The 55,993-nt window shown below is 62.2% G+C and carries 52 protein-coding genes and 1 other RNA gene (1 of these 53 only partly in view); 35 read left to right on the top strand and 18 right to left on the bottom strand.

Going from position 1 to position 55,993, the window contains the following annotated elements; all coding sequences use genetic code 11:
• Positions 1-10: 10 nt before the first annotated feature.
• The 4 genes from QYE47_RS01610 to QYE47_RS01625 form a co-directional block, all read right to left on the bottom strand.
• On the bottom strand, positions 11-619 hold the full coding sequence (locus QYE47_RS01610) for a 5-formyltetrahydrofolate cyclo-ligase (RefSeq protein WP_010955727.1): 609 nt from the start codon (positions 617-619) through the stop codon (positions 11-13).
• Positions 620-742: 123 nt separating this feature from the next.
• A non-coding RNA gene (gene ssrS, locus QYE47_RS01615) (6S RNA) lies at positions 743-922 on the bottom strand.
• Positions 923-939: 17 nt separating this feature from the next.
• Positions 940-1,260, bottom strand: coding sequence for a cell division protein ZapA (locus QYE47_RS01620; RefSeq protein WP_010955726.1), 321 nt, complete (start codon positions 1,258-1,260; stop codon positions 940-942).
• Complete coding sequence (locus tag QYE47_RS01625) at positions 1,257-1,439, bottom strand: TIGR02449 family protein (protein ID WP_029886233.1); 183 nt, start codon at positions 1,437-1,439, stop codon at positions 1,257-1,259. Before QYE47_RS01625 ends, QYE47_RS01620 begins: the two co-directional genes overlap by 4 nt.
• Before the next feature lie 181 nt (positions 1,440-1,620).
• On the opposite strand from QYE47_RS01625, the gene QYE47_RS01630 reads away from it, so the two are divergent.
• The 10 genes from QYE47_RS01630 (at position 1,621) to gcvP (ending at position 14,050) form a co-directional block, all read left to right on the top strand.
• Positions 1,621-2,175, top strand: a complete 555-nt coding sequence (locus tag QYE47_RS01630; protein ID WP_014592797.1) for a YecA family protein — start codon at positions 1,621-1,623, stop codon at positions 2,173-2,175.
• Between the two features lie 21 nt (positions 2,176-2,196).
• A complete protein-coding gene (gene pepP / locus QYE47_RS01635; protein WP_003253692.1) occupies positions 2,197-3,531 on the top strand; it encodes a Xaa-Pro aminopeptidase in 1,335 nt (444 codons plus the stop codon).
• A complete protein-coding gene (gene ubiH / locus QYE47_RS01640; protein ID WP_014592796.1) occupies positions 3,528-4,727 on the top strand; it encodes a 2-octaprenyl-6-methoxyphenyl hydroxylase in 1,200 nt (399 codons plus the stop codon). The genes pepP and ubiH overlap by 4 nt, the downstream gene beginning before the upstream one ends.
• Entirely contained in the window at positions 4,724-5,206 is a 483-nt protein-coding gene (locus QYE47_RS01645; protein WP_010955722.1) for a DUF4442 domain-containing protein, read from the top strand. Before ubiH ends, QYE47_RS01645 begins: the two co-directional genes overlap by 4 nt.
• 9 nt (positions 5,207-5,215) lie before the next feature.
• Positions 5,216-6,433 (top strand): 2-octaprenyl-3-methyl-6-methoxy-1,4-benzoquinol hydroxylase, encoded by a 1,218-nt coding sequence (locus QYE47_RS01650; RefSeq protein WP_162912022.1) that lies wholly within the window; start codon positions 5,216-5,218, stop codon positions 6,431-6,433.
• Between the two features lie 115 nt (positions 6,434-6,548).
• Positions 6,549-7,550, top strand: coding sequence for an extracellular solute-binding protein (locus tag QYE47_RS01655; RefSeq protein WP_014592794.1), 1,002 nt, complete (start codon positions 6,549-6,551; stop codon positions 7,548-7,550).
• A gap of 162 nt (positions 7,551-7,712) precedes the next feature.
• On the top strand, positions 7,713-9,335 hold the full coding sequence (locus tag QYE47_RS01660) for an iron ABC transporter permease (protein WP_041167110.1): 1,623 nt from the start codon (positions 7,713-7,715) through the stop codon (positions 9,333-9,335).
• A gap of 127 nt (positions 9,336-9,462) precedes the next feature.
• Entirely contained in the window at positions 9,463-10,545 is a 1,083-nt protein-coding gene (gene gcvT / locus QYE47_RS01665) for a glycine cleavage system aminomethyltransferase GcvT (protein WP_014592792.1), read from the top strand.
• A 51-nt stretch (positions 10,546-10,596) separates the two neighbouring features.
• A complete protein-coding gene (gcvH, locus tag QYE47_RS01670) occupies positions 10,597-10,980 on the top strand; it encodes a glycine cleavage system protein GcvH (protein ID WP_014592791.1) in 384 nt (127 codons plus the stop codon).
• 196 nt (positions 10,981-11,176) lie between these two features.
• On the top strand, positions 11,177-14,050 hold the full coding sequence (gene gcvP, locus QYE47_RS01675; protein WP_019437293.1) for an aminomethyl-transferring glycine dehydrogenase: 2,874 nt from the start codon (positions 11,177-11,179) through the stop codon (positions 14,048-14,050).
• Positions 14,051-14,114: 64 nt separating this feature from the next.
• Here the strand turns inward: gcvP and QYE47_RS01680 are convergent, their stop codons facing one another.
• From QYE47_RS01680 to QYE47_RS01690, 3 genes are all read right to left on the bottom strand, one after another.
• The gene (locus tag QYE47_RS01680; RefSeq protein WP_004575834.1) at positions 14,115-14,429 is read right to left on the bottom strand and encodes a DUF2388 domain-containing protein; all 315 of its coding nucleotides are present in this window, start codon (positions 14,427-14,429) and stop codon (positions 14,115-14,117) included.
• Between the two features lie 88 nt (positions 14,430-14,517).
• Positions 14,518-16,191 (bottom strand): GspE/PulE family protein, encoded by a 1,674-nt coding sequence (locus QYE47_RS01685; RefSeq protein WP_070384451.1) that lies wholly within the window; start codon positions 16,189-16,191, stop codon positions 14,518-14,520.
• Positions 16,192-16,376: 185 nt separating this feature from the next.
• The gene (locus QYE47_RS01690) at positions 16,377-16,682 is read right to left on the bottom strand and encodes a hypothetical protein (protein ID WP_070384450.1); all 306 of its coding nucleotides are present in this window, start codon (positions 16,680-16,682) and stop codon (positions 16,377-16,379) included.
• Between the two features lie 126 nt (positions 16,683-16,808).
• Between QYE47_RS01690 and QYE47_RS01695 the strand changes: the two genes are divergently transcribed.
• Positions 16,809-17,279, top strand: coding sequence for an Lrp/AsnC family transcriptional regulator (locus tag QYE47_RS01695; protein WP_014592787.1), 471 nt, complete (start codon positions 16,809-16,811; stop codon positions 17,277-17,279).
• Positions 17,280-17,409: 130 nt separating this feature from the next.
• Here the strand turns inward: QYE47_RS01695 and QYE47_RS01700 are convergent, their stop codons facing one another.
• Positions 17,410-18,777, bottom strand: coding sequence for a CYTH domain-containing protein (locus QYE47_RS01700; RefSeq protein ID WP_003253720.1), 1,368 nt, complete (start codon positions 18,775-18,777; stop codon positions 17,410-17,412).
• 116 nt (positions 18,778-18,893) lie between these two features.
• Here QYE47_RS01700 and argE point away from each other — a divergent pair, with 116 nt between their 5' ends.
• Both argE and argA read left to right on the top strand, forming a co-directional pair.
• A complete protein-coding gene (gene argE / locus QYE47_RS01705) occupies positions 18,894-20,036 on the top strand; it encodes an acetylornithine deacetylase (protein ID WP_014592785.1) in 1,143 nt (380 codons plus the stop codon).
• A 124-nt stretch (positions 20,037-20,160) separates the two neighbouring features.
• The gene (gene argA, locus QYE47_RS01710; RefSeq protein ID WP_003253723.1) at positions 20,161-21,459 is read left to right on the top strand and encodes an amino-acid N-acetyltransferase; all 1,299 of its coding nucleotides are present in this window, start codon (positions 20,161-20,163) and stop codon (positions 21,457-21,459) included.
• Positions 21,460-21,611: 152 nt separating this feature from the next.
• Here argA and QYE47_RS01715 read toward each other — a convergent pair whose 3' ends face one another.
• Positions 21,612-22,988 (bottom strand): glutamine synthetase family protein, encoded by a 1,377-nt coding sequence (locus QYE47_RS01715; RefSeq protein WP_014592784.1) that lies wholly within the window; start codon positions 22,986-22,988, stop codon positions 21,612-21,614.
• A gap of 574 nt (positions 22,989-23,562) precedes the next feature.
• Between QYE47_RS01715 and QYE47_RS01720 the strand changes: the two genes are divergently transcribed.
• The 7 genes from QYE47_RS01720 to QYE47_RS01750 all read left to right on the top strand — a co-directional run bounded on the left by QYE47_RS01720 (position 23,563) and on the right by QYE47_RS01750 (position 31,868).
• Positions 23,563-24,921 (top strand): glutamine synthetase family protein, encoded by a 1,359-nt coding sequence (locus QYE47_RS01720; RefSeq protein WP_003253727.1) that lies wholly within the window; start codon positions 23,563-23,565, stop codon positions 24,919-24,921.
• Between the two features lie 48 nt (positions 24,922-24,969).
• Positions 24,970-26,331, top strand: a complete 1,362-nt coding sequence (locus tag QYE47_RS01725) for an aspartate aminotransferase family protein (protein ID WP_014592783.1) — start codon at positions 24,970-24,972, stop codon at positions 26,329-26,331.
• 168 nt (positions 26,332-26,499) lie between these two features.
• Entirely contained in the window at positions 26,500-27,597 is a 1,098-nt protein-coding gene (locus tag QYE47_RS01730; protein ID WP_014592782.1) for a polyamine ABC transporter substrate-binding protein, read from the top strand.
• A gap of 156 nt (positions 27,598-27,753) precedes the next feature.
• Complete coding sequence (locus QYE47_RS01735; protein ID WP_014592781.1) at positions 27,754-28,848, top strand: polyamine ABC transporter substrate-binding protein; 1,095 nt, start codon at positions 27,754-27,756, stop codon at positions 28,846-28,848.
• A 70-nt stretch (positions 28,849-28,918) separates the two neighbouring features.
• Positions 28,919-30,061, top strand: coding sequence for a polyamine ABC transporter ATP-binding protein (gene potA / locus QYE47_RS01740; protein WP_010955706.1), 1,143 nt, complete (start codon positions 28,919-28,921; stop codon positions 30,059-30,061).
• Positions 30,058-30,978 carry an ABC transporter permease subunit gene (locus QYE47_RS01745; RefSeq protein WP_014592780.1) on the top strand — a complete coding sequence of 307 codons (921 nt, stop codon included), beginning with the start codon at positions 30,058-30,060 and terminating at the stop codon, positions 30,976-30,978. Before potA ends, QYE47_RS01745 begins: the two co-directional genes overlap by 4 nt.
• On the top strand, positions 30,975-31,868 hold the full coding sequence (locus QYE47_RS01750; RefSeq protein ID WP_014592779.1) for an ABC transporter permease subunit: 894 nt from the start codon (positions 30,975-30,977) through the stop codon (positions 31,866-31,868). The genes QYE47_RS01745 and QYE47_RS01750 overlap by 4 nt, the downstream gene beginning before the upstream one ends.
• A gap of 235 nt (positions 31,869-32,103) precedes the next feature.
• Here the strand turns inward: QYE47_RS01750 and QYE47_RS01755 are convergent, their stop codons facing one another.
• Positions 32,104-32,559 carry a transposase gene (locus QYE47_RS01755; protein ID WP_019437290.1) on the bottom strand — a complete coding sequence of 152 codons (456 nt, stop codon included), beginning with the start codon at positions 32,557-32,559 and terminating at the stop codon, positions 32,104-32,106.
• Between the two features lie 303 nt (positions 32,560-32,862).
• Entirely contained in the window at positions 32,863-33,627 is a 765-nt protein-coding gene (locus QYE47_RS01760; RefSeq protein ID WP_080557836.1) for an RHS repeat-associated core domain-containing protein, read from the bottom strand.
• 317 nt (positions 33,628-33,944) lie between these two features.
• On the opposite strand from QYE47_RS01760, the gene QYE47_RS01765 reads away from it, so the two are divergent.
• From QYE47_RS01765 to QYE47_RS01815, 11 genes are all read left to right on the top strand, one after another.
• Positions 33,945-35,033 (top strand): efflux RND transporter periplasmic adaptor subunit, encoded by a 1,089-nt coding sequence (locus tag QYE47_RS01765; protein WP_014592777.1) that lies wholly within the window; start codon positions 33,945-33,947, stop codon positions 35,031-35,033.
• Positions 35,030-36,097, top strand: coding sequence for an efflux RND transporter periplasmic adaptor subunit (locus QYE47_RS01770; RefSeq protein WP_014592776.1), 1,068 nt, complete (start codon positions 35,030-35,032; stop codon positions 36,095-36,097). Before QYE47_RS01765 ends, QYE47_RS01770 begins: the two co-directional genes overlap by 4 nt.
• On the top strand, positions 36,094-39,147 hold the full coding sequence (locus QYE47_RS01775) for an efflux RND transporter permease subunit (protein ID WP_014592775.1): 3,054 nt from the start codon (positions 36,094-36,096) through the stop codon (positions 39,145-39,147). Before QYE47_RS01770 ends, QYE47_RS01775 begins: the two co-directional genes overlap by 4 nt.
• Before the next feature lie 237 nt (positions 39,148-39,384).
• On the top strand, positions 39,385-39,567 hold the full coding sequence (gene oscA / locus QYE47_RS01780; RefSeq protein WP_003248957.1) for a sulfur starvation response protein OscA: 183 nt from the start codon (positions 39,385-39,387) through the stop codon (positions 39,565-39,567).
• 51 nt (positions 39,568-39,618) lie between these two features.
• Positions 39,619-40,626, top strand: coding sequence for a sulfate ABC transporter substrate-binding protein (locus QYE47_RS01785; protein ID WP_003248959.1), 1,008 nt, complete (start codon positions 39,619-39,621; stop codon positions 40,624-40,626).
• A gap of 185 nt (positions 40,627-40,811) precedes the next feature.
• Positions 40,812-41,630 (top strand): sulfate ABC transporter permease subunit CysT, encoded by an 819-nt coding sequence (gene cysT / locus QYE47_RS01790; protein ID WP_003248961.1) that lies wholly within the window; start codon positions 40,812-40,814, stop codon positions 41,628-41,630.
• Between the two features lie 11 nt (positions 41,631-41,641).
• On the top strand, positions 41,642-42,514 hold the full coding sequence (gene cysW, locus QYE47_RS01795; protein ID WP_010955698.1) for a sulfate ABC transporter permease subunit CysW: 873 nt from the start codon (positions 41,642-41,644) through the stop codon (positions 42,512-42,514).
• A gap of 3 nt (positions 42,515-42,517) precedes the next feature.
• Entirely contained in the window at positions 42,518-43,507 is a 990-nt protein-coding gene (locus tag QYE47_RS01800; RefSeq protein WP_003248965.1) for a sulfate/molybdate ABC transporter ATP-binding protein, read from the top strand.
• Between the two features lie 210 nt (positions 43,508-43,717).
• Positions 43,718-44,299, top strand: a complete 582-nt coding sequence (locus QYE47_RS01805; protein ID WP_014592774.1) for an alpha/beta hydrolase — start codon at positions 43,718-43,720, stop codon at positions 44,297-44,299.
• Positions 44,300-44,363: 64 nt separating this feature from the next.
• Entirely contained in the window at positions 44,364-45,194 is an 831-nt protein-coding gene (locus QYE47_RS01810) for a sigma 54-interacting transcriptional regulator (protein ID WP_010955696.1), read from the top strand.
• A 175-nt stretch (positions 45,195-45,369) separates the two neighbouring features.
• A complete protein-coding gene (locus tag QYE47_RS01815; RefSeq protein ID WP_014592773.1) occupies positions 45,370-46,155 on the top strand; it encodes a MetQ/NlpA family ABC transporter substrate-binding protein in 786 nt (261 codons plus the stop codon).
• A gap of 209 nt (positions 46,156-46,364) precedes the next feature.
• Here QYE47_RS01815 and QYE47_RS01820 read toward each other — a convergent pair whose 3' ends face one another.
• Positions 46,365-48,731: a penicillin acylase family protein gene (locus QYE47_RS01820; RefSeq protein WP_070384449.1), complete on the bottom strand. Its 2,367-nt coding sequence runs from the start codon at positions 48,729-48,731 to the stop codon at positions 46,365-46,367.
• An 86-nt stretch (positions 48,732-48,817) separates the two neighbouring features.
• Between QYE47_RS01820 and QYE47_RS01825 the strand changes: the two genes are divergently transcribed.
• Positions 48,818-49,369, top strand: a complete 552-nt coding sequence (locus QYE47_RS01825) for a sugar O-acetyltransferase (protein WP_019439110.1) — start codon at positions 48,818-48,820, stop codon at positions 49,367-49,369.
• Between the two features lie 37 nt (positions 49,370-49,406).
• Here QYE47_RS01825 and QYE47_RS01830 read toward each other — a convergent pair whose 3' ends face one another.
• From QYE47_RS01830 to QYE47_RS01850, 4 genes are all read right to left on the bottom strand, one after another.
• On the bottom strand, positions 49,407-49,682 hold the full coding sequence (locus QYE47_RS01830; RefSeq protein ID WP_014592770.1) for a bacteriocin immunity protein: 276 nt from the start codon (positions 49,680-49,682) through the stop codon (positions 49,407-49,409).
• Entirely contained in the window at positions 49,679-50,212 is a 534-nt protein-coding gene (locus tag QYE47_RS01835) for an S-type pyocin domain-containing protein (protein ID WP_367317242.1), read from the bottom strand. Before QYE47_RS01835 ends, QYE47_RS01830 begins: the two co-directional genes overlap by 4 nt.
• Complete coding sequence (locus tag QYE47_RS27255; protein WP_014592769.1) at positions 50,098-51,882, bottom strand: S-type pyocin domain-containing protein; 1,785 nt, start codon at positions 51,880-51,882, stop codon at positions 50,098-50,100. Before QYE47_RS27255 ends, QYE47_RS01835 begins: the two co-directional genes overlap by 115 nt.
• 85 nt (positions 51,883-51,967) lie before the next feature.
• Entirely contained in the window at positions 51,968-52,531 is a 564-nt protein-coding gene (locus QYE47_RS01850; protein WP_014592768.1) for a DUF6436 domain-containing protein, read from the bottom strand.
• Positions 52,532-52,810: 279 nt separating this feature from the next.
• Between QYE47_RS01850 and QYE47_RS01855 the strand changes: the two genes are divergently transcribed.
• Positions 52,811-53,737, top strand: a complete 927-nt coding sequence (locus QYE47_RS01855) for an alpha/beta hydrolase (RefSeq protein ID WP_014592767.1) — start codon at positions 52,811-52,813, stop codon at positions 53,735-53,737.
• Here QYE47_RS01855 and QYE47_RS01860 read toward each other — a convergent pair whose 3' ends face one another.
• Entirely contained in the window at positions 53,738-54,490 is a 753-nt protein-coding gene (locus tag QYE47_RS01860; RefSeq protein ID WP_014592766.1) for a DUF2059 domain-containing protein, read from the bottom strand. It abuts the gene before it with no gap.
• Between the two features lie 113 nt (positions 54,491-54,603).
• On the opposite strand from QYE47_RS01860, the gene QYE47_RS01865 reads away from it, so the two are divergent.
• The gene (locus QYE47_RS01865; RefSeq protein WP_014592765.1) at positions 54,604-55,236 is read left to right on the top strand and encodes a 2OG-Fe(II) oxygenase; all 633 of its coding nucleotides are present in this window, start codon (positions 54,604-54,606) and stop codon (positions 55,234-55,236) included.
• Positions 55,223-55,726 carry a DUF523 domain-containing protein gene (locus QYE47_RS01870; protein WP_019439115.1) on the top strand — a complete coding sequence of 168 codons (504 nt, stop codon included), beginning with the start codon at positions 55,223-55,225 and terminating at the stop codon, positions 55,724-55,726. Before QYE47_RS01865 ends, QYE47_RS01870 begins: the two co-directional genes overlap by 14 nt.
• Positions 55,727-55,840: 114 nt before the next feature.
• Here the strand turns inward: QYE47_RS01870 and QYE47_RS01875 are convergent, their stop codons facing one another.
• A protein-coding gene (locus QYE47_RS01875; RefSeq protein WP_014592763.1) for a transporter substrate-binding domain-containing protein crosses the window boundary here: on the bottom strand, positions 55,841-55,993 show its end. The gene runs 333 nt beyond the window's last position; the window shows 153 of its 486 coding nt (coding positions 334-486); the start codon falls outside the window, past its right edge; it ends in the stop codon at positions 55,841-55,843.

Consider the following 55,993-nt stretch of genomic DNA (forward strand, 5'->3'; position numbering starts at 1 on the left):
CTGGCGCCGCTCAACGTGGCGCCAGGTACCAGCCACGGTCCGAGACCGTGCCCTGCAGCGGAACATCCCAACTGGCCTGCGCCAGCCGCTCGACCTTCTGGCATTCATGCGCCAGCCCCAGCAGCAACGGTTTTTTCCAGGTTTGCCGACGCGCCTGGTAGGCCAGGCTGCGATCATAGAAGCCACCGCCCATACCCAGGCGGCCGCCCACTTCGTCAAAACCGACCAGCGGTAGCAGAATCAGGTCCAGCGCCCAGATCGGCCGCTGGCGTTTGCGATCGATAATGGGCTCTGGAATACGAAAGCGGTTGGGCTTGAGCTTCTCACCCTGCTCAAAACGCTGGAACACCATGCGCGTGCGCGGCCAGGCATGCAGCACCGGCAGGTAGATGCACTTGCCGCGACGCTGGGCTTCGCGCATCAGCAGGCGAGGGTCGATTTCACCGTCGTTGGGCAGGTACAGGGCAATGTGGCGGGCGCGGCGGAACAAGGGGTGTTGCGCCAGCTGGCGGTACAGGCCGAGGGTGGCCTGGCGTTGCTGGGCAGGGGTAAGGGCGCGGCGGGCATTGCGAAGCAGGCGACGTAGCTGGGGGCGGGTGAGCGGCACGTTTTCGGTCATGGCACGGGCGATCCCAGATGTGCTGGCTTTAGTACGAACAGTGCCTGCGGGTGAATCGTCGTACAAAGCTTGAATAAAGTCGGCCAAAACGAATTGCCCGCCGGTGGGCGGGCAAGAAAATTCAGGCTCCCCGATAAGACCGCTATCGGTGTAGCCCTTGAACCCGAAAGTTCAAGGTGGAGATTGCAGGGGGCGTTAAGGCTTTCCGTCGGGCGGACATGCACACCGGCCCCAGCGTGCAACCCCCGTGGTTGTGCGTATCGGCTCAGGGACATAACCGACTGGCGCATCCCCCAGGGAGTGGCGCCAGTATACCAATCTCAGCCGATTTTGGTATCCGTGTCGTCGGACAAAGCCTTATCTACCCGATCCAGCAGGTCGCGCACCTGTTCGCGGTTCGTGCCGGTGACTGGCGCGTCGTTGCGGTCTTCCTGGCGGTGCAGCATTTCGTGGGTAATGTTCAACGCTGCCATGACCGCGATGCGGTCGGCACCGATCACCTTGCCGCTGCTGCGAATTTCGCGCATCTTGCCGTCCAGGTAGCGCGCAGCGCTGACCAGGTTGTTGCGCTCTTCCGGCGGGCAGATGATCGAGTATTCCTTGTCGAGGATCTGCACGGTGACGCTATTGCTTGAACTCATGAGTCTTGCTCCAGAGCCTTGAGGCGTAAAATCATCGACTCGACTTTGCGCTTGGCGATCTCGTTCTTTTCGATGAGGTGGGCGCGCTCTTCGCGCCAGGATTTTTCCTGAGCTACTAGGAGTGCATTTTGCCGTTTTAGTTGCTCGACGCGTTCGATCAGCAACTCGAATCGGCTCATCAGTGCCTGCAGGTCGTTCTCTTGCGTGGGTTGCACTCGATTCGCTCCGTCGTTGACTCACCTGGCGATGATGCCTCTCCCTGGGCGGCAACGGCCAGTGCCGATGGTCTTGGCGCGCCTGCCGGTGCTAGGATACAAGGTCTTCATTCTAGACATTGCGCCGTCTGGCGCCTAGCTGCCCATGCCCAATACTCAATCGCCCTACAACGCTTTCGCCATGCTGCTCTCGAGCAATGGCCATCCTGTCACCCCGGCCGAACTGCACGGCCTGCTGATTGGCCGCAGCTGCGCCGGCGCCGGCTTCGATGCCGATGCCTGGTTGGCCGATGCCGCCCAACTGCTGGAAATCGAGCCTGGTGACAGTGTCCGCAATGCCTTGGTCGGCTTGCAGGAAATGGTCAAGGGTGAGCTGACCAGCGACGACATGGCGATTGTCCTGCTGCTGCCTTCCGATGATGCTGCACTGAGCGACCGCGCCACCGCGCTGGGCCAGTGGTGCCAAGGCTTCGTGACCGGTTTCGGCCTGAACGCTGGCGGTAAGGACTTGTCCGACGAGGCCAAGGAAGTGCTGCAGGACCTGGTGGCCATTTCGCAGGTCCAGGAAGCGCTCGAAGAGTCCGAGGACGGTGAGAGCGACTACATGGAAGTCATGGAATACCTGCGCGTGGCGCCCCTGCTGCTGTTCTCCGAGCTGGCCAAGCCGGCCGCACCCGCGCCCAAGCCCTCGCTGCACTGATCAACCAAGGGTAGTCTGCCCATGAGCCACATTCCCAAGGCCGAGTATGCCCGTCGGCGCAAGGCGCTGATGGCGCAGATGGTCCCCAACAGCATCGCCATTCTGCCCGCCGCTGCGGTTGCCATCCGCAACCGCGACGTCGAGCACGTGTACCGCCAGGACAGCGACTTCCAGTACCTCAGCGGCTTCCCGGAGCCCGAGGCGGTGATTGCTTTGATTCCAGGGCGTGAGCATGGCGAGTACGTGCTGTTCTGCCGTGAACGCAACCCCGAGCGCGAGCTGTGGGACGGCCTGCGGGCCGGCCAGGAAGGGGCGGTGCGCGATTTCGGCGCTGACGATGCCTTCCCCATCACGGATATCGACGAGATCCTGCCTGGCCTGATCGAAGGCCGCGAGCGGGTCTACAGCGCCATGGGCAGCAACCCGGAGTTCGACCGCCGTCTGATGGACTGGATCAACGTGATCCGCTCCAAGGCACGCCTGGGCGCCCAGCCACCGAACGAGTTCGTTGCGCTGGATCATCTGCTGCACGATATGCGCCTGTATAAATCGGCGGCGGAAGTGAAGGTGATGCGTGCTGCTGCAGACATTTCTGCGCGGGCCCATGTGCGGGCCATGCAGGCCTGCCGCGCCGGGCTGCACGAGTACAGCCTGGAAGCCGAGCTGGACTACGAATTTCGCAAGGGCGGGGCGAAGATGCCGGCCTACGGCTCGATCGTTGCGGCCGGGCGCAATGGCTGCATCCTGCACTATCAACAGAACGATGCGCCGCTCAAGGATGGCGACCTGGTGCTGATCGACGCCGGCTGCGAAATCGACTGCTATGCCAGCGACATCACCCGCACCTTCCCGGTCAGTGGGCGGTTTTCGCCAGAGCAGAAGGCCATCTACGAGCTGGTGCTCAAGGCTCAGGCGGCGGCGTTTGCCGAAATAGCCCCCGGCAAGCACTGGAACCACGCCCATGAGGCGACCGTGCGGGTCATCACCGCGGGCCTGGTGGAGCTGGGCTTGCTCGAAGGTGATGTGCAGGCGCTGATCGACAGCGAAGCGTATCGCGCCTTCTACATGCACCGCGCCGGGCACTGGCTGGGCATGGATGTGCACGACGTGGGCGAGTACAAGGTGGGCGGCGAGTGGCGGGTACTGGAACCTGGCATGGCGCTGACCGTGGAGCCGGGTATCTACATTGGCGCCGACAATCAGGCTGTGGCCAAAAAGTGGCGCGGCATTGGGGTAAGGATCGAGGACGACGTGGTAGTGACCAGGCAAGGTTGTGAAATCCTGACTTCGGGCGTGCCGCGTACGGTCGCCGAGATCGAGGCGCTGATGCAGGCTGCCCGCAAGGCCGTGGCATGAGCCGGGTAAACCTGGCGATCATCGGCGGTGGCCTGGTTGGCGCAAGCCTGGCTTTGGCCCTGCAGGCCGGCGCCAAGGCGCGCGGCTGGAAGATCCTGCTGATCGAGCCGTTCGCCCCCGGCGACAGCTACCAGCCCAGCTACGATGCGCGCTCGTCGGCATTGTCCTTCGGCACCCAGCAGATTTATCAGCAACTGGGCCTGTGGCAGGCCATCGGTCGCCGCGCCGAGCCTATTCGCCAGATTCACGTGTCCGACCGTGGTCGCTTTGGCGCCACCCGCCTGGATGCCCTGGAAGAGGGCGTACCGGCGCTGGGTTACGTGGTGGAAAACGCCTGGCTCGGCCAGTGCCTGTGGCAAGGGCTGGACAGCGAGGTGGTGAGCTGGCGCTGCCCGGCCGAAGTGACCTCAATGCAGGCCATCGAGCGCGGTTATCGCCTGCGGCTGAACGATGACACCCAGCTGGAATGTGACCTGGCGGTACTGGCCGATGGTGGCCGCTCTGGCCTGCGTGAGCAGTTGGGTATCCATGTGCGCCACACGCCGTACCAGCAGAGCGCGTTGATCGCCAACATTACCCCGGGTGAGGCCCACGGCGGCCAGGCTTTCGAGCGCTTCACCGAAGAGGGCCCCATGGCCTTGCTGCCGTTGCCGGAAAACCGCTGCGCACTGGTGTGGACCCGCCAGGGCATGGATGCGCGGCGTCTGGCCGACATCGACGAGCGCAGCTTCCTGCGCGAACTGCAGGGTGTGTTCGGATACCGCCTGGGCGCGCTGCGCCAGGTGGGCGCACGGCACCTCTACCCGCTGTCCTTGATCGAGGCCCAGGAGCAGGTGCGGCCGCACCTGGTGGTGCTGGGCAACGCAGCACACAGCCTGCACCCCATCGCGGGCCAGGGTTTCAATCTGTCGTTGCGTGATGTGCAGGCCCTGGCCGAAGCGCTGCTGGCGGGCCCACAGCAGCCTGGCGACCTGACCACGCTGCAGGCCTATCACCAGCGCCAGCGCCTGGACCAGGCAATGACCATCGGCTTCTCCGACCAGGTCACCCGCCTCTTCGGCAGCAATCAGCCGTTGCTGACGGCCGGGCGCAACCTTGGCCTGCTCGGGCTCGACCTGTTGCCACCGGCAAAAAGCTGGTTCGCACGCCAGGCGATGGGCCTGGGCACCCGCCCTGATCCGCGGGGCCAGGCATGAGCAACCCGCGTAAACTGGCGCGTCGGGCGCGCATGCTGCGCTGGATGCTGAACCTCTACCCACCGTACCTGGGTGCCGGTATCCGTGTGCAGCACATCAGCCCGGACCTGCGTAGTGTCAAGGTGGCGATGAAACTGACTCGCTGGAACCGCAATTACGTCGGTACCCAGTTCGGTGGCAGCCTGTATGCCATGGTCGACCCGTTCTACATGCTGTTGCTGATCGAGCAGCTGGGGCGCGACTACATCGTCTGGGACAAGGCCGCCAGCATCGATTTCATCTCGCCGGGCAAAGGCCCGGTTTATGCCGAATTCCACGTCGATGATGCGCTGCTGGACGAAATCCGCCAGCAGGCCGCCACCGGCAAGAAATGCCTGCCGCGTTTGCAGGTCGATATCCGCGATGGCGCCGGCGAGTTGGTGGCGCGGGTCGATAAAACCCTATACGTGCGGCTCAAGCCGCAAGCGAGGCAGGCGTAAGGCATGGAAATGCGCGCAGATCTGTTGATTGTCGGTGCCGGTATGGTCGGCAGCGCCCTGGCCTTGGCGTTGCGCCACAGTGGCCTGCAAATTCTGTTGCTCGATGGTGGCCCGCTGACGGTCGTACCCTTCGATGCCCAGGCTCCGTTCGAACCGCGTGTCAGCGCGCTATCGGCGGCCAGCCAGCGCATCCTCGAGCGCCTCGGCGCCTGGGACGGCATTGCCCAGCGGCGCGCCACGCCGTATTCCGACATGCATGTTTGGGATGGCAGCGGCACCGGTCAGATTCACTTCTCGGCGGCCAGTGTGCATGCCCAGGTGCTCGGCCATATCGTCGAGAACCGGGTGGTGCAGGACGGCCTGCTGGAGCGCCTGCACGACAGCGACATCGGCCTGCTGGCCAATGCGCGGCTGGAGCAATTACGTCGCTCCGGCGATGAGTGGCTGCTGACCCTGGCGGATGGCCGGCAACTGCGGGCACCGTTGGTGATCGCTGCCGACGGTGCCAATTCGGCGGTGCGGCGTCTGGCCGGCTGCGAAACCCGCGAATGGGATTACCTGCACCATGCCATTGTCACCAGCGTGCGTTGCAGCGCCGGGCACCAGGCCACGGCCTGGCAGCGCTTCACTGACGAAGGTCCGCTGGCGTTCCTGCCGTTGACCCGCGATGGTCAGCAGGACTGGTGCTCGATCGTCTGGTCGACCACCCCGGAGCATGCCGAGCAGCTGATGGCGATGGATGAAGCGGCCTTCCTGCAGGCCCTGGAGCGGGCCTTCGAAGGGCGTCTGGGGGAGGTGCTGCAGGCCGACCCACGGGTGTGCGTGCCGCTGCGCCAGCGTCACGCCAAGCGCTACGTAGATGAAGGCCTGGCCTTGATCGGTGATGCTGCACACACCATTCACCCGCTGGCCGGGCAGGGTGTGAACCTGGGCTTTCTCGACGCGGCGGTGCTGGCTGAGGTGCTGGTCAATGCTTGCGAGCGCGGCGAGAGACTGGCCGATGTGAAGGTGCTGAGCCGTTACGAGCGCCGGCGCATGCCACACAACCTGGCGTTGATGGCGGCGATGGAGGGCTTCGAGAGATTGTTCCAGGCTGATCCGCTGCCGTTGCGCTGGTTGCGCAACAGCGGGTTGAAACTGGTTGAGCAGATGCCGGAGGCCAAGGCGCTGTTTGTGCGCCAGGCGTTGGGTTTGAGTGGTGACCTGCCAGATCTGGCCAAGGCTTGAGAGTGGCGGGGCTGCGTAGCAGTCCTTTGCAACATCCGGTAACGCCTAGGTAGGTGAGCCAGAAAATGGGATTCACTACCATTCGCACCTCTCATACGATCGAGGAGTGCTTAAAATGTTGCCACGCAAGCCCCTACTGGCCGCCTTGGCCCTGACCCTGTTCGGCGGCACTGCCCAGGCAGCGGACGAAGTGGTGGTGTACTCCTCGCGCATCGACGAGCTGATCAAGCCGGTGTTCGATGCCTATACCGCCAAGACCGGGGTCAAGATCAAGTTCATCACCGACAAGGAAGCCCCGCTGATGCAGCGCATCAAGGCCGAGGGCGACAATGGTGTGGCCGACCTGCTGCTGACCGTCGATGCAGGCAACCTGTGGCAGGCCGAGCAGATGGGCATTCTGCAGCCGATCGAGTCCGACGTCATCGACCAGAACATCCCGGCGCAGTACCGCGCCTCGTCCCATGAGTGGACCGGCCTGAGCCTGCGCGCGCGCACCATCATCTACTCCACCGAGCGGGTCAAACCCGAGGAGTTGAGCACCTACGAAGCCCTGGCTGACAAACAGTGGGAAGGCCGTCTGTGCCTGCGCACGGCCAAGAAGGTGTACAACCAGTCGCTGACCGCCACCCTGATCGAAACCCACGGTGAGGCCAAGACCGAGAAAATCGTCAAAGGGTGGGTCAACAACCTGTCCACCGATGTGTTCTCCGACGACAACGCGGTGATCCAGGCCATCGAGGCCGGGCAGTGTGATGTGGGCGTGGTCAACACCTACTACTACGGCCGTCTGCACAAGCAGAACCCGAACCTGCCGGTGAAGATCTTCTGGCCCAATCAGGGTGACCGTGGCGTGCACGTGAACCTGTCGGGCATCGGCCTGACCAAGCATGCGCCACACCCGGAAGCCGCGAAGAAACTGGTGGAATGGATGACCGGCGAAGAAGCGCAAAAGCTTTTTGCTGATATCAACCAGGAGTTCCCGGCCAACCCGAAGGTGAAACCATCGGAGGAAGTGGCGGCGTGGGGCAGCTTCAAGGCCGATAGCATTCCGGTGGAAATTGCCGGCAAGCGCCAGGCTGAAGCCATTCGCCTGATGGATCGGGCTGGCTACAACTAAGCGCCAGGCTTTATCCTCTTTGGGCCCGTTAGGGCCCTTTCGCGGGTAAACCCGCTCCTACAGGATCTGCACTGCCTTTGAAGGCTGCGCGGTCCCTGTAGGAGCGGGTTTACCCGCGAACGACCGCAAAGCGGTCGCAAATCAGCCACAGAGACATTCAATTTGCCCCACACCCCCCAACGCCGCTGGTACCTCCCGGTCTCCCTGATCGCCGCCTTGGTGCTGCTGCCCCTGAGCGTGCTGCTGTTGTCCTGGCAATCCATCGACCTGCAGATCTGGTCCCACCTGCTCGACACCCAGATGGGGCGCCTGCTCGGCAATACCCTGACCCTGGTGGTGGGCGTGGGCATTGGTGTGACCGTGCTGGGCGTCAGCCTGGCCTGGCTTACCAGCCTCTGCGACTTCCCCGGTCGACGCTGGCTGGACTGGGCGCTGATGTTACCGTTCGCCATCCCGGCCTACGTGCTGGCGTTTGTCTTCGTCGGCCTGCTGGACTTTGCCGGCCCGGTGCAAAGCGCCCTGCGCGAGGTGTTTGGGCCAATGCGCCTGCCTCGGGTGCGTTCCACCGGTGGGGTAATCACCGTCCTGGTGCTGGTCTTCTATCCCTATGTCTACTTGTTGGCGCGCACGGCTTTCCTGGCTCAGGGCAAGGGCCTGATGGAGGCGGCGCGGGTACTTGGGTTATCGCCCCTGCAGGCTTTCTGGCGGGTGGCCTTACCCATGGCTCGGCCGGCGATCGGTGCCGGTATCGCCCTGGCGCTGATGGAAACCCTGGCTGACTTCGGTGCAGTGGCCGTATTCAACTTCGACACCTTCACCACAGCCATCTACAAGACCTGGTACGGCTTTTTCAGCTTGTCCAGTGCGGCCCAGCTGGCCAGCCTGCTGCTGCTGGCGGTGATGCTGGTGCTGTACGGCGAGCGCCGCGCCCGCGGTGCCAGTCGGAGCGGCAACGAACGGCCGCGCGCGCAGGCGCTTTATCACCTGCGTGGTCTCAAGGCACTGTTGGCCAGTGGCTGGTGCCTGCTGGTGTTCGCCTGCGCTTTCGTCATCCCGCTGTTGCAGTTGCTGGTGTGGTTCTGGCAACGCGGTCGGCATGACCTGGATGAGCGTTATGTCGGCCTGGTGCTGCACACCCTGTACCTGGGCAGCATGGCGGCGCTGGTCACGGTATGTGTGGCGCTGCTGCTGGCCTTTGCCCGGCGCCAGGCACCGACGGGCGGTATCCGCGCCGGGGTTGGCCTGGCCAATCTGGGGTATGCCCTGCCCGGTTCGGTGTTGGCGGTATCGATCATGCTGGCCTTCAGTTACCTCGACAACCACCTGGTCATCCCGTTGTCCAGCTGGCTGGGTGGCGCCGGCAAGCCGCTGCTGCTAGGTAGCCTCTCGGCGTTGCTGCTGGCCTACCTGGTGCGCTTCATCGCGGTGGCCTACGGACCGCTGGAGAGCAGCCTGGAGCGCATCCGCCCGTCACTCCCTGAAGCCTCGCGCAGCCTGGGTGTTGGCGGCACAAGATTGTTTTTCAAGGTGTATCTACCGCTGCTGGTGCCGGGGGCACTTAGCGCCGCGCTGCTGGTATTCGTCGATGTGCTCAAGGAAATGCCCGCCACCTTGCTGATGCGGCCGTTCGGCTGGGACACCCTCGCCGTGCGGGTGTTTGAGATGACCAGCGAAGGCGAGTGGGCGCGAGCCTCGCTGCCGGCACTGACCTTGGTATTGGTGGGGCTGCTGCCGGTCATCGGCCTGATTCGCCGTTCGGCACGTCGACCCGGTCACAGTCACTGAGGATGTCAGTTTGCGACCTTGCGGCTACAATGCGCGGCATTCGCGCGGCGGGTGTGAGTAACAAGAAAAGCTGACGACCCAACGTCATCGACCGCCGCCGCTTCGCCACGCCCGGAAGGAGAAACCCATGGGACAGCGCACGCTTTTGTATGACCTGCACCTGGCGTTAGGCGCCAAGACGGTCGATTTCGGTGGCTGGGACATGCCCCTGCACTATGGCTCGCAGGTCGAGGAGCACCACCAGGTGCGCAGCGATTGCGGCGTCTTCGATGTCTCCCATATGACCGTGATCGATGTTGACGGCACTGATGCCACTGTTTGGCTGCAGCACTTGCTGGCCAACGACGTGGCCCGCCTCGACGACACCGGCAAGGCGCTGTATAGCCCACTGCTGAACGAACAGGGCGGGGTGATCGATGATCTGATCGTCTACCGCACTGAAACCGGCTATCGCCTGGTCACCAACGCCGCCACCCGTGCCAAGGTGCTCGATTGGCTGCAATCGCAGCGTGCCGGTTTTTCCGTGGACTTCCAGGTTCGCCCTGATTTGGCCATCCTTGCCATCCAGGGGCCGCGGGCCCGCGAAAAGGTCGCGGCCCTGCTCAGCCCCGCGCGCGCTGCACTCATCCGCGAACTGCGCCCGTTCGAGGGCGTTGCCGACGGCGACTGGTTCATTGCCCGCACCGGCTATACCGGCGAGGACGGCCTGGAGATCATCTTCCCGGGCGATCAGGCGGTGGCCTTCTTCAACGACCTGGTCGGCGCCGGTATCGCCCCAAGCGGCCTGGGCGCCCGCGATACCCTGCGCCTGGAAGCCGGCATGAACCTGTACGGCCAGGACATCGACGAAAACCACACCCCGCTCACCTCCAACCTGGGCTGGAGCATCGCCTGGGAACCGGCCGAGCGCAACTTCATCGGCCGTGTCGGCCTGCTTGCGGAAATCGAGCACGGCGTGCAGGAAAAACTGGTGGGTCTGGTGCTGGAAGAGCGTGGTGTACTGCGCGCCCATCAGGTCGTGCGTGTAGCCGGCATTGGCGAAGGGGAGATCACCAGTGGTAGTTTCTCGCCTACGCTGAGCAAGTCCATTGCGTTGGCGCGCGTGCCTATGGCTACCGGTGATCGGGCCGAGGTGGAAATTCGCGGCAAGTGGTACCCGGTGCGGGTGGTCAAACCGACCTTCGTGCGCCACGGCAAGATCCTGATCTGAACAATTTATAACCGGCGGGCGTACCGCTGAGCCAATCGAGGAATTCAAGACATGAGCAATATCCCCGCCGAACTGCGTTTTGCCGAAAGCCATGAGTGGGCTCGCCTGGAAGCCGACGGCAGTGTGACCGTGGGTATCAGCGATCACGCCCAGCAAGCCTTGGGTGATGTGGTGTTCGTCGAATTGGCGGAAGTCGGCAAAGTGTTTGGCGCTGGCGACCCTGCGGGTGTAGTTGAGTCGGTCAAGGCCGCTTCGGACATCTACGCCCCGGTCGGTGGCGAAGTGATTGCGGTCAACGAAGAGTTGGCTGAGAACCCGGAACTGCTCAACGAAGAGCCTTACGATTCGTGGATCTTCAAATTGAAGCCAAGCAACCCGGCCGAGCTGGACAACTTGCTGGATGCGGCTGGCTACCAGGCGCTGATTGGCGAGTAAGACCGCGTCGCCTGCTTCGCGGCTAAAGCCGCTCCTACACAGGTGCAGCGCTGCACTCGAGACGGGTGCAGCCCCTGTAGGAGCGGCTTTAGCCACGAAGAGGCCGGGCCTGCAAACAAGTTTCCCCGCACAATCGGCAATCCCTTCCTAGACTTGTAAGTCTCCATGAGACCTGGTCTAGGAAGAGAGCGTCGTCATGTCCCAGTCGCCATCCCTGCATCAACTGCAAGAGCTCAACCCATTTCTGCGTCGCCACCTGGGCCCCGATGCCACAGAGCAGCAGGCCATGCTCAACGCGCTGGGTATCGCCAGCCGCAAGGAGCTGATCGAGCAGACCGTTCCGCCAGACATCCGCCTCAATCGCCCCCTCGACCTCCCAGCGGCACTGGACGAGCAAGCCGCCCTGGCCAAGCTCGCCGGTTATGCCGAACAGAACCAGGTTTGGACCAGTCTCATCGGCATGGGCTACCACGGCACCATCACCCCCACGGTCATCCTGCGCAACGTGCTGGAAAACCCCGGTTGGTATACCGCCTACACGCCCTATCAACCCGAAATTGCCCAAGGCCGGCTGGAGGCGCTGCTGAACTTCCAGCAAATGGTCATCGACCTCACCGGCCTGCCTCTGGCCAATGCCTCGCTGCTCGATGAAGCCACCGCTGCCGCCGAAGCCATGGCCCTGGCCAAGCGGGTGGCACGCAACAAGAGCAACGCCTTCTTTGCCGACGAGCACTGCCATCCGCAGACCCTATCGGTACTCAAGACCCGCGCCGAAGGCTTCGGCTTCGAGCTGATCGTCGATTCTGTGGATAACCTTGCCAAACACTCGGTGTTCGGCGCTTTGCTGCAGTACCCCGACACCCACGGCGAAGTGCGCGATTTGCGCCCGCTGATTGACCAGTTGCACAGCCAGCAGGCCTTGGCCTGCGTAGCCGCTGACCTGCTGAGCCTGGTGGTGCTGGCACCGCCCGGAGAGCTGGGCGCCGATGTGGTGCTGGGCTCGACCCAGCGCTTTGGTGTGCCGATGGGCTACGGCGGGCCTCACGCGGCCTATTTCGCCTGTCGCGACGACTACAAGCGGGCCATGCCGGGGCGCATCATCGGCGTGTCGCGCGATGCCCGTGGCAACACCGCGTTACGGATGGCCCTGCAGACCCGCGAGCAGCATATTCGCCGCGAAAAGGCCAACTCCAACATCTGCACGGCCCAGGTGCTGCTGGCCAACATTGCTGGCTTCTACGCGGTGTACCACGGCCCGGAAGGCCTGCAACGCATCGCTCAGCGTGTGCACCGGCTGACCTTCATCCTGGCTGCCGGCCTTGAGGCCAAAGGCATCAAACGCCTCAATCAGCACTTCTTCGACACCCTTACCCTGAATGTTGGCGGTGCCCAGGCGGCCATCATTGAAAGCGCCGAGGCCGCGCACATCAATTTGCGCATCCTCGGTCGCGGGCACCTGGGCGTGAGCCTGGACGAAACCTGCAACGAACAGACGGTGCTGCGCCTGCTCGACATCTTCCTGGGGGTGGATCATGGCCTGGAAATCACCGCCCTCGACCAGTTGGCCCTGCCTGAAGGCATACCCGCCAGCCTGGTGCGACGCACGTCATTCCTCGGCCACCCGGTGTTCAACCTGCATCACAGCGAAACAGAGATGCTGCGCTACCTCAAGCAGCTAGAGAACAAGGACCTGGCGCTGAATCAGTCGATGATCCCGCTGGGCTCGTGCACCATGAAACTCAACGCCACCAGTGAGATGATCCCCATCACCTGGCCCGGTTTTGCCCAGCTGCACCCGTTCGCCCCGGCGGCCCAGGCGGCAGGCTACAAGGCGATGATCGACGAACTGGAAAGCTGGCTGTGCGCGATCACCGGCTTCGATGCGATCTGCATGCAGCCCAACTCCGGTGCTCAGGGTGAATACGCCGGCCTGATGGCCATTACGCGCTATCACTGCAGCCGCCACCAGCCGATGCGCACGTTGTGCCTGATCCCGTCGTCGGCCCACGGCACCAACCCGGCATCGGCACAGATGGCCGGCATGGAAGTGGTGATCGTTGATTGCGACAACGATGGCAACGTCGACCTGGCTGACCTCAAAGCCAAGGCACGCGCGGCCGGGGAGCGTCTGTCGTGCCTGATGATTACCTACCCCTCGACCCACGGCGTGTACGAGGAGGGGATACGCGAAATCTGCGATGTGGTGCACCAGCACGGCGGCCAGGTTTACATGGACGGTGCCAACCTCAACGCCCAGGTGGGCCTGGCGCGCCCCGCAGACATTGGGGCCGATGTTTCACACATGAACTTGCACAAGACGTTCTGCATTCCCCACGGCGGCGGCGGCCCGGGTATGGGGCCGATCGGTATCCGCGCGCACCTCAAGCCGTTCGTCGCCAGCCATCCGGTGGTGCCGGTGCCTGGGTTGGACCCGAACAACAGCGCGGTCAGCGCCGCGCCCTGGGGCAGCGCAAGCATCTTGCCGATCAGCTGGATGTACATCGCCATGATGGGCCCGCAGCTGGCCGACGCCAGCGAGGTGGCTATCCTTTCGGCCAACTACCTGGCCAGCCAGTTGGGCGCGGCGTTCCCGGTGCTCTACCGTGGGCGCAACCAGCGCGTGGCGCATGAATGCATCCTCGACCTGCGGCCGTTGAAGGCACTGACAGGCATAAGCGAAGAGGACGTGGCCAAGCGCCTGATGGACTATGGCTTCCACGCACCGACCATGTCGTTCCCGGTGCCGGGTACGTTGATGGTGGAGCCGACCGAGAGTGAATCGAAGGCCGAGCTGGACCGGTTCGTCGAGGCGATGCTGGCGATACGGGCGGAAATTGACGAAGTACAGCAGGACAACTGGCCAGCGGAGAACAACCCGCTGAAACATGCACCGCATACCTTGGCTGATGTGTTGGGGGTATGGGACAGGCCGTATAGCCTGGAGCAGGCGGTGGCCCCCAGTGCTCACGTGCGCCAGCACAAATACTGGCCGGCGGTGAACCGGGTAGACAACGTGTATGGGGACAGGAACCTGTTCTGTGCGTGTGTGCCGGTGGAGGCTTATCGCTAAGGTTGGTGTTGGATGCTTCGCGGGTGCCTGTAGAGCGGGTTTACCCGCGAAGCAGGCGACGCGGTTACTCGGCTACTGCATTTTTGGCCAGGATGGCATTGGCCAACTCCATGTCGGAAGCCTGCATCCCTGGGTTCTCTGCCCGTGCCTCGCGCATGGCCGCTTCCAGGAACGGCCCGCGGATCGCGCCTTCGCTGGCGACGAAGCTGCTGGCGTCATCCTGCGCGGCCACTACCAGCTTGTGATCCCGCGAGGTCAGGTAGCTCGATGCCGTGGTAGCACCGGAAGTCATCACGTTACGCCAGAAGGTATCGGCCATGGCCGAGCCAATAGGCAGCGAAAGCAAGGTAGCGGCGGCAATGGCGGTTTTGAGACGCATGTTGAAACACCTCGAAGGGTGATGGTTGAAGATGCGCGCTTGGATCTTTTCGGACAAGGCAAGTTCCTTGAATACAAAGGACTTTTCGTCAGTTGCAGACGCGCAGCACTTCCTCGGCACGGGTCTGCCCAGCGGCTACTTTGGCCTCGCCGCAATGGCGCAGGTCAACCAGGCCATCGGCCAGCGCCTGGCGCCGCAAACAGGTCAGGTCGGCATCAGGGCCGATCAATGCGCGCAAGGTATCGCTGGGCTCGAGCAGTTCGAATAATCCCGTGCGCCCCTGAAAACCGGTGCCGCGGCAGGCTCGGCAGGTGGCTGATGAACCTGTCTGGCAGTCGGTGCAGACGGTTCGCACCAGGCGCTGGGCCATCACCCCGATAAGCGTCGCCTTGATCAGGTAGTCGGCCACACCCAGCTCTTGCAAACGGGTGATTGCTGCGCAGGCGTCGTTGGTATGCAGGGTCGATAGCACCAGGTGCCCGGTCAGCGCTGCCTGCACCGCCACCAGAGCGGTTTCGCGGTCGCGGATTTCGCCGATCATGATGATGTCGGGGTCTTGGCGCAGCATGGCCCTGACCGCGTTGGCAAACCCCAGGTCCAGCGCGGGCTGTACCTGCAGCTGGTTGAAGGCTGGCTCCAGGCGCTCGATCGGGTCTTCGATGGTGCACAGGTTGACCTGTGGGGTGGCCAGCAGTTTGAGGCTGGTGTACAGCGTGCTGGTTTTGCCGGAGCCGGTGGGGCCGGTGACCAGGATGATGCCTTGGCGCTGACGAAGCAGGCGCTGCCATTGGGCCAGTTGCTGGCCGTGCAGGCCAAGGCGGTCGAAGCCCTCTTGCAACTGTTGCGGGTCGAACAGGCGCAGCACCAGTTTCTCGCCAAACGGGGTGGGCAGGGTCGAAAGCCGCAGCTCCACTTCGCCACCCCCGGGTAGGCGACTTTGCAGCCGGCCGTCCTGCGGCCGGCGCTTCTCGGCAACGTCCATGCGGCCCAGGTGTTTCAGGCGGCTGACGAGGGCCAGGGTGACCCCGGCGGGGAAGGCATAGACGGTGTGCAGCAGGCCATCGATACGGTAGCGCAGCTGGCCCTGTTCGCGGCGTGGTTCCAGGTGGATATCACTGGCGCGTTGCTCGATGGCGTATTGCAACAGCCAGTCGACGATATGCACGATATGCGCGTCGTCTGCGCTGGCCTCGGCCTGGCGTTTGCCCAGCTCAAGCAATTGCTCAAGTTCCCCCAGGCTGGCCGACTGCTGGTATTGCGCGCCTTTTACCGACTGGGCCAGGCGGTGGAACGACTGCGCTGACTGACGGATCTGCTGCGGGCTGGCCAGTACGCGACGGATCGACCGGCCGAGGCTGCGGGCCAGGTCGGCCTGCCAGTCATCCTGGAAAGGCTGGGCGCTGGCGACGGTGACGCTGCAGGCATCAGCCGCGACGATGAGGATGCCGTGGCGCTGGGCGAAGGCTGGGGAGATCAGGCCGGTGACCTGGGGCAGGTCGAGTTGCATGGGGTCGATGCGCAGGTAGGGTTGGCCGACCTTGTCGGCCAGCCACTGGCAAAGGTGCTCCAGGTCCAGGGGCTGGCCGGGGTGCTGGCGGCTTTCCAGGCTGCAGGCGGCGATGCGTTCCAGCGGGTGGCTAGCGGGGTGGGCGGCGGCGTGTTCGAGTACTTGCAGGGTATCGCTGGCGTGCAGGTGCTGGTCAGCGAGCAGGGCCTGGAGCACGCGCTTGAGGTCGAGTGCCAGGTTGTCGGGGGTGTGCATGGTTGGCGTCCGTGCCTGATCGGGTAGTGTTGATCAAGGCTAGCCGGGCGGCGGGTGGCTATCGGAGGTGAAAGGTTTCGGGATTTTGCTGCGCCTGTCCCGGACGCTTCGCGGGTGAACCCGCTCCTACAGGGATCGCACGGGCCTTGAGTGCCATGCGGTACCGGCCCGGCAGAGAGGGTGGTTCAGACCACTGCCAACGCCACTCGCTGCAAGTTGGTCAGGCTCACCTCACCCACACACACCAGGTTACGCAGCTTCTGTGCAATGACCTCGGCCCGGTGCCAGCTCAACCCGCCAATGCCAATTTCGATATCCAGCCAGTCATCCTGCTGGCTGACCTCCACGCTATGCGGGGTCAGGAACTGCAAGGCGAACAGGTTGAGCACCCGGCACAGGCTATCGGGCTCGGCCTCGGCCTGCAGGCGATAGTGCACGGTGCTGTGGGCGTTGGTGGCGGCCCAGGCGTCGGTACGGGGCTGTGCGTTCATGCTGGTCTCCGCAAATGAGGGAGAAATTCTTGCACGTTGCTGGCGGTATTTTTTCGCTATGATTGGGGGATTTCGCCCTATTTGTGAATTCTTTTATCCAAAAATATCTAAGATGGAGCATAAATAATGCACAGCGAGCTGGACACCTACGACCGTCGCATCCTCGAGCTGCTGCAGGAGGACGCTTCGCTGTCCAGTGCACAGATCGCCGAGCGCGTCGGGCTGTCGCAATCGCCGTGCTGGCGGCGCATTCAGCGCTTGAAGGAAGAGGGGGTGATTCGTGGGCAGGTGACCTTGCTGGACCGCAAGAAGGTCGGCCTGAACACGCAGATTTTCGCCGAAGTGAAACTGAACGCCCATGGGCGCTCCAACTTTACCGAGTTCACCGAGGCGATCCGCGGGTTCCCTGAGGTGCTGGAGTGTTATGTGCTGATGGGGGCCGTGGACTTTCTGCTGCGAATCGTCACGTCGGACATCGAGGCCTACGAGCGGTTCTTCTTCGAAAAATTGTCGAACGTGCCGGGGATTCAGGAGGTGAACTCGATTGTGGCGCTTTCCGAGATCAAGTCCACCACTAGCCTGCCGCTATCGCGTTAAGGATATTCGCGGGTAAACCCGCTCCTACACCGGTGAGGCCATTCGCGGGTAAACCCGCGCCTACACCGGCCTCACGCCTGACGCGAACCTTTGTAGGAGCGGGTTTACCCGCGAAGCAGGCGACGCGGTATCACGCCTTGAGCAGGTGCTTCCAGCCGCGGCTCTGGTCCACCGCTCGAGCCTGTTCGATACGCGCTTCCAGCACTTCATCGCTGATGGGCTGCTCGGCCAGCTCGTGCAGCTTTTTCAGGTCGCCGTACAAGCGGTCCATCTGCGGCGCTTCCAGCACCTGGCGGGCGTGGTGCAGCCAGGCCAGAAGCTGCTCGATACGTGGCAGCTGCTCGGCCAGGTCTTCCGGGCGCTGGGTGTACAGCGGCAGCTTCAGCGCGCGGCCTTCCTCGCCCAGCAGGTGCCCCAGCCAGCTGGCCAGTTGCGCCTTGCCCTGGCGTTCGCCGCGGCCCTTGCGCTCTGCGGTCCAGGTCCGGGCCATCAGCCAGCGTGAGGTTTCCAGCGAGAACTGGCCCCAGCGTACGTCTTCCAGTTCTTCGGCAAACTGCTCGGGCGCGGCGCGACGGATGTCTTCGTCATCGTTGCCGGCCTGAACCAGCGGGCGCCAGTCTTCAAGCAAGGCATCAAGGCTGGCGCGCAGGTCGCGGGTGGTGGCGCGCGGTGCCGCCTGGCCCAGGCTGGCGGTGAGTGCGCGCAGCTCGCTCAGGCACTCGACCCAGTCCTGGAGCAGGCGCCAGTGGCCGTTGTGGCGGTACTGCTCGGCCAGGCGCTGGCTGCTGCCCAGCAGTTGCCAGGCGAGGGCGGCATAGGCGTCGTCCAAGGCCATTTCGGCTTCCAGCGCGGTATGCGGCAGGTCCAGCTCGTAGCTGTCCGGTTCCAGCAGGCGGTAACCGCGCTCAGCCTTGCTGATGTCGCACGGCATCAGTGGCAGGCTGGCGGCCAGTTCTGCGGCCAGTTCCAGCAGGGCTTGCGGTTCACCTTCACGCAGTTCCAGTTCCAGCTCGCAGATCTCTTCCTTGCGCTTGCCGGCGATCACGAAGCCTTGGTCCAGCGCGGCCTCGATCACCACCTTGCTCTTGCCACGGCCCCAGGCGATTTCAGCGTATTCACGGCTGAAGTCGGTGGTGAACAGCGGCTTGATGGTTTTCTTGTCCAGGTTGGCCAGTTGCTCGGGCCAGCAGGTGGCGTCCAGCTTCTTCAGGTCGAGCTTGACCTTGTCCAGGTTCCATTCGTACTCGTTGCGCTCGGACAGGCCAGCCACGCTCTGGCCGCGGCACTTGAGGGTTTGGATGACAGCGTCGCCATCGCGGCGCAGGCGCAGGGCGACACGGGCGGCGGACAGCTCACGCTCGGGGGTGTCGAAGTACTGGTTGAGCAGTTCACGGGTCTGCCAGCCGGACTTGTTGCGCTTTTTCAGCAGAGGGTGCTCGCGCAGTGCGGCAAGGGTCTCGCGGCTGGCGCGGAGCTTCAGTTCGGTTTCTTTGTGCATCACAGACTCGAAAGAGGGGGCGTGGTTGGCAGAGAGTCTACAGCAGTCAGCCCTCAACGGTTTATTCCAGACAGCGGATAGTCCTATGATGGGCAACGTTTCCGAGGAGTACGGGCATGCCGTTGCCGACGCTGAAAGACCAGTTTGCCGCCTTGATCGCCGCGCCTTCGGTCAGCTGTACCCAACCTGCGCTGGACCAGTCCAACCGCCAGGTTATCGACCTGCTGGCCGGTTGGCTGAGCGACCTGGGTTTCAAGTGCGATATCCAGCAGGTCACTCCCGGCAAGTTCAACCTGCTGGCCAGTCGTGGCACCGGCCCGGGAGGGCTGGTGCTGGCCGGGCACAGCGATACCGTGCCCTATGACGAGCAACTGTGGGCCAGCGACCCGCTGAAGCTGACCGAGACCGATGGCCGTTGGGTCGGCCTGGGCAGCTGCGACATGAAGGGCTTCTTTGCCCTGGTCATCGAAGCGGTCATCCCCCTGCTGGAGCACGACTTCAAGGAGCCGCTGCTGATCCTTGCCACCTGCGACGAGGAAAGCTCCATGTCCGGCGCCCGTGCCCTGGCCGAGGCCGGCCAGCCACTGGGCCGTGCAGCGATAATCGGTGAGCCTACCGGGCTGCGGCCGATCCGCATGCACAAGGGCATCCTCATGGACCGTATCGACATCCTCGGTCGCAGCGGCCATTCGTCGGACCCAAGCCTGGGCCGCAGCGCCATGGAGGCCATGCATGCGGTCATGGGCGAGCTGATGGGCCTGCGCCAGCAGTGGCAACAAACCTATAGCAACCCGCAATTCACCGTGCCGACCCCGACCATGAACTTCGGCTGCATCCATGGCGGCGACAACCCCAACCGTATCTGCGGCCAGTGCGCCCTGGAGTTCGACCTGCGGCCGCTGCCGGGCATGGACGTGGACCAGCTGCGCGCGGCCATTCGCGAAAAGCTGGTACCCGTGGCCGAGCGCCATGAGGTGCGCATCGACTATGCGCCGCTGTTCCCGGAGGTGCCGCCGTTCGAGCAGGCTGCCGATGTCGAACTGGTACAGGTCGCGGAGCGCCTGACCGGCCATCGCGCTGAAGCGGTGGCGTTCGGCACCGAAGCACCTTATCTTCAGCAACTGGGCTGCCAGACCATCGTGCTGGGCCCTGGCGACATCGCCTGCGCCCACCAGCCCGGCGAATACCTTGAAATGTCACGAATCGAGCCTACCGTGCGTCTATTGCGTGACCTGATCCGGCACTATTGCCTGCACTAAACGTCAATCGAACTGATTCGTTCCTGCCTAGAGGAGACCGCGCGTGACCGCAAGCCTGTTCCGACGATGATCCTGAACGCCCCCTGCATCGCCGTTCTCCGTCCACTTATCCACAGGCCCTGTCATGCCCGATTACGTCAACTGGCTGCGTCATGCATCCCCCTATATCAATGCCCATCGCGACTGCACCTTCGTGGTCATGCTCCCTGGCGATGGGGTGGAACACCCTAATTTCGGCAACATCGTCCACGACCTGGTGCTGCTGCACAGTCTGGGCGTGCGGCTGGTGCTGGTGCATGGCTCGCGCCCGCAGATCGAAAGCCGGCTGGCCGATCGCGGCCTGACCCCGCACTATCACCGGGGCATGCGTATTACTGATGCGGCTACCCTGGATTGCGTGATCGATGCCGTCGGCGCCCTGCGCCTGGCCATTGAAGCGCGGCTGTCGATGGACATCGCCGCTTCGCCGATGCAGGGCTCGCGCCTGCGCGTGGCCTCCGGCAACCTGGTCACCGCGCGGCCGATCGGCGTGCTCGAAGGCGTGGACTACCACCACACTGGCGAAGTGCGGCGGGTCGACCGCAAGGGCATCAGCCGCCTCCTCGACGAGCGCTCCATCGTGCTGTTGTCGCCCTTGGGCTACTCGCCTACCGGGGAAATCTTCAACCTGGCCTGCGAAGACGTGGCTACCCGTGCGGCCATCGAACTGGGCGCCGACAAGTTGCTGCTGTTCGGCGCCGAGCCGGGCCTGTTGGACGCTGACGGTAGGCTGGTGCGTGAACTGCGCCCGCAGCAGGTTGCTCCGCATTTGCAGCGTCTAGGCAGCGATTACCAAGGCGAACTGCTGGATGCTGCGGCCGAGGCTTGCAAAGGCGGTGTGGCGCGCAGCCATATCGTCAGCTATGCCGAGGACGGCGCGCTGCTCACCGAGCTGTTCACCCGGGGCGGTGGCGGTACGCTGGTGTCGCAGGAGCAGTTCGAAGTGGTGCGCGAGGCGACCATTGAGGACGTCGGTGGCCTGCTGGAGTTGATCAGCCCGCTGGAAGAGCAGGGCATCCTGGTGCGCCGTTCGCGCGAAGTGCTGGAGCGAGAGATCGAGCAGTTCAGCGTGGTCGAGCGCGAGGGCATGATCATCGCCTGTGCGGCGCTGTACCCGATTGCCGATTCCGAAGCCGGGGAGCTGGCTTGCCTGGCGGTGAACCCGGAGTACCGCCATGGCGGGCGTGGCGATGAGCTGCTGGAACGCATCGAGAGTCGGGCACGGCAGATGGGCTTGAGTACTTTGTTCGTGCTGACTACGCGCACTGCGCACTGGTTCCGCGAGCGCGGCTTTGCGCCGAGTGGTGTGGAGCGGCTGCCGGCGGCGCGGGCTTCGCTGTACAACTACCAGCGCAATTCGAAGATTTTCGAGAAGCCCCTGTAAGCCTGGGCCGCCCTCTTCGCGGGCACGCCCGCTCCCACAGGTAAGCCACAGGCTTCAGCCCTCGAAATTACCCTGTGGGAGCGGGCGAGCCCGCGAAGAGGGCGACACCGGTCTTAAACAAAAACGACGCCCTTGAGGGGCGGCGTTTTTGTTTACACGGTATGCAGGTACCAGTTGTACTCGAGGTCGGAGATCGAGTGCTCGAACTCTTCCAGCTCGCTTTCCTTGCACGCGACAAAGATGTCGATGTACTTCGGATCGATGTACTTGTTGAGGATCTCGCTGTCGTCCAGCTCGCGCAGGGCATCGCGCAGGTTGTTCGGCAGGCTCTGCTCCAGCTGCTCGTACGAGTTGCCTTCGATCGGCGCGCCTGGCTCGATCTTGTTGGTCAGGCCATGGTGCACGCCAGCCAGTACAGCAGCCATCATCAGGTACGGGTTGGCGTCGGCACCGGCGACGCGGTGCTCGATGCGCACTGCATCGGCCGAGCCGGTCGGTACGCGCAGCGCTACGGTGCGGTTGTCCAGGCCCCAGCTTGGCGCGTTCGGCACGTAGAACTGCGCGCCAAAGCGGCGGTACGAGTTGACGTTCGGGCAAAGGAATGCCATGGACGCGGGCAGGGTCTCGAGCACACCGCCGACAGCGTGACGTAGCGCGGCGTTCTGCTCGGGATCCTCGCTGGTGAAGATGTTGTTGCCATCTTTGTCCAGCACGGAAATGTGCACGTGCAGGCCGTTGCCTGCCTGGCCCGGGTAGGGCTTGGCCATGAAGGTGGTGTCCATTTCATGGTCGTAGGCGATGTTCTTGATCAACCGCTTGAGCAGTACCGCGTAGTCGCAGGCCTTGAGCGGGTCCGCCACGTGGTGCAGGTTGACTTCGAATTGCGCCGGGGCGCTTTCCTTGACGATGGCGTCGGCCGGGATGCCTTGTTCTTTCGCGCCTTCGAGGATGTCCTGCAGGCAGTCGGCATACTCGTCGAGGTCGTCGATCAGGTACACCTGGGTCGACTGTGGGCGTTTGCCCGAAATTGGCGAGCGCGGCGGCTGCGGGCGGCCATTCACGTTCTCCTGATCGATCAGGTAGAACTCCAGCTCGAATGCGGCGCAGATGGTCAGGCCCATATCGGTGAACTTGCTCACCACTTGGCGCAGCACTTCACGCGGGTCGGCGAAGAACGGCTCGCCTTCCAGCTCGTGCATGGTCATCAGCAGCTGGGCGGTAGGGCGTTTTTGCCACGGCTCATTACAGAGCGTGTCGGGGATTGGATAGCAGATGCGGTCAGCATCGCCGATGTCCAGGCCCAGCCCGGTGCTTTCGACGGTGGAACCGTTGATGTCCAGGGCAAAGAGGGAGGCCGGCAGGTTGATGCCTTTCTCGTAAACCTTGTGGAGGCTGGTGCGCTCTATGCGCTTGCCACGCACCACACCATTCATATCTGCAATCAGAAGGTCAACGTAGAGAACCTCAGGATGTTCCTTAAGGAACGCGTTCGCTTCGTTAAGCTGAACGGCACGCGGGGGTACCGACATGATGCAACACCTTTGTTGTTAAAAATATCAATCAAGGGGGGCTTGCAAGACCAGTCAATCGAAAAGAGATACTGATGTCAAGCCAACCCCATGATGCCCTGAAATGGCACATCTACGGCAGATTTGCTGCATATCGGGGCAATCCATTATCCGCTATTTCCCGCGTAAAGGGCTATCTCCGGTGCGCCGTGTTTTATTTTTTACGGAGGTGTTGTGTAAAAAAATGAACAAGGCTAAGCTCGGTTTCAACCCAGAACACAATAATACGAGGGTCACATGGTCCGCTTGCCGCGACCTGAAAGCATTGCCTGCGCAGTGCCATCGGGTACATCCGTCGTTTTTGCAAGCTTCGTCTATGGCGTGGTCGCCCTGGCCGCAATAATTGACGTTTCGCGTTCCCGGACCGGTCCTCGCAGCGGCTTGCCGCCTTTCGCTTCGCCTTCCTGCCTTTTGAACTCATTACGGACACAGCTGATTTCAGTGTATCCACTGTGGCTCTGCGCGTGGGTTTTTGCTTTAGCAATCGACTCCATCCAGAATCAAGTCGCGGACCACCTTACCTCCTGAGGTATTTATGAGTAACAACCTCGACCAGCTCACCGATTGGTTGAAAGAGCACAAGATCACCGAAGTCGAATGCATGATCAGCGACCTGACCGGCATCACGCGCGGCAAGATTTCGCCAACCAACAAATTCATCGCTGAAAAAGGCATGCGGCTGCCCGAGAGCGTGCTGCTGCAGACCGTGACCGGCGATTACGTCGACGACGACATCTATTACGAACTGCTCGACCCTGCAGACATCGACATGATCTGCCGCCCTGACGAGAACGCCGTGTTCCTCGTGCCGTGGGCCATCGAGCCGACCGCACAAGTCATCCACGACACCTACGACAAGAAGGGCAACCCGGTCGAACTGTCGCCGCGCAACGTGCTGAAGAAAGTGCTCAAGCTATATGCTGACAAGGGCTGGCAGCCGATCGTCGCACCGGAGATGGAGTTCTACCTGACCAAGCGCAGCGAAGACCCGGACTTCCCGCTGCAGCCCCCGGTAGGCCGTTCCGGTCGCCCGGAAACCGGCCGTCAGTCGTTCTCGATCGAAGCTGCCAACGAATTCGACCCGCTTTTCGAAGACGTCTACGACTGGTGCGAGCTGCAGCAACTGGACCTCGACACGCTGATCCACGAGGACGGCACGGCGCAGATGGAAATCAACTTCCGTCACGGCGACGCCCTGCACCTGGCCGACCAGATCCTGGTGTTCAAGCGCACCATGCGCGAGGCGGCGCTCAAACACAACGTGGCTGCCACCTTCATGGCCAAACCGATGACCGGCGAGCCGGGCAGTGCCATGCACCTGCACCAGAGTGTGGTCGACGTGGCCACCGGCAAGAACATCTTCAGCAATGAAGACGGCAGCATGAGTGAGCTGTTCCTCAACCACATTGGCGGCCTGCAGAAGTTCATCCCCGAGGCGCTGCCGCTGTTCGCGCCCAACGTCAACTCGTTCCGCCGCTTCCTGCCCGACACCTCGGCGCCGGTAAACGTGGAGTGGGGCGAAGAAAACCGCACCGTCGGCCTGCGTGTACCGGATGCCGGCCCACAAAGCCGGCGCGTCGAAAACCGCCTGCCGGGCGCCGACGCCAACCCATACCTGGCCATCGCCGCCAGCCTGCTGTGTGGCTACATCGGCATGGTCGAAGGCATTGAGGCCAGCGCGCCAGTGCAGGGCCGTGGTTACGAACGCCGCAACCTGCGCCTGCCCCTGACCATCGAAGACGCCTTGGAGCGCATGGAAAACAGCCGTGCGCTGGTGCAGTACCTGGGCAAGAAATTCATCACCGGGTATGTCGCTACCAAGCGCGCCGAGCATGAAAACTTCAAGCGCGTCATCAGTTCCTGGGAGCGTGAGTTCCTGCTGTTCGCTGTCTGATCAACCCTGGTGCCGCAGAAGCGCGGCGGTCCAATAACGGAGAAGCACATGAGCGTCAACAACCCGCAAACCCGTGAATGGCAAACCCTGAGCGGGGAGCATCACCTCGCACCTTTCAGTGACTACAAGCAGCTGAAGGAGAAGGGGCCGCGCATCATCACCAAGGCCCAGGGTGTGCATTTGTGGGATAGCGAGGGGCACAAGATCCTCGACGGCATGGCCGGTCTGTGGTGCGTGGCGGTCGGCTACGGCCGTGAGGAGCTGGTGCAGGCGGCAGAGAAACAGATGCGTGAGCTGCCGTACTACAACCTGTTCTTCCAGACCGCTCACCCGCCTGCGCTCGAGCTGGCCAAGGCGATCACCGACGTGGCGCCGAAAGGTATGACCCATGTGTTCTTCACCGGCTCCGGCTCCGAAGGCAACGACACTGTACTGCGCATGGTGCGTCACTACTGGGCGCTGAAGGGAAAACCGCACAAGCAGACCATCATCGGCCGCATCAACGGTTACCACGGCTCCACCTTCGCCGGTGCATGCCTGGGCGGCATGAGCGGCATGCACGAGCAGGGTGGCCTGCCGATCCCGGGCATCGTCCACATCCCTCAGCCGTACTGGTTCGGCGAGGGTGGCGACATGACCCCTGACGAATTCGGTGTCTGGGCCGCCGAGCAGTTGGAGAAGAAGATCCTCGAAGTCGGCGAGGACAACGTCGCTGCCTTCATCGCCGAGCCGATCCAGGGCGCTGGCGGTGTGATCATCCCGCCGGAAACCTACTGGCCGAAGGTGAAGGAGATCCTCGCCAGGTACGACATTCTGTTCGTCGCCGACGAGGTGATCTGCGGCTTCGGCCGTACCGGCGAGTGGTTTGGCTCTGACTACTACGACCTCAAGCCCGACCTGATGACCATCGCGAAAGGCCTGACCTCCGGTTACATCCCCATGGGCGGTGTGATCGTGCGTGACACCGTGGCCAAGGTGATCAGCGAAGGCGGCGACTTCAACCACGGTTTCACCTACTCCGGCCACCCGGTGGCGGCCGCGGTGGGCCTGGAAAACCTGCGCATTCTGCGTGACGAGAAAATTGTCGAGAAGGCGCACACGGAAGCGGCACCGTATTTGCAAAAGCGTTTGCGCGAGCTGCAAGACCATCCACTGGTGGGTGAAGTGCGCGGCCTGGGCATGCTGGGTGCGATCGAGCTGGTCAAGGACAAGGCCACCCGCAGCCGTTACGAGGGCAAGGGCGTTGGCATGATCTGTCGCACCTTCTGCTTCGAGAACGGCCTGATCATGCGTGCGGTGGGTGACACCATGATCATCGCGCCGCCGCTGGTAATCAGCCATGCGGAGATCGACGAACTGGTGGAAAAGGCGCGCAAGTGCCTGGACCTGACCCTTGAGGCGATTCGATAAGCGTTTGCTAGGCTAGCGTTGTGACATTAAGTCGTTACATGGCCCTGCTTTCCTTGATACAGGGCCTTGTAACTTGCCAGACTAGCGACTGTTTCAGTCGCCGCGCGCTCTGCACCGTGGGTTCTGGCTGCTGGACAGTTGCTAAATAAAAATTCTGGAGCATTACGCATGAATAAAATGGGCAAGACGTTGCTGGCCGCCGCCCTGATGGGTGCCATGGCCTCCGCTGTTCAGGCTGAAGACAAAGTGTTGAACGTCTATAACTGGTCGGACTACATCGCTCCGGACACCATCGCCAAGTTCGAAAAGCAGACGGGGATCAAGGTCAAGTACGACGTCTTCGACAGCAACGAAACCCTGGAAGCCAAGCTGCTGGCAGGCAAGTCGGGCTATGACATCGTCGTGCCTTCGAACAATTTCCTGGCCAAGCAGATCAAGGCGGGCGTGTACGAGGAGCTGGACCGTTCCAAGCTGCCGAACTGGAAGAACCTCGACCCCGACCTGCTCAAGGCCGTTGGCGATGCCAGCGACAAGGACAACAAGCATGCCTTCCCTTATATGTGGGGCTCGATCGGCATCGGCTACAACCCGGAGAAGGTCAAGGCTGCGCTGGGCGTGGACAAGATCGATTCGTGGGACGTGGTGTTCAAGCCTGAGAACATCGCCAAGCTCAAGAGCTGCGGCGTGAGCTTCCTCGACGCCCCGACCGAAATGCTCCCGGCTGCGCTGCACTACCTCGGCAAGCCGACCGACAGCACCAAGAAAGAAGACCTGAAGGCCGCCGAGGACCTGTTCCTCAAGATCCGTCCTTCGATCACCTACTTCCACTCGTCCAAGTACATTGGCGACATGGCCAACGGCAACATCTGTGTAGCCGTCGGTTACTCGGGTGACCTGGAGCAGTCCAAGGCCCGTGCCCATGAAGCGGGCGACAAGGTCAAAGTGGACTACGTCATTCCGAAGGAAGGTGCCGGTACTTTCTACGACATGGTCGCCATCCCGAAAGATGCCGAACATAAAGACGCTGCCTACCAGTTCATGAACTTCCTGATGCAGCCGGAAATCATGGCTGAAATCACCAACGCCGTGCGCTTCCCGAACGGTAACGCTGCTGCCACCCCGTTCGTGGACAAAGACATCACCAGCGACCCAAGCATCTACCCGCCTGCCGAAGTGAAGAAGCAGCTGTACGCGATCGCTGCGCCTGACGCTTCTGTGCAGCGAGTGATCACCCGCAGCTGGACGAAGATCAAGTCGGGCAAGTAAGCCCGATGCGACAGCTCTGGGCCGCGTTTTTCGGCCCAGAGCCATTGAAAGGTAATTGATGATTGCGGCATCGAAGCTGCGAAGTTAAGTTGCGCGCCGGTTTTGCGTGTGCGGCAGCATTGTCGCTACCCAGGCACTGATTGTGAGGACCCCCACTTGTCTATTTCTGTATTCCGCAAGGCCTTGATGGCCGGCGCGGGCCTGACGCTGGCATGCAGCGTCCAAGCGGCGCCGACGGTGCACTTCTATAACTGGTCCGACTACATCGGCCCGACCACACTCGCGGATTTCGAGAAAGCTACGGGCATCAAGCCTGTGCAAGACGTGTTCGACTCCAACGAAACCCTGGAAGGCAAGCTACTGGCCGGCAACACCGGCTATGACGTGGTGGTGCCGTCCAACCATTTCCTCGGCAAGCAGATCAAGGCGGGCGCCTTCCAGAAGCTCGACAAGAACCTGCTGCCCAACTATTCCAACCTCGACCCGGCGTTGATGAAGCGCCTGGAAAAGAACGACCCGGGCAACGAGTACGCGGTGCCTTACCTGTGGGGTACCAACGGCATCGGTTACAACGTCGATAAGGTCAAGGCCGCGCTGGGCGTGGACACCATCGACTCCTGGGCCGTGCTGTTCGAACCCGAAAACATGAAGAAGCTCTCCAAGTGCGGTGTGGCTTTCCTCGACTCGGCGGACGAAATGCTGCCAGCGGTGCTCAACTACATGGGCCTCAACCCCAACAGCACCGACCCCAAGGATTACGCCAAGGCCGAGCAGAAGCTGCTGGCGGTGCGCCCGTACGTGACCTACTTCCACTCGTCCAAGTACATCACCGACCTGGCCAATGGCGACATCTGCGTCGCGGCAGGTTTCTCGGGTGATGTGTTCCAGGCCAAGGCCCGCGCTGAAGAAGCGAAGAAGGGTGTGAACCTTGCCTACGCCATTCCCAAGGAAGGCGGCAACCTCTGGTTCGACGTGCTGGCGATCCCCAAGGACGCCAAGAACGTCAAAGAGGCGCATGCCTTCATCAACTATTTGCTGAAACCTGAGGTTATCGCCCAGGTCAGTGATTACGTCGGTTACGCCAACCCGAACCCCAAGGCTGGCGCCCTGATGGACCAGGCCGTAAGGACTGACGCCGCGGTTTACCCACCGCAGGAAGTGCTGGACAAGATGTTCGTGAACTCAGAGTTGCCACCCAAGGTGCAACGGCTGATGACCCGCAGCTGGACCAAGGTCAAGTCGGGCAAGTAAAAATCCAGACCCGCGACGGCACAGTAGAACAGGCCACGCGGGCACAAAAATCTTGTTGGGAGTTTCACTCATGGCAGTTGCCTCCGGTGCCTATAAAAAAGCCCTCGAGGGTGGCCAGCAACCCAAGCAGGTGCTGGTCAAGATCGACCGGGTCACGAAAAAGTTCGACGAAACGGTAGCCGTGGACGATGTGTCCCTGGAAATCCGCAAGGGCGAGATCTTCGCCCTGCTGGGCGGCTCCGGTTCTGGCAAGTCCACCTTGCTGCGCATGCTGGCCGGCTTCGAGCGCCCGTCCGAAGGGCGGATCTTCCTTGATGGCGTCGACATCACCGACATGCCGCCCTACGAGCGGCCGATCAACATGATGTTCCAGTCCTACGCACTGTTCCCGCACATGACCGTGGCGCAGAACATCGCCTTCGGCCTGCAGCAGGACAAGATGCCCAAGGCAGAGATCGATGCCCGCGTGGCCGAGATGCTCAAGCTGGTGCACATGACCCAGTACGCCAAGCGCAAGCCGCACCAGTTGTCGGGCGGCCAGCGTCAGCGTGTGGCGTTGGCCCGCTCGCTGGCCAAGCGCCCCAAACTGCTGCTGCTCGACGAGCCGATGGGTGCACTGGACAAGAAACTGCGTTCGCAGATGCAGTTGGAGCTGGTCGAGATCATCGAGCGCGTGGGTGTAACCTGCGTGATGGTGACCCACGACCAGGAAGAGGCCATGACCATGGCCCAGCGCATCGCCATCATGCACCTGGGCTGGATCGCCCAGATCGGCTCGCCAGTGGACATCTACGAGACACCTACCAGCCGCCTGGTGTGCGAGTTCATCGGTAACGTCAACCTGTTCGAAGGTGACGTGGTCGACGACGCCGAAGGCTACGCGATCATTGCCAGCCCGGAGCTGGAGCGCAAGATCTACGTGGGCCACGGCATCACCACCTCGGTGGAAGACAAGCACATCACCTACGCCCTGCGCCCGGAAAAGATGCTGGTCACCACCCAGCAGCCAACCTGCGAGCACAACTGGTCGCGCGGCAAGATCCACGACATCGCCTACCTGGGCGGCCACTCGGTGTTCTATGTGGAGCTGCCGAGCGGCAAGGTCGTCCAGTCGTTCGTCGCCAACGCCGAGCGCCAAGGTACCCGTCCTACCTGGGGCGATGAAGTGTACGTATGGTGGGAAGACGACAGCGGCGTGGTACTGCGGTCATGAAACTGCGCAAGCTCAAGCGAGCCTTCCAGCGTCTGGTCCCGGAGGGGCGGCACCTGGTGATCGGCGTGCCGTTCATCTGGCTGTTCCTGTTCTTCATGCTGCCGTTCTTCATCGTCCTGAAGATCAGTTTTGCCGAAGCTGACGTGGCAATCCCGCCGTATACCGAGATCTACACCTACGTCGAAGACAAGATCCAGCTGGTCCTCAACCTGGCCAACTACGGGCTGTTGACCGAGGATGAGCTGTACCTCTCGGCCTACCTGGGTTCGTTGAAGATGGCGTTCTTCAGCACCCTGCTGTGCCTGCTGATCGGCTTCCCGATGGCCTACGCCATTGCCAACGCCAAGAAGGAGACCCAGACGGTCCTGCTGTTGCTGATCATGATGCCAACCTGGACCGCGATCCTGATCCGCGTCTATGCCTGGATGGGTATCCTCAGCAACAACGGCCTGCTCAACGGTTTCCTCCTGTGGACCGGGTTGATCGACCAGCCGTTGCAGATCCTCAACACCAACCTGGCGGTGTATATCGGCGTGGTCTATTCGTACCTGCCGTTCATGATCCTGCCGCTGTTCGCCAACCTGGTGAAGCATGATCCGAGCCTGCTCGAAGCTGCCTCCGACCTGGGTTCGAGCACCCTCAACAGCTTCTGGAAGATCACGGTACCGTTGTCGAAAAACGGCATCATCGCCGGCTGCATGCTGGTGTTCATCCCCGTGGTGGGCGAGTTCGTGATCCCGGAACTGCTCGGCGGCCCGGAAACCCTGATGATCGGTAAAGTGCTGTGGCAGGAGTTCTTCAACAACCGTGACTGGCCGGTGGCATCCGCCCTGGCGGTGGTGATGCTGGCGATCCTGATCGTGCCGATCCTGCTGTTCAACCGTAGCCAGGCCAAAGAGATGGAGGGCCGCGCATGAAACGCTTCAGTTTCTCCAAGCTGATGCTGGTGCTCGGCTTGCTGTTCATCTACCTGCCGATGCTGATCCTGGTGATCTACTCGTTCAACGCCTCCAAGCTGGTGACGGTGTGGGGCGGCTGGTCGATCAAATGGTACGTCGGCCTGCTCGACAACTCCCAGCTGATGGGGTCGGTGATGCGCTCGCTGGAAATCGCTTGCTACACGGCGGTGGCAGCGGTGGCGCTGGGTACCCTGGCGGCCTTCGTGCTGACCCGCGTCACCCGCTTCAAGGGCCGCACGCTGTTCGGTGGCCTGGTCACAGCGCCGCTGGTGATGCCCGAAGTGATCACCGGTCTGTCGCTGTTGCTGCTGTTCGTGGCCATGGCGCAGATGATCGGCTGGCCGCAGGAGCGGGGTATCGTCACTATCTGGATCGCCCATACAACGTTCTGTGCGGCGTATGTGGCGGTGGTGGTGTCGGCACGCCTGCGTGAGCTGGACCTGTCGATCGAGGAAGCGGCGATGGACCTGGGTGCCAAGCCGTGGAAGGTGTTCTTCCTGATCACCATCCCGATGATCGCGCCATCGCTGGCGGCGGGCGGCATGATGTCGTTCGCCCTGTCGCTGGACGACCTGGTATTGGCCAGCTTCGTCTCCGGGCCTGGCTCGACCACCTTGCCGATGGAAGTGTTCTCGGCGGTTCGTCTGGGCGTGAAGCCTGAGATCAACGCCGTGGCCAGCCTGATCTTGCTGTCGGTATCGCTGGTGACCTTCTTCGTCTGGTACTTCAGCCGCCAGGCCGAAGAGCGTCGTCGCAAGGCGATTCAGCAGGCGATCGAAGAGGGTGCTGCAGCCAACGCTTCGCAGCCGCAGGTCAAGCGCCCGTCGCAGGTGGCTGCGTCGGCCTGACCGGGCCCTTTCGCGGGCACGCCCGCTCCCACAGGGACCTCACAGCCTTCAGGGTTGTGCTGAGCCCTGTGGGGTAGGTGCATCACGATCTTCAGGGTTGTGCTGAGCTCTGTGGGGTAGGGGTATCAGAGCTTTCAGGGTTGTGGTGAGCCGTGTGGGGTAGGGGTGTCATAGCTTTCAGGGTTGTGGTGAGCCCTGTGGGAGCGGGCATGCCCGCGAAGGCTCCTGCACCGATTCAAAGCCATACCGCATCCCAATGTGGATAGTCCCTGATACTTCTGACCAATCCGGCCCTCAAGGGATTGGCAACAATGTACCGGGCTACATGAACCACACACTCTTCCCGCCGCAGCGCATGGTCCTGGTAACCCGATTGCCATATCGGCTTGTGCCCGACACCGGCCTTGCGCAAGGCAATCGCTGTGCGTGATTTGAACTTGCGCATCAACGTTCCCAATGTCACTTCTTTCAGCTCAATTAGCCAATGCAGATGGTCCGGCATCACTACCCAGGCCAACGATTGGCAGTCCTGAATGTCATCTGAGAGCCGAAGGTGTTTGACCACCAGACGGGCATGGTGGAAGTCGCGGAACAGTGGTTTGCGTTGATGCGTGATGGTGGTCAGCATGTAGAGCCTGCCGGGCTCGGAGAAGCGCCCACGGCGCAGTCGGTGGGATTCGGCTAACGGCATTTTGATCTTCCTTGAATGTGAACCTCCCTGTGAAAGGTAGCGGTTGGAGCGGGGATGGCAGATGACTGATGGTTTCTGGATATGGCAGATACTGATACATGGCTGTGGAGGCCTCTTCGTGGACTCGCCCGCTCACACAGGTACCGCGCAAGTCTCAAATAGTGCGCTCTCTCTGTGGGAGCGGGCGTGCCCGCGAAGAGGCCCTGAAGGTGTACGACTTTCATGAACTCACGTCGCTGCGTTGCGAGTACTGGCGACGAGATACTACTTTCCTTTAGCCGCAGGGCTATCTTTGAGTACGCTTCACAGCCTGACGCGAAGAACGGCAGACAGCAATTCATGTTCAAATTCATCGAGAGTGGAATGGACGATTTCTTTCAAGGCAGTGCGTAGGCGCCTGGCTTCACCGAAATTTTGAATGAAATCCTTCACTATTGGCGAATCTGGAGGAAGGTGCCGAACGTTCTGAGCTTTGAAGTCATTGTGCTGATTTGCAGTGCGAATATAACTTTTTAAATAAATGCGAGTGCTGTCAGGAAGCCTAGCGATTGCTTGAGGGGCTACGTTAATGAATTCGGGAGCTCGTCGTGAGGGTGGTATGCTATCTGAAGATTCATGGAGTTGTTGTTTGGATGCTGGCGTAGCTGATAGCGTAGCAGGGCTCTCATCTGAATTGAAAATTTTAGCGCTCGAGTTTCCCCAGCGAAACTGTTTTTGTACATAATCAGGCCTGGATTTCAATGTCCAGTTTGTATCGATTGTTATTGTCTTGGAGCGGGGTAGTAGGGGTGAGCGGCCTGTTGGGTCGGATAGGTTTATGGGGTCATTAAAGCAATAGGTATATGAGTTTATACCGCCAAGCGAAAAAGGACTCAAGCTATCGCTGGAGTGGAAACGAAAAATTCTGGGGTTGTATGTTCGGGCGCCAAGACCAAGAAAGTATAAGCCCGCTGTGCTGTGTAGAAGTTCGCCGTGAAACTGTAAAGAGTTGGTAGGGTTACAGGGCGTCTTTGAGTGCCCGTAGGGGGTAAATGTATGGTTTCGATTGGTGTTGCTTAGCTTCGCCATTTTTAGGTCCTCCTTTCCAGGTTGACTATCTACTTTTCTGGCCGTTTGGCAACTATTAGAAATATCAGGTCTCAGCGAGTGCTTTTGTGAGTTAGCTGCGCTTTTCCTGCTGCTTGGATGCAGCTAAAAGCATGCAGGTCAATGACGTTCAATGAACACTGATCTACGCTTTCCCTCGCATCCCACGATTCATTTGTGCGAGGTTCGCACCGGCTGTGAAAATGTCGGGATGATCCCCGCCAGTGATGTTTATCGAACCCTGAACTACGCTCACAGTCGCATCCCACAAATCATTTGTGCACAAGCAAGGAGCCAGCATGGCGTTGATGCGTCCGCTGTCGGTCGTCTGCCTGGGGCTGTTGTACATGCTCACCGGCTGTAGCAAGGAAGAGGTCCCCGAGACACTGCCTCGGGTGGGTGTGCAGCAGGTACAACCCACCGATTTCGCTGCCAGGGTCACTTTGACCGGTGACGTGCAGGCGCGGGTGCAGACCGATTTGTCATTCCGCGTCGGCGGCAAGATCATTTCGCGTAGCGTCGACGTGGGTGATCACGTCAAGGCCAACCAGGTGCTCGCCCGGCTCGACCCGAAAGACCTGCAGAACAATGTCGACTCGGCCAAGGCCGAGGTATTTGCCGCGCAGGCGCGGGTCACCCAGACCAGTGCGGCCTTCGTGCGCCAGCAAAAACTGCTGCCCAAGGGCTACACCAGCCAGAGCGAGTACGATGCTGCCGAGGCCGCGCTACGCAGCAATCAGAGCGCACTCAAGGCCGCCCAGGCCCAACTGGCCAATGCCAACGAGCAACTCAGCTACACCGCACTGGTCTCCGAGGCCGCCGGGGTAATCACCGAGCGCCAGGCCGAGGTTGGCCAGGTGGTGCAGGCGACCATGCCGATCTTCAGCCTGGCCGTCGATGGCGACCGCGATGCGGTGTTCAATGTCTACGAGTCGCTGCTGGTGGCGCCGCCCAGCGATGCCGGGGTAGTCGTGAGCCTGCTGGACGATCCCAAGGTCCAGGCCCATGGCTTCGTACGTGAAATCACCCCCACCGTGTCGGCGCAAAGCGGCACCGTGCAGGTCAAGGTGGGGCTTAAGGACGTGCCGCCCGGGATGCAATTGGGGGCACCGGTTACTGCCACCACCAACGCCCAGGGCCGGCCCAGCATCGAGCTGCCATGGTCGGCGCTGACCAAGGCCTTGCATGAGCCTGCCGTGTGGGTGGTGGGCGAGGGCGACAAGGTGGAACTGCGCAAGGTCGAAATCCGCCGTTACCTCACCGGCAAGATCGTGGTCGCCAGCGGCCTGAAAGGCGGCGAGACCGTAGTGGTCAACGGCGGCCAGTTGCTGCACCCCGGCATGCAGGTACAGAAGGTCGACGCCAAGGGCCCAGGGGGTGAGCTATGAAGCGTCTGTTGCTGATGCTCTCGGCCGCTGTGCTGCTGGTCGGTTGCAGTAGCGAAGAAGAGGCACCAGAGGCGATCCGGCCCGTGCTGTCGGTCAAGGTCGAACCTCAGGTGCAGTCGCAGCTGGGCCGCTTCGCCGGCAGTATCCAGGCGCGCTTCGAAAGCACCTTGGGCTTCCGGGTTTCCGGGCGCATTGCCCGGCGCTGGCTGGACGTGGGCGCCCAGGTGAAGCCGGGCGACACCTTGGCCACCCTGGACCCGACCGACCAGCAGAACCAGTTGCGCGCCGCCGAAGGCGATCTGGCCAAGGTGCAGGCACAGTGGATCAACGCCCAGGCCGATGCCCGTCGCCAGCAGCAGTTGTATGATCGTGGGGTAGGCGCCCAGGCACAGCTGGATATTGCCCAGACCAACCTGAAAACCACCAGTGCGGCGTTGGAGCAGGCACGCTCCGCCGTCAGCCAGGCCCGTGACCAGCTCGACTACAGCACCCTGCGTGCAGACCACGCTGCCGTGATTACCGCGTGGCAGGCCGAAGCCGGGCAAACCGTTACCGTCGGGCAAGCCGTGGTGACCCTGGCCCGGCCGGACGTGAAGGAGGCGGTAATCGACCTGCCGATCGGCCTGGCCGAGCAGTTGAGCAAAGGCCTGACCTTCACCGTCGCCTCGCAACTGGACCCGACCATCAACACCACGGCCAGCCTGCGTGAACTGGAGCCCCAGGCCGATGCCACCACCCGTACCCGCCGCGCTCGCCTGACCCTGGCCAGCACACCGGCGGCCTTTCACCTTGGTACCGCCATCAGTGTGACCCTTAGCTCGGAAGTGTCCCCGCGCAGCGAACTGCCCTTGAGTGCCTTGCTCGAGCGCGATGGCAAGACCCAGGTGTGGGTGATCGATACGCAGAACAAGACCGTGGCCACCCGTGACGTGGCGCTGATCGACCGCACCGCTGACAGCATCGTGCTGAGCTCTGGTGTGCAGCCCGGTGAGCGCGTGGTCACCGCCGGCGTCAACAGCCTCAAGCCTGGCCAGAAGGTCACCTTCGACGAGGATGCGCAATGAAAGGAAGCTTCAACCTGTCCGACTGGGCACTCAAGCATCAATCGTTCGTCTGGTACCTGATGTTCGTTAGCCTGTTGATGGGGATTTTTTCCTACTTCAACCTGGGCCGCGAGGAAGACCCGTCGTTCACCATCAAGACCATGGTCATCCAAACCCGCTGGCCGGGTGCGACCCAGGACGAAACCCTGTACCAGGTTACCGACCGCATCGAGAAGAAGCTCGAGGAACTCGACTCGCTCGACTACACCAAAAGCTACACCCGCCCCGGCGAATCCACGGTCTACGTGTACCTTCGCGATACCACCAAGGCCAAGGACATTCCGGATATCTGGTACCAGGTGCGCAAGAAAATCCAGGACATTCGTGGCGAATTTCCCGCCGGTATCCAGGGGCCGGGCTTCAACGACGAATTCGGTGATGTATTCGGCTCGATCTATGCCTTTACCGCCGACGGCCTGACGCTGCGCCAACTGCGGGACTACGTGGAACAGGCACGGGCCGAGGTCCGCGATGTACCCAACATCGGCAAGATCGAGCTGGTCGGCACCCAGGACGAAGTGCTGTACCTGAACTTCTCCACCCGCAAGCTGGCTGCCCTGGGCATTGACCAGCGCCAGGTGATGCAGGCACTTCAAGCGCAGAACGCGGTGACGCCGGCCGGCATGATCGAGGCCGGCCCGGAGCGCATCTCGGTGCGTACGTCCGGGCAGTTTGCCTCGGAAAAAGACCTGCAAACCGTCAACTTGAGGATCAACGACCGCTTCTTCCGCCTGGCCGATATCGCCGACATCGAGCGCGGCTACGTTGACCCGCCTTCGCCAATGTTCCGTTACAACGGCCAGACAGCCATTGGCCTCGCCATCGGCATGAAGGCCGGCGGTAACATCCAGGTGTTCGGCGCGGCGTTGAAAAAGCGCATGGATCAGGTGGTCCAGGACCTGCCGGTGGGTGTTGGTGTACACACCGTTTCTGACCAGGCCGTGGTGGTCGAGCAGGCGGTCGGCGGTTTCACCAGCGCGCTGTTCGAGGCGGTGGTGATCGTGCTGGCCGTGAGCTTTGTCAGTCTTGGCGTGCGCGCCGGGCTGGTGGTGGCCTGCTCGATCCCACTGGTGCTGGCCATGGTGTTCGTGTTCATGGAGTACAGCGGCATCACCATGCAGCGGATTTCGCTGGGTGCGCTGATCATTGCGCTTGGCCTGCTGGTGGACGATGCGATGATTACCGTGGAGGTGATGGTCACGCGGCTGGAAATGGGTGAAAGCAAGGAGCAGGCGGCGACGTTCGCCTACACCTCCACAGCCTTCCCCATGCTTACCGGCACCTTGGTGACCGTGGCCGGGTTCGTGCCTATCGGCCTCAACGCCAGCTCTGCGGGTGAATACACCTTCACCCTGTTCGCGGTGATTGCCGTGGCCCTGATCGTGTCGTGGGTGGTGGCTGTGTTCTTCGCGCCGGTGCTTGGCGTGCATATTCTCAAAGGCGACAAGCTCAAGGCTCACGAGGCTGAGCCTGGCCGGGTCGGGCGGGCATTTGAAGGCGGGTTGCTGTGGTGCATGCGCAACCGCTGGTTGACCATCATCGGCACCGTGGTGCTGTTTGCCCTGTCGATCTTCTGCATGCGTTTTGTGCAGAACCAGTTTTTCCCGTCCTCGGACCGCCCGGAAATTCTCGTCGACCTCAACCTGCCGCAGAACGCCTCGATCGAGGAGACGCGCAAGGTGGTCGACCGCTTCGAGGCACGGATCAAGGACGATCCGGACCTGGTGCACTGGAGTACCTACATCGGCCAGGGCGCGATCCGCTTCTACCTGCCTCTCGATCAGCAGTTGCAGAACCCTTACTACGCGCAGTTGGTGATTGTCAGCAAGGGCTTCGAAGAGCGTCAGGCCATGATGGACCGCCTGCAGAAGATCCTGCACGAAGAGTTCGTCGGCGTCGGCACCAACGTGCAATCGCTGGAGATGGGCCCGCCTGTGGGCCGGCCGATTCAGTATCGGGTCAGCGGTGCCAACATCGACGAGGTACGCAAACACGCCATCGAGCTGGCCACCTTGCTCGACCAGAACGAGAACATCGGCGAGATGATCTACGACTGGAACGAGCCGGGTAAGGTGCTGCGCGTGGAAATTGCCCAGGACAAGGCACGCCAGCTGGGGCTGTCGTCCGAAGATGTTGCCAATGTGATGAACAGCATCGTCAGTGGCGTGCAGATCACCCAGGTCAACGACAACATCTATCTGGTCGATGTGGTCGCGCGCGCCGAAGACAGCGAGCGTGGCTCACCTGATACCCTGCAGAACCTGCAAATTCTTACCCCTAACGGCACGTCGATCCCACTGCTGTCGTTCGCCACCGTGCGCTACGAACTGGAACAGCCGCTGGTGTGGCGCCGCGACCGCAAGCCGACCATCACCATCAAGGCCTCGGTCAATGGCGAGATCCAGCCCACGGACCTGGTGGCCCAGCTGAAGCCGAATATCGACGAATTCGCCAGCAAGTTGCCGGTAGGCTTCGAAGTGGCTACCGGCGGTACGGTGGAGGAGAGTGCCAAGGCACAAGGGCCGATCCGCAAGGTTATCCCGCTGATGCTGTTCCTGATGGCGACCTTCCTGATGATCCAGCTGCACAGCGTGCAGAAGCTGTTTCTGGTGGTCAGCGTGGCGCCGCTGGGGCTGATCGGCGTGGTGCTGGCGCTGGTGCCTACGGGTACGCCGATGGGCTTCGTGGCGATCCTCGGCATCCTCGCGCTGGCGGGCATCATCATTCGTAACTCGGTGATTCTGGTGACCCAGATAGACGAGTTCGAAGCCCAGGGCTTGTCGCCGTGGGATGCGGTGGTGGAGGCTACCAACCACCGGCGCCGGCCGATCCTGCTGACTGCGGCGGCGGCGAGCCTGGGCATGATCCCGATTGCACGCGAGGTGTTCTGGGGCCCCATGGCCTACGCCATGATTGGCGGGATCATCGTGGCGACCTTGCTGACGCTGCTGTTCCTGCCGGCGCTGTACGTGGCCTGGTACAAGATCCGCGAGCCGCAGAAACACTCCTGAAGGCCTGTATGGCCCCTTGTAGGAGCGGGTTTACCCGCGAGTGCGATGGTGCATCGACCACCGTATTCGCGGGTAAACCCGCTCCTACAAGGGGGCGTGTGCTTTTAAAAAAAGGTTATATAAAAATTCTTAAACAGTATTTTTAAGAATAATCCCGCCTCACTACTATTGCCCTCAAGCCAGGCGCAAACCCCCTTCAAACCTCTGCCCGGCGCCCTCACTCCAAGGAGAACGAGCATGAGTGCATCTCTGCGTAGCATCGACGGTCAGGACGAAGCCACCATCTTGCGTGAAATCCAGAGCGCCTTGCGCGACCTGCGGTTCGGTGCGGTGGAGATCACCGTGCACAACGCTCAGGTGGTACAGATCGAGCGCAAGGAGAAGTTCCGCCTGCAACAGCCCGGCAACAAGCCCGGCTGATCGGCGCCACAACATCCAAAACTAGAAAAAATGCCAATCGGGAGCTTCACCATGTCCATCCGCCGTTATGCGCTCGCCGCCCTGGCCAGTGCTGTTTTTGCCGGTTCCGCCATCGCCAAGGACTACGAACTGCTCAACGTGTCCTACGACCCGACCCGTGAGCTGTACCAGCAGTACAACGCCGAGTTCATCAAACACTGGCAACAGGCCCACCCGGGTGACAAGGTGAAAATCCAGCAATCCCATGGGGGGTCGGGCAAGCAGGCCCGTGCGGTGATCGACGGCCTGCGCGCCGACGTGGTGACCCTCGCCCTGGCCGGCGACATCGACGAAGTGGCCAAGCTTGGCAAGACCCTGCCCGAGAACTGGCAGACCCGCCTGCCTGACGCCAGCACCCCGTACACCTCGACCATCGTGTTCCTGGTGCGCAAGGGCAACCCGAAAGGCATCAAGGACTGGGGCGACCTGATCAAGAAGGACGTGTCGGTCATCACTCCGAACCCGAAAACCTCCGGCGGTGCACGCTGGAACTTCCTCGCAGCGTGGGCGTACGGCCTGAAGGCCGGCGGTAGCGAAGAGAAGGCCAAGGCCTATGTGCAGGAGCTGTTCAAGCATGTACCGGTGCTGGATACCGGCGCCCGTGGTTCGACCATCACCTTCGTCAACAATGGCCAGGGCGACGTGTTGCTGGCCTGGGAAAACGAAGCCTTCCTGGCCCTGAAGGAAGACGGTGGTGCCGACAAGTTCGACATCGTCGTGCCGTCGCTGTCGATCCTGGCCGAGCCGCCAGTGGCCGTGGTCGACAAGAACGCCGAGAAGAAGGGCAATACCGAGATTGCCACCGAATACCTCAAGCACCTGTACAGCCCGGCCGGGCAGAAGATTGCCGCCGAGAACTTCTACCGCCCGCGTGACGAGAAAGTCGCTGCGGAGTTTGGCAAGCAGTTCCCGAAACTGGACCTGGTGACCATCGACAAGGACTTTGGTGGGTGGAAGACTGCACAACCGAAATTCTTCAATGATGGCGGTGTGTTCGACCAGATCTATCAGGCACAGTAAGGGCCAAAGGAAATCGGGGCCGCGTTGCGGGCCATTCGCGGCACAAGGCCGCTCCCACAAGGAACCATGATCCCCTGTGGGAGCGGCCTTGTGTCGCGAATGGGCTGCCAAGCAGCCCCAGGATTCAAAAGCTTGCACCGGCCCGGGATTGTTTCCGGGCTGAGTGCGTTCAACCAGGGATATTTATGTCGCGTCGTATCTCCCCCGTCATACCCGGCTTCGGGCTGACGCTGGGCTACACCTTGGTGTACCTCAGCCTGATCGTGCTGATACCGCTGGCGGCCATGTTCATCCATGCCTCGCAGCTGACCTTCGAGCAGTTCTGGACCATCATCAGTGCGCCGCGGGTGATCGCTGCGCTCAAGCTGAGCTTCGGCACCGCCCTGTTCGCCGCCATCATCAACGGTGTGATCGGTACCCTGCTGGCCTGGGTGCTGGTGCGTTACACCTTCCCCGGGCGCAAGATCATCGATGCGATGATCGACCTGCCGTTCGCCTTGCCCACCGCGGTTGCCGGTATCGCCCTGACTGCCCTGTACGCGCCGCAGGGCTGGGTCGGCCAGTTCGCCACCGACCTGGGCTTCAAGATCGCCTACACCCCGCTGGGCATCACCCTGGCACTGACCTTCGTGACCCTGCCGTTCGTGGTGCGCACGGTGCAGCCGGTACTGGCCGACATCCCGCGCGAAGTGGAAGAGGCCGCAGCCTGCCTGGGCGCCAAGCCACTGCAGGTGTTCCGCCACATCCTGGCGCCGGCCCTGCTGCCGGCATGGCTCACCGGCTTTGCCTTGGCCTTCGCCCGTGGCGTGGGCGAGTATGGTTCGGTGATCTTCATTGCCGGCAACATGCCGATGAAGACCGAGATCCTGCCGCTGCTGATCATGGTCAAGCTCGACCAGTACGACTACACCGGCGCGACCGCCATCGGCGTGTTGATGCTGGTGGTTTCCTTCATCCTGCTGCTGCTGATCAACCTGCTGCAGCGCCGCATCGAAACCCCTTGAAGGAGGCCGGCATGTCCAGTTCATCCCTGAGTGCAAGTGCCGCAGCCAACGCCGCCCGCCGTGGCAGCGCCACGTCACGGCGTATCCTGATCGGCCTTGGCTGGCTGGTGTTCGCCCTGTTCCTGCTGCTGCCGCTGGTGATCGTGGTATCGCAGGCGCTGAAGAACGGTTTTGGCACCTTCTTCGAGGCGATATTCGAACCCGATGCGTTGTCGGCGCTGAAGCTGACCCTGCTCGCCGTGGTTATCTCGGTGCCGCTCAACCTGGTATTTGGCGTAAGCGCCGCCTGGTGCGTCAGCAAGTACACCTTCCGTGGCAAGAGCATCCTGGTCACCCTGATCGACCTGCCGTTCTCGGTGTCCCCCGTGATCGCCGGCCTGGTCTACGTGCTGATGTTTGGCGCGCAAGGCCTGCTCGGGCCGTGGCTGCAGGACCACGATATCCAGATCGTGTTCGCCCTGCCGGGCATTGTCCTGGCGACCATTTTCGTTACCGTACCGTTCGTGGCCCGTGAGCTGATCCCGCTGATGCAGGAGCAAGGCACGCAAGAGGAGGAGGCTGCACGGCTGCTCGGTGCCAACGGCTGGCAGATGTTCTGGCACGTGACCCTGCCGAACATCAAATGGGGCCTGATTTACGGCGTGGTGCTGTGTACCGCGCGGGCCATGGGCGAGTTCGGCGCGGTGTCGGTGGTTTCGGGCCACATCCGTGGCGTGACCAACACCTTGCCGCTGCATGTGGAGATCCTCTACAACGAGTACAACCACGTCGCGGCCTTCAGCGTGGCCAGCTTGTTGCTGATCCTGGCGCTCTTCATCCTGCTGCTCAAGCAGTGGAGCGAGAACCGTATTAACCGCCTGCGCCACAGCGCCGCGGAGGAATGATTCATGTCGATCGAAGTTCGTAACGTCAGCAAGCGCTTCAACAGCTTCCAGGCCCTGAACGCTATCAACCTGGACATCAACAGCGGCGAGCTGGTGGCTTTGCTCGGCCCGTCCGGCTGCGGCAAGACCACCCTGCTGCGCATCATTGCCGGCCTGGAAACCCCGGACCAGGGCAACATCGTGTTCCATGGCGAGGACGTTTCCGGCCACGATGTGCGTGACCGTAATGTCGGGTTCGTGTTCCAGCACTACGCGCTATTCCGCCACATGAGCGTGTTCGACAACGTTGCCTTCGGCCTGCGCATGAAGCCCAAGGGCGAGCGCCCGAGCGAGAGCAAGATTGCCGAGAAGGTGCATGAGCTGCTGAATATGGTGCAACTGGACTGGCTGTCCGACCGCTACCCCGAGCAGCTTTCCGGTGGCCAGCGTCAGCGTATCGCCCTGGCCCGCGCCCTGGCGGTGGAGCCGAAGGTGCTGCTGCTGGACGAGCCATTCGGTGCGCTGGATGCCAAGGTGCGCAAGGAGCTGCGTCGCTGGCTGGCGCGGCTGCACGAGGATATCAACCTGACGTCGGTGTTCGTTACCCACGACCAGGAAGAAGCCATGGAAGTAGCCGACCGCATCGTGGTGATGAACAAGGGCGTGATCGAGCAGATCGGCTCGCCGGGTGAGGTGTACGATCAGCCGGCCAACGATTTCGTCTACCACTTCCTTGGTGACTCCAACCGCCTGGCCTTGAGCGAAGGGCATCACGTGCTGTTTCGCCCGCACGAGGTGTCGCTGTCGCGGCACGAGACCGAAGGGCACCATGCGGCCGAGGTGCGCGACATTCGGCCGTTGGGCGCGACCACGCGGGTGACCTTGAAGGTGGAAGGGCAGAGCGAGCTGATCGAGGCCGAGGTGGTGAAAGACCATGACAGCCTGACCGGGTTGGCGCGGGGAGAGACGTTGTTCTTCCGACCGAAGGTTTGGCAGAAGGTGGCGGATATCTGAGTCGCACAAGGAAAAGAGAGCCCGGGCATGGTCCCGGGTTTTTCTTGCCTGAACGTTTGACAGGGCAGCTTTACAGCCTTTTACAAGCGAGTGGCGGTAGCGCACTTGTTATTCCCTATGGATATTAATAAATATCTTCTTATTCCTTTACGAATATTTCGCCCTCCCTATACTTGTCTCCAAGCACGCAAACTTACTGGAGGCGTCCCCATGCGCAATGAGTCGATTCGCTACCTGATTGTGCCGGGTTGGCAAGGATCGCCAGACAACCATTGGCAGAGTCACTGGCAGCGCACCCTGCCCAACAGTGCACGGGTCGAACAGCGAGACTGGCTCACCCCGCAGCGGCAGGACTGGGTGCACGCGCTGGAGCAGGCGATTGCCGCCGAGCGCTCGCCGGTGATCCTGATTGCCCACAGCCTCGGTTGCATCACTGTCGCCCATTGGGCAGCGCAGGCAAGCCCGGCCTTGCTGCGGCAGGTGCGTGGTGCACTGCTGGTGGCGCCGGCAGATGTCGAACGGCCCACTTGCGCACCCGTGCTGCGCAACTTTGCGCCGATCCCTACCGAGGTGCTGCCATTCCCTAGCCAGGTCGTCAGCTCGGACAACGACCCGGCCGTGAACGTGCCACGGGCGCTGTACCTGGCCCAGGCATGGGGCGCCGAAGCGGGTTTGCTGAGCAATGCCGGGCACATCAACGTCAAGTCCGGGCATGAGCGCTGGGAACAAGGCTTCGCCTACCTGTATCGCTTGCAGAGCCGGATCGAGCAGCGCGCACTGCGCCGCGCCTGATCGCCCTTACTGTTCACCCTTTGCCTGACGCCTGGCCATTACGGGCCTGGGGCGGGAGTTCGTCATGACGTTTCAAAACCCGTTCGGCCAGCCGCTGCTGACCTTCCCCGAGCTGGACAAGAGCCCGCTTAGCATTCGTGCCAAGGCGCTGGTGTTCATCGACCCGCGCTCGCAGCAGCTGCGCGAGGACCTTGAGCGCCTGGCGCCACAACCTTTGCCGGTGCTGATCCGTGGCGAAACCGGCACCGGCAAGGAGCTGCTGGCCCGGCAGATCCACCGTACCAGCGACCGTGGAGGGTTGTTCGTGTCCGTCAACTGCGCGGCCATCAGCCCCACCTACGCCGATGCCGAGCTGTTTGGCTATAGCGCCGGCAGCCATGGCGGTACGGCCAGCAGCCGCGCCGGCTGGTTCGGTTCGGCCAGCGGCGGCACCTTGTACCTGGACGAGATTGCCGACTTGCCACTGGCGATCCAGGGCAAGCTGCTGGCGGCCCTGGAAAACCGCGAGGTCACTCGGGTGGGCGCGCAGCAGCCCCAGCCGGTGGATGTGCGTCTGGTAGCCGCCACCAGCATCGACCTGGCCCGTGTGGTGCGTGCAGGGCGCTTCAACGAGCGCCTGTACCAGTATTTGCGCGAGGGGGCGCTGGAGCTGCCGCCGCTGCGCGAGCGGCCGGGCGATATCCTGCCGCTGGCCGAGTACTTCGCGGGCATCTACAGCGTGCGCCTGCAGCGGCCTGTGCCCTTGGTGAGCGAGGCGGCGCAGCGGGTTCTGGAGGGGCATTTCTGGCCCGGCAATACCCGCGAACTGGAGAACGTCATCCACTTTGCCTTGCTGGTCAATGACGGCGAAGAGATCCTGCCAGAAGACCTCGACCTGCCTGACCCCGCGCGTTAGACATCGCTCTTGGGTAAAGAGGCTGATGCCATTCTGTTTTTGGAATAAGCAACTAAGTAAAAGATATTGTTGCGGAATAAAAAATCTGGGTATCGTCCGCCTCACGCCCACTGGTGAACCGGTTGGGCACCCGATTCGCCATCGCCGATGGCCCAGATTCAGAACAAGGACCACCATGAAGAAGACCCTGCTGACCACTGCCCTGGCTGCTGCCCTGTCGTTCTCCGGCCTGGCCGCTGCTGCCGAGAAACTGGTGGTTGCCGCTACCCCGGTACCGCACGCCGAAATCCTCGAATTGATCAAGCCGACCCTGGCAAAAGAAGGCGTGGACCTTCAGATCAAGGTCTTCACCGATTACGTGCAGCCGAACGTGCAGGTGGACCAGAAGCGTCTGGACGCCAACTACTTCCAGACCCTGCCGTACCTGCAAAACTTCAACGAAGGCAAGGGCACCCACCTGGAAACCGTGGTGGGTGTGCACGTAGAGCCCTTCGGTGGCTACTCCAAGAAGGTCAATGCCTTGAGCGAGCTGAAAGAAGGCGCAACCGTTGCCATCCCTAACGAGGGCAGCAACAGCGGCCGTGCGCTGCTGCTGCTGCAGAAGGCCGGCCTGATTACCCTGAAAGACCCAAAGAATGCCCTGGCCACCCCCAAGGACATCGCCGAGAACCCGAAGAAGCTTAAGTTCCGCGAGCTTGAGTCGGCGATGTTGCCCCGTGTGCTGGACCAGGTCGACCTGGACATGATCAACACCAACTATGCCCTGGAAGCTGGCCTGAACCCGGCTAAAGATGCACTGGTGATCGAAGGTGCCGACTCGCCCTACGTGAACTTCCTGGTGGCCCGCCCGGACAACAAGGACAGTGAGGCCATCCAGAAACTGGCCAAGGCCCTGACCAGCCCTGAAGTGAAGGAATTCATTGCCAAGAAGTACCAGGGTGCGGTGCTGCCGGCGTTCTGATGCGCTTGCTTCACCTTGCATGACCCAACGCCGACACCTTTGTGTCGGCGTTTTCATTGCTGGGATCTCTGAAAGCTGGCGCGATCCCTGTGGGAGCGGGTTTACCCGCGAAGAATCCAACGCGGTGCATGGCACCGGCTGCGCCGGTGTTCGCGGCTAAAGCCCCACAGTGCTCGCGCAAACTTTTGGGTTTTGAGCAAGGCAGCCCCTTACGGCCCTGGCACCAATCGCAAGGTACTCTGCGCCGGTATTACCCCCATCTGTGCCTTCTGATACTGCCCCTGCACATACCCTTCGGCCTGGTCCGCGTAATGGCGGTCATACGGCACGCCACTCTGCCCAACCGGGTTGCTGGTCAGCGCCTGCCCGGCATCGACAAAGTCGATCAGCCGCCGCGTCGACGGCCCGTACGTCACCGGCCATGGCGCCGGGCCGATCTTCGCCGAAAGGTTGTTCGGTACTTCATGAGTACCCGGTGCGGCAAACGGCCCAACGTTGAACAGCAGGTTCAGCGGCTTTTTCACCCCAAGCGGATGGTTGTGGGTCAGGGTATGGGCCTTGCCCCATAGCCAGCTGGCTGGGTCCTTGCCGAAGGTGTCGCGCAAGTGGCCAAGGCTCTTCTGCCAGGCTTCGCGCACGATCGAGCTGCGGTCAGTGCGCTGGTTGGCGCCGCGGGTGTTCCACCAGGGCGACTCGGCATCGGCGGCAAGGCGCGGCAGCGCGGCATCGATGGCACGGGTGCTGATCAGCACCGGGAACCAGGTACCGCCCAATTCGTCATGCAACGCGGCATAGGCCAGCTCGTAGAGGAACTGGTTGAACAGCGTGGCACTGGTTGAGTCCAGTGGATAGTCGCCGCGCCAGGCAGCCAGCTGCTCGACCAGTTCCTTTTCCTCGTCACCCTGGGCGATCTGACGCAACGTCGCTAGCAGCGGTGCCAAGGTGCGCGGGCCGTAATCGCTGGCCGTATCGAGTTGCAGCGCCTGGCTGTTCTGCATGTCCCATTTCACCTCCGGGTTGGCCAGCTGGCGATCAAGCTGGCGGCCGCGGTCGGCGAGGTTGTAGTAGCCGGGTATCGGCACCACTGCGGGTGGCTGGTAGTTGGCCGAGACGATATAACCGCTGGCCGGATTCTCCTGTTGCGGGTTGACGCTGAAGGGGTAAAAGCCGGGTTTGTCGGCCTGGCTGCTGGCGCCGTCGAGGATGAACGCCGGGTTCACACCGTCCGGGCGAATCGGCAGTTTCGCCGCCGCCCACCAGCCGATATCGCCACGGGCATTGGCCCAGACGAAGTTCAGCCCCGGCGCCTGCACCTTGGCAGCCGCTTCGCGCATCTTGCCCAGGGTGTCGGCGCGATTGAGCTGGTAGAAGCCTTCGAGGATCGGGTTCTCGGTTTCGAGGAACGCCCACCACATGGCAATCGGCGTGGCCCCTGCCGTGGCGCCGAGGACTTCGTTGACGATTGGCCCGTGGGGTGAGCGGCGCAGGTTGATGGTGACCGGTTGCTCGCCTTTGATTGCAATCTGCTGCTCGGTCTTTTCCAGTGTGCGCCACTGGCCATCGACCATGACCTGGTCAGCGTTGGCAGGGTTGGTCTTTTCTGCGATCAGGTCGACGTCGTCGTTCTGGAACATGGTCAGGCTCCAGCCGAAGTCACGGTTGTGGCCGAGCAGAGCGAACGGGTTAAGTGCCTGAAAATAGCCGTAGAGGTTGAAGCCGGGCGCTGACAGCTCGGCCTCGTACCACACCGCAGGTACGGCAAAGCTGATGTGCGGGTCGCCAGCCAGCAACGGCTTGCCACTGCGGGTGCGGCTACCCGCGACCGCCCAGGCGTTGCTGCCTTCGAACTGCGGGATGCCGGCATCGCCCAGCGCCTCATCGCTTAAGCGCGCAAGTGTTTCCAGGCTTTGCCAGTCGGCAGCGGCCAGTGGCGTGCCCAGAGCGCCCTCGGGTTGCCAGCCAAGGTCGAATATTTTCAGGTAGTCAGGCCCTAGCTGGTCGCGGATGTAGGTCAGAGCAGGCTCGGTGCGGAACGCGGCGGCAAAACTGTAGGCCAGGTAGCCGGCGATGCTCAGCGTGTCCTCGGCGGTGAACGGTCGCGGGGTGATGCCGAGCAGGTCGAATTCCGTGGGCTTGGGGTGGCTGGCCTGCCAACTGTTGACCCCGTCGAGGTAGGCTTGCAGGGCCTGCCATGCCGGCGCCTGCGGATCCTGCCGCTTGGCCATCAGCGCGGCCTGCTCGCGTATGCGCAGGCTACGGAACAGGGTATCGGTGGGCAGTAGCTTGTCGCCGAGCACTTCGGCCAGCTCGCCACGGGCCAGGCGGCGCATGATTTCCATCTGGAACAATCGGTCCTGGGCATGCACGTAGCCCAGTGCGCGGTAAAGGTCCGGCTCGCTCTGTGCCTGCAGGTGTGGCACGCCGCGTGCGTCGTAGCGCACGCTTACCGGCGCTTGCAGGCCGGCAACGGCGACCTCGCCCTCGCGCTGCGGCAGCTTGCCCTGAACGTACCAGTACCCGGAGGCGCCAGCGGCCACGGTGACTACCACCGCCAGCAGAGTCAGGCTGCGCTTCATTCAGACTCCTTGTGCATTCAAACGAAAAATGTGGTCCGATCATCGGCGGATTCGCGAACAGAGCATAGCCCCAGGAAGGAGTTTCCATGTCCCTCAGCGAAAAACACAAAATGCTCACCGGCCAGCTCTACCACGCTGGCTGCCCTGAACTGCAGGCCGAGCAGATCGCCAACAAGCACTGGATGCATCGCTACAACAACAGTGTCGAACTGCTCAACGACGCACGCCACGGGCTGCTTGTGGAGCACTTTGGCCAGGTTGGCGAAGGCGCGGTGATTCGCCCGCCGTTCTATTGCGACTACGGCTACAACATCAGCGTTGGCCGTAATACTTTCATGAACTTCAACTGCGTGATCCTCGACGTCGTGCCGGTGCGTATCGGCGACGACTGCCAGATCGGCCCCAACGTGCAGATCTATACCGCCGACCATCCGCTCGATCCTGAAGTGCGGCGCAGCGGGCTGGAGAGCGGGCGGCCGGTGACCATCGGCAACAACGTGTGGATTGGTGGCGCGGCGATTATCCTGCCGGGGGTGACCATCGGTGATAATGCCATCGTCGGCGCCGGCAGTGTGGTGACCCGGGATGTGCCCGCGGGCGCGACGGTGGTGGGTAACCCGGCGCGGGTGCGAGGGTGATATGAAAAGCCCTGCGGTGTTGGCCGCAGGGCTTAGGTCAGGCGGGTTTGAAGCCGGGTTTGCCGTTGGCGGCGCGCCAGGCTTTTACGCGGTTGACGACGCCTTGGGGAGAGTCATCGGCATCATCACCTGGATAGTAAATGAGATCAGATCCTAGGGGATTTTCGATGATTTCTTCAAATTTGAGTGCCAAGTCGTCCAAGTGTTGTCCAAGGGCTGCCCCCTTCAAGCCTGAGCGATTTTCAAAAAATTCGCCTACAAAGGCCAGAAACTCGCTCTCTGTGAAGTCTTCGATATGATTCTTGCTGATCATTCGCTTCCCCTCTTGTTGTGGTGGTCGATATGTCGGCGGGGTGTCATTACAACAATATTGTCCAAGTCATAGACAGCGCCGCCTTTGGCTATCTCTTCAACATGGTGCAGCTCGAATGTCGCTCGTTTTCCCACGCGCTCTTGGGCGGGAACACGGGGCGCGATACCTTCGGCCATTCTGAGCCGGTTACTTAATGTGAAGTACTGCCTAAGCTCCGGGTCTGCGGCTACTTCAATCCACAATGCCTCCCGAAGCTTATCAAAGCTGGTAAATCGCCGTCCTGTGAGTCTCTGCGCAATGCGCGAAGGAATAGGCGCCGCCCCATGCTGTGAGAATGCATCCTCCAGGAATTTGTCCTGTGTGAGTTGACCGTTTCCACTGGCAACCCCCGGCAAATTCCGTGGGTTGCGCAGCATCACATAGATCGGCGCCAGTCCCGAGTCTGCCGGGAAGACGATGACGTAGTCATCAATGTGCAGGTCGGGCAACCCGGGGAATGTGCGGATATCCGGCTCCGGAGGAGCGATGATGTTGCCCGGCAGGTGCGTCTGCAGGTCCTCGACAATGGTCGCGCCCGGGATGTAGGTGCCCCTCTCGTCGTCGTACTGGCCCAAGGTCGAGGGCGGCGTTGCGGGGTGCCAAAGCAGCGTGGCACCACCGGGCCTTCCGCGGTAAAGCGATAGGCGCCGTGAGTGGCATCCCACTGAGCCTGGCGCACACGTACGTCACGCAGCACGCCGCTGCCATCAGTGGCTGCCAGGTACAGCTCGGTCTGGTTGCCTTGCGGGACGGCGTTCATCCGCAGCGGCAGCTCAAGGTTCTGGCCGACCTTGCGGTTTGCCTCCAGGGTCAGGTCCGCACCGGGCGTCATCATGGCCAGCGGGACGGTGACGCCCATGCGCTCGCCATCGCCCAGGCGCGTGGCGTAGAGCATCAGTGACGCATACCGAATGGCCGTCAGTGCAGCGCCCGTCAGCAGGCGCTGTGCAGTCTTGCCAATTGACTCGGCGAGGCTCTCCCAGATCAACTCGAATTCGGCCGTGCCACCGCGCGAGGAACTCAATATCACCGGGTGGCGAGTGCTTGCAGTCCAGGCGTTGAAGGTAATCGGGGTATTGCTGGGTGTGTGACCCGAGAGCGCCGCGAGTACTGCCTGCTCGTCGAAAGCCGCTTGCAGGGCGATGTCCGCCTGGTCTCGCAGCTGCCTGGCAGTCGTTGCATCGGTAGATGACGTACTTGCATGCTCGGCTGCTTGAGCTTGCACCTGAGCTTGCAGGGCGAGCAACTCTGGCCGTCGATCTGCAGAGGTGCGAACTGCTATGACTCGCAGGGCGAAATCGATGCGGTGAGCTTCGACCTCTAACAGGCTATGAAGCCTGCTCCAGGTAGAGTAGGCCTGCACCAGCCGCGCTCGCGCCCTGAGCATGCCGGAGGTTTCCTGTACCAGTTCGCGGCTGTGTTCCAGTGCCGCTTCCTCGGCAATGTCCTCATGCAGGTGGCGAGTGAAGGCAGTGAGCAAGTCCTGCAGTGCACTGCGCGCTATTTGGAACTCATGGGTGGCAGCAAGGATGCGGACCAGTGCTTGCTCGGCCTGATAGAGCGTTTGATCGATCTTCCGGTTGTTACTTTCTTTTAATCTGGCTGCGGACAACGCACTTCGAAGTCGATGCTGGCGCTGTATCAACTCGCTGCTTTGCTGCTCTAGCAACTTGGCCTCGAACGCGGCCCGGTAGGATGCGAGCCACGCGGTGCGTGGATCTGCTGGCCCGTTGGGGGCGCGGGTGACAGCCAGGAACTCCTGAAAGGAGCGATGCTCCGGGGCTTTGCCATAGAAGCTGTTGGCTTGTTGGCGGGCAGCTTCCAGGCGTGGCCCAAGCTGCGTCTGAAGCTGGCTGATCGCCGCGATTCTTCGCTCGATTGCCTGGACTTCGCTCAGGCCGGCCAGCGAGCCGGCTTGAGCGAGAATGGCCTGGTCGAGATCCTGGTCAAGTGCGGCCTGGCGCTGCTCATGGGCTTGCTTGACCTGCCGCTTGTCGTTTTCGATCTGTGGAATCAGATCGATGACGAGGCTGCCTGGACGGAAGCTGGATACCAGCTGATAAGGTATGCGGTTGTGGCCCCAGAAAACGCCAGGGACGAAGATCGGGCGCGTGCCGTGGACATGGCTATCGGGCAGCTCGGTGAAGCCTTGTGGTGACATACAGTTTCTCCATTGATCTGTATGTCGCTACGGTAAAAATCCTCCCATGGGTCGAAGCTGTAGATATCTATGGGGTACCCACTATCTACCAAGGGCAGTAGCACCCTATTGCCAAGGTATTGGTTGCCTGCACCGGACGGCCTTCAAGCAAGGCCTTGATGATAGGCTCCACGAAACTGTTGCTGGCGTTGCACACCGCACCTTCGCTGTAGGGGCCGAAGTAGGCCAGGTTGCCTTGCCGGTCCCAGATGGCCACGGCCGGAGAGGCAGGCAGGTGCTCGCTGCCGGGCAGGTGGGTGATGGGTTGCAAGCTGCCGATATTGGCCGGTAGCTGGCCGTGGCTGCCGGGCTTTTGCAGCACGTGGAAGGTAACGTCGTGGCCTGCAAACTGGCTGATAAGGTCGCCCAGGTGCTGTTGGTTGCCGACGTTGCATGGGCAGGCCGGGTCCCAGAAATGCACCACGCGGATCGGGCCAGTACCGGCCAGCTCGGCAGGTAGCTGTAACTGGCTGCCGTCGAACAGCGTGGCCTGGTTGTCGAACGGGCGCAGGTAGCGAGCCTGAAAGGCGCTGTAGGCCTGCCAGAGGATTACGGCGCCGACCAACAAGGCGATGACCGTGCACAGCGGTTTGATGATTCGGCTATTCATGAAGAGTCGGTGGCCCTTGTGGAAGCAACTGTCTTGCTCAATTTCTAAAAGCTGGCGCGATCCCCGTGGGAGCGGCCTTGCGTCGCGAAAGGGCCGCGCAGCGGCCCCAGGTCTCGGCATCATGCATAGATCGCTGGGGCCGCTTTGCGGCCCTTTCGCGACACAAGGCCGCTCCCACAATTAGTTCGATGCTGGTTGTTCGAGGTGAGCAAGCTTGCCATGGCGCCGGCCAGAGCTGAAGATTCCAGATCAATACTTGCATCAATGTGGATGTACCCGATGCCCCCTGCCTTTCACCCCGACCGCCTGCGCACAAGCCTGGCGCCGTTCACCACTCGCCAGCCACTGTCGGCACAAGCGCAGGACTACCAGCGCTTCTATGGCCTGGACCTGCCGGCACACAGCTGGCTGGGCGGCTTCCAGGCGGCGGGGTTCGACCTGGTCGGGCAGGCCTGGCTACCCGACCAGCCCAGCGCGACGTTGTTCCTGCTGCACGGCTATTACGACCACATGGGCCTCTACCAGCATGTGATTGCGTGGGCACTCAAGCAAGGTTTTGCGGTGATCAGTTGCGACCTGCCCGGCCACGGCCTGTCCAGCGGCGAGCGGGCCAGCATCAATGACTTTGCGGTGTACCAGCAGGTGCTGGAGGCCTTGTTCGAACAGGCGCACACGCTGCAACTGCCGCACCCGTGGCATCTTTGTGGGCAGAGCACGGGGGGGGCGATTGCCGTGGACCATCTGCTGCACCAGGGCGCACGCAGCCCCGTCGATGGCCAGGTCATCCTGCTGGCCCCGCTGGTGCGGCCAAGTTCCTGGCGTTGGTCGAAGTTCAGTTATTGCGTGCTGCGCCACTTCGTCAATGGCATCGAACGGCGCTTCAGTGAGAACACCAACGACCCGGCCTTCCTGCCGTTCCTGGAGGCCGACCCGCTGCAACCGCGTCGCCTGCCAACGGCCTGGGTGGGCGCACTGATTGCCTGGGTCAAACGCATCGAGGCTGCGCCGCGTAGTGCGCGTCGGCCATTGATCGTGCAGGGGGAGGCGGATGGCACGGTGGACTGGCCCCACAACCTCGAAGTGCTCAAGGCCAAGTTTGCCGAGCCACAGATCCTGATGCTGCCCGAAGCCCGTCACCACCTGGCCAACGAGTTGCCGGGCATCCGCCAGCGCTACTTCGACTTCATCGACCAGCGCCTGGGCTGATCACTTCAGGTCGTTGGTGCTCTGGCCAACCGCCAGGCCGGCACGTACAGCGGCCAGGGCCGCCTGGTAGTAAGCCTTGCCCTCGGGCGACTCGGCAAAGGTGGCGAACGCTTCCAGCTCGGCATCGGACAGGTCGCGGTAGACGTACAACAGGGTGTTGTTCAGGTCTTCGCCAATCTGCCCCATCAACCGCTGGCGCTGGCCATCCAGCAGGCTCTGGGCCTGGCCGCCGCTGAACAGGCCGGGGATCATCGAGCTGAGGCTGTCGGCGGCTACACCGGCAATGGCAAGGCTGACTTCGGCGCCGGCTTCCCGCGCAGGCAGGGCTTGGGCCAGGTGGCCGATGATCAGCAGACGATCGTCGCTGGCCTGGATCTTGGGCAGGCCTTTGGCGTTCTTGGCCAGTTCGTCCTTGCGGGTGGCCTTGAGCTCGGCCGCCACCACTTTGCGCCCCAGCGGCGACTGGAAGAAGGCCAGGGCTGGTGCCGGGTCGGCCAGGGTGGCGCGCAGCTTTGCCTGGGCGCGACGGTCCACCGCCTGGGCCTGGAAGCGCTGGTTGCTGTTGTTGACCAGCGCCTGGTACACGGCGGGTGGCAAACTGTTGCGGTAGCGCTCCTGGGCAGCGGTCAGGGCATCGTTGAAGTGGGCGCGCTGGTCGGGCCAGCCGGCAGCCTTGTACAGTTGATTCAGGTTGTCTGCCCAGACAGGCATGGTGCAGATCATCAGCAGAATCAGGGAAAACAGACGGCGCATTCAGGACTCCTGTCGGCAGGTGGCTATTGTCCTTGGCCCGGCGCCGGTTTGTCGAGATATCCGCGTGTTTCTCGGCCAAGTGGCGCTGTGCGGCGACAGGGCGAATGGATATGATGCGCGCCATGCACATATCCCCTGAACACCCGATGCTTGCGGCCGTCGTCGACGATCTGGCCACCCATGGCTGGTCCCAGCAGGCGCAATTTCTGCCTGCCGACCTGGTGCGCGCACTTGCAGCCGAGTGCCGGCGCCGTGATGCCGAAGGCGAACTCAACCCCGCAGGGGTTGGGCGGGGAGCTGCCCAGGAGGTGCGCGAAACCATTCGCGGTGACCAGATCCAGTGGGTCGACCCGGGGCAGGCCGAGGCCTGCGACCAGTACCTGGCGGCCATGGATCAGCTGCGCCTGGCAATCAACCAAGGCCTTTTCCTGGGCCTGGAAGACTTTGAATGCCACTTTGCCCTGTATCCATCGGGGGCGTTCTATCGCCGGCACCTGGACCGCTTCCGCGACGATGACCGGCGCATGGTCTCGGCGGTGCTTTACCTCAATGAAGGCTGGCAACCGCATGACGGTGGCCAGTTGCGCATGTTCCTGGCCAACGGTGTCGAGCACGATGTCGAGCCAGTGGCCGGTTGCCTGGTGGTATTCCTGTCGGGCGAAGTGCCTCACGAAGTACTGCCGGCCGGGCGTGAGCGGCTGTCATTGACCGGCTGGTTCAGGCGGCGTGGCAATGACCCGTTCTGATAGGCCCAAGGTGCTGGTGAGCGCCTGCCTGTTGGGGCAGCCAGTTCGCTATGACGGCCGGGCCAGCGGCCATCCCGATTTGTTGCAGCAGTGGCAGGCCGAAGGGCGCGTGGTGCCGTTGTGCCCCGAGGTAGCAGGCGGCTTGCCGACACCGCGGCCGCCAGCGGAGATACCGGGCGGGCAGGGTAGCGCAGTGCTCGATGGCGACACGCAGGTGCTGACAGTGACGGGCGAAGATGTCAGTGCCGAGTTTCTGGCCGGGGCGCGGCTGGCGCTGGAGCTGGTGCGCCGGCATGGCATCCGCGTGGCGGTGCTGAAGTCTGGCAGCCCTTCGTGTGGCAACCGGTTGACCTATGACGGCACCTTCAGTGGTGTGAAAGTGGCGGGGGAAGGGGTAACCACGGCGCTGCTGCGGCGGGCGGGGGTGCAGGTGTTCAGCGAGCTGGAACTGGACCAGGCGCAGCGGGCTTTGGCTGATATATCTGTTTGAACCTGTACCGGCCCTTTCGCGGGTGAACCCGCTCCTACAGGGACCGCACTGTACCCAAGGCCTGTAGGAGCGGGTTTACCCGCGAAGAGGCCGGTACAGGTTGCAAAGAAGACCTCACTGCGCAGCAGTCTCCTGCACACCCTTGAACCACTTCTGCTCAAGCTCGGCAGTCCGGCCACTGTCTTTCAAACGCTGCAACGCATTGTTTACGGCACTTTCAAAAGCCGGGTTATCCTTCTGAAACGGGATCACCAGCTTCTTCTCGCC

Source organism: Pseudomonas sp. 2,4-D (assembly GCF_030418155.1).
Taxonomy (GTDB): domain Bacteria; phylum Pseudomonadota; class Gammaproteobacteria; order Pseudomonadales; family Pseudomonadaceae; genus Aquipseudomonas; species Aquipseudomonas alloputida.

Excerpts from the sequence above, each read along its gene's own strand:
- QYE47_RS01815 (WP_014592773.1), top strand. The coding sequence starts at position 45,370 with ATGAAGAAGACCCTGCTGACCACTGCCCTGGCTGCTGCCCTGTCGTTC.
- argE (WP_014592785.1), top strand. The coding sequence starts at position 18,894 with ATGCCGTTGCCGACGCTGAAAGACCAGTTTGCCGCCTTGATCGCCGCG.
- QYE47_RS01870 (WP_019439115.1), top strand. The coding sequence starts at position 55,223 with ATGACCCGTTCTGATAGGCCCAAGGTGCTGGTGAGCGCCTGCCTGTTG.
- QYE47_RS01785 (WP_003248959.1), top strand. The coding sequence starts at position 39,619 with ATGTCCATCCGCCGTTATGCGCTCGCCGCCCTGGCCAGTGCTGTTTTT.
- QYE47_RS01610 (WP_010955727.1), bottom strand. The coding sequence starts at position 619 with ATGACCGAAAACGTGCCGCTCACCCGCCCCCAGCTACGTCGCCTGCTT.
- QYE47_RS01860 (WP_014592766.1), bottom strand. The coding sequence starts at position 54,490 with ATGCGCCGTCTGTTTTCCCTGATTCTGCTGATGATCTGCACCATGCCT.
- cysW (WP_010955698.1), top strand. The coding sequence starts at position 41,642 with ATGTCCAGTTCATCCCTGAGTGCAAGTGCCGCAGCCAACGCCGCCCGC.
- QYE47_RS01855 (WP_014592767.1), top strand. The coding sequence starts at position 52,811 with ATGCCCCCTGCCTTTCACCCCGACCGCCTGCGCACAAGCCTGGCGCCG.
- QYE47_RS01630 (WP_014592797.1), top strand. The coding sequence starts at position 1,621 with ATGCCCAATACTCAATCGCCCTACAACGCTTTCGCCATGCTGCTCTCG.
- argA (WP_003253723.1), top strand. The coding sequence starts at position 20,161 with ATGCCCGATTACGTCAACTGGCTGCGTCATGCATCCCCCTATATCAAT.
- QYE47_RS01820 (WP_070384449.1), bottom strand. The coding sequence starts at position 48,731 with ATGAAGCGCAGCCTGACTCTGCTGGCGGTGGTAGTCACCGTGGCCGCT.
- QYE47_RS01720 (WP_003253727.1), top strand. The coding sequence starts at position 23,563 with ATGAGTAACAACCTCGACCAGCTCACCGATTGGTTGAAAGAGCACAAG.
- QYE47_RS27255 (WP_014592769.1), bottom strand. The coding sequence starts at position 51,882 with ATGTCACCACAAGGCTTCACCGAGCTGCCCGATAGCCATGTCCACGGC.
- QYE47_RS01760 (WP_080557836.1), bottom strand. The coding sequence starts at position 33,627 with ATGGCGAAGCTAAGCAACACCAATCGAAACCATACATTTACCCCCTAC.
- QYE47_RS01655 (WP_014592794.1), top strand. The coding sequence starts at position 6,549 with ATGTTGCCACGCAAGCCCCTACTGGCCGCCTTGGCCCTGACCCTGTTC.
- cysT (WP_003248961.1), top strand. The coding sequence starts at position 40,812 with ATGTCGCGTCGTATCTCCCCCGTCATACCCGGCTTCGGGCTGACGCTG.
- QYE47_RS01715 (WP_014592784.1), bottom strand. The coding sequence starts at position 22,988 with ATGTCGGTACCCCCGCGTGCCGTTCAGCTTAACGAAGCGAACGCGTTC.
- gcvT (WP_014592792.1), top strand. The coding sequence starts at position 9,463 with ATGGGACAGCGCACGCTTTTGTATGACCTGCACCTGGCGTTAGGCGCC.
- gcvP (WP_019437293.1), top strand. The coding sequence starts at position 11,177 with ATGTCCCAGTCGCCATCCCTGCATCAACTGCAAGAGCTCAACCCATTT.
- QYE47_RS01625 (WP_029886233.1), bottom strand. The coding sequence starts at position 1,439 with ATGAGCCGATTCGAGTTGCTGATCGAACGCGTCGAGCAACTAAAACGG.
- QYE47_RS01805 (WP_014592774.1), top strand. The coding sequence starts at position 43,718 with ATGCGCAATGAGTCGATTCGCTACCTGATTGTGCCGGGTTGGCAAGGA.
- potA (WP_010955706.1), top strand. The coding sequence starts at position 28,919 with ATGGCAGTTGCCTCCGGTGCCTATAAAAAAGCCCTCGAGGGTGGCCAG.
- QYE47_RS01620 (WP_010955726.1), bottom strand. The coding sequence starts at position 1,260 with ATGAGTTCAAGCAATAGCGTCACCGTGCAGATCCTCGACAAGGAATAC.
- QYE47_RS01685 (WP_070384451.1), bottom strand. The coding sequence starts at position 16,191 with ATGCACACCCCCGACAACCTGGCACTCGACCTCAAGCGCGTGCTCCAG.
- QYE47_RS01745 (WP_014592780.1), top strand. The coding sequence starts at position 30,058 with ATGAAACTGCGCAAGCTCAAGCGAGCCTTCCAGCGTCTGGTCCCGGAG.
- QYE47_RS01830 (WP_014592770.1), bottom strand. The coding sequence starts at position 49,682 with ATGATCAGCAAGAATCATATCGAAGACTTCACAGAGAGCGAGTTTCTG.
- QYE47_RS01865 (WP_014592765.1), top strand. The coding sequence starts at position 54,604 with ATGCGCGCCATGCACATATCCCCTGAACACCCGATGCTTGCGGCCGTC.
- QYE47_RS01770 (WP_014592776.1), top strand. The coding sequence starts at position 35,030 with ATGAAGCGTCTGTTGCTGATGCTCTCGGCCGCTGTGCTGCTGGTCGGT.
- QYE47_RS01825 (WP_019439110.1), top strand. The coding sequence starts at position 48,818 with ATGTCCCTCAGCGAAAAACACAAAATGCTCACCGGCCAGCTCTACCAC.
- QYE47_RS01690 (WP_070384450.1), bottom strand. The coding sequence starts at position 16,682 with ATGAACGCACAGCCCCGTACCGACGCCTGGGCCGCCACCAACGCCCAC.
- QYE47_RS01775 (WP_014592775.1), top strand. The coding sequence starts at position 36,094 with ATGAAAGGAAGCTTCAACCTGTCCGACTGGGCACTCAAGCATCAATCG.
- QYE47_RS01645 (WP_010955722.1), top strand. The coding sequence starts at position 4,724 with ATGAGCAACCCGCGTAAACTGGCGCGTCGGGCGCGCATGCTGCGCTGG.
- QYE47_RS01750 (WP_014592779.1), top strand. The coding sequence starts at position 30,975 with ATGAAACGCTTCAGTTTCTCCAAGCTGATGCTGGTGCTCGGCTTGCTG.
- QYE47_RS01800 (WP_003248965.1), top strand. The coding sequence starts at position 42,518 with ATGTCGATCGAAGTTCGTAACGTCAGCAAGCGCTTCAACAGCTTCCAG.
- QYE47_RS01755 (WP_019437290.1), bottom strand. The coding sequence starts at position 32,559 with ATGCCGTTAGCCGAATCCCACCGACTGCGCCGTGGGCGCTTCTCCGAG.
- QYE47_RS01725 (WP_014592783.1), top strand. The coding sequence starts at position 24,970 with ATGAGCGTCAACAACCCGCAAACCCGTGAATGGCAAACCCTGAGCGGG.
- QYE47_RS01730 (WP_014592782.1), top strand. The coding sequence starts at position 26,500 with ATGAATAAAATGGGCAAGACGTTGCTGGCCGCCGCCCTGATGGGTGCC.
- QYE47_RS01695 (WP_014592787.1), top strand. The coding sequence starts at position 16,809 with ATGCACAGCGAGCTGGACACCTACGACCGTCGCATCCTCGAGCTGCTG.
- pepP (WP_003253692.1), top strand. The coding sequence starts at position 2,197 with ATGAGCCACATTCCCAAGGCCGAGTATGCCCGTCGGCGCAAGGCGCTG.
- QYE47_RS01650 (WP_162912022.1), top strand. The coding sequence starts at position 5,216 with ATGCGCGCAGATCTGTTGATTGTCGGTGCCGGTATGGTCGGCAGCGCC.
- QYE47_RS01810 (WP_010955696.1), top strand. The coding sequence starts at position 44,364 with ATGACGTTTCAAAACCCGTTCGGCCAGCCGCTGCTGACCTTCCCCGAG.
- QYE47_RS01765 (WP_014592777.1), top strand. The coding sequence starts at position 33,945 with ATGGCGTTGATGCGTCCGCTGTCGGTCGTCTGCCTGGGGCTGTTGTAC.
- QYE47_RS01850 (WP_014592768.1), bottom strand. The coding sequence starts at position 52,531 with ATGAATAGCCGAATCATCAAACCGCTGTGCACGGTCATCGCCTTGTTG.
- oscA (WP_003248957.1), top strand. The coding sequence starts at position 39,385 with ATGAGTGCATCTCTGCGTAGCATCGACGGTCAGGACGAAGCCACCATC.
- QYE47_RS01700 (WP_003253720.1), bottom strand. The coding sequence starts at position 18,777 with ATGCACAAAGAAACCGAACTGAAGCTCCGCGCCAGCCGCGAGACCCTT.
- gcvH (WP_014592791.1), top strand. The coding sequence starts at position 10,597 with ATGAGCAATATCCCCGCCGAACTGCGTTTTGCCGAAAGCCATGAGTGG.
- QYE47_RS01680 (WP_004575834.1), bottom strand. The coding sequence starts at position 14,429 with ATGCGTCTCAAAACCGCCATTGCCGCCGCTACCTTGCTTTCGCTGCCT.
- ubiH (WP_014592796.1), top strand. The coding sequence starts at position 3,528 with ATGAGCCGGGTAAACCTGGCGATCATCGGCGGTGGCCTGGTTGGCGCA.